Source organism: Mesorhizobium wenxiniae (assembly GCF_002284535.1).
Classification (GTDB): domain Bacteria; phylum Pseudomonadota; class Alphaproteobacteria; order Rhizobiales; family Rhizobiaceae; genus Mesorhizobium; species Mesorhizobium wenxiniae.
Genome location: NZ_NPKH01000011.1, coordinates 283,563 through 337,719, shown reverse-complemented (window position 1 = coordinate 337,719; position 54,157 = coordinate 283,563). Strand labels below are relative to the sequence as shown.

Annotated in this window: 61 protein-coding genes, 1 tRNA gene and 1 pseudogene (2 of these 63 only partly in view); 32 read left to right on the top strand and 31 right to left on the bottom strand. The window is 62.3% G+C overall.

What is annotated here, in order from left to right; all coding sequences use genetic code 11:
- Window positions 1–262, bottom strand: partial view of a DNA recombination protein RmuC gene (locus CIT31_RS04015; protein ID WP_095517722.1) — the beginning only. Its footprint begins 1,013 nt before the window's first position; 262 of the gene's 1,275 nt are visible here — the first part of the coding sequence; the start codon lies at window positions 260–262; its stop codon lies off the left edge, out of view.
- A gap of 105 nt (window positions 263–367) precedes the next feature.
- Here CIT31_RS04015 and def point away from each other — a divergent pair, with 105 nt between their 5' ends.
- The 4 genes from def to truA are packed head-to-tail and all read left to right on the top strand — an operon-like array spanning window position 368 to window position 3,133.
- Window positions 368–910, top strand: coding sequence for a peptide deformylase (gene def / locus CIT31_RS04010; RefSeq protein WP_029347263.1), 543 nt, complete (start codon window positions 368–370; stop codon window positions 908–910).
- A 13-nt stretch (window positions 911–923) separates the two neighbouring features.
- On the top strand, window positions 924–1,853 hold the full coding sequence (gene fmt, locus CIT31_RS04005; RefSeq protein ID WP_206073331.1) for a methionyl-tRNA formyltransferase: 930 nt from the start codon (window positions 924–926) through the stop codon (window positions 1,851–1,853).
- The gene (locus CIT31_RS04000; protein ID WP_029347266.1) at window positions 1,850–2,359 is read left to right on the top strand and encodes a GNAT family N-acetyltransferase; all 510 of its coding nucleotides are present in this window, start codon (window positions 1,850–1,852) and stop codon (window positions 2,357–2,359) included. The genes fmt and CIT31_RS04000 overlap by 4 nt, the downstream gene beginning before the upstream one ends.
- 18 nt (window positions 2,360–2,377) lie before the next feature.
- A complete protein-coding gene (gene truA, locus CIT31_RS03995; RefSeq protein ID WP_095517520.1) occupies window positions 2,378–3,133 on the top strand; it encodes a tRNA pseudouridine(38-40) synthase TruA in 756 nt (251 codons plus the stop codon).
- Window positions 3,134–3,233: 100 nt separating this feature from the next.
- On the opposite strand, the gene CIT31_RS03990 is transcribed toward truA, so the two are convergent.
- The 6 genes from CIT31_RS03990 to dapD all read right to left on the bottom strand — a co-directional run bounded on the left by CIT31_RS03990 (window position 3,234) and on the right by dapD (window position 8,564).
- On the bottom strand, window positions 3,234–3,827 hold the full coding sequence (locus CIT31_RS03990) for a transporter (protein WP_095517519.1): 594 nt from the start codon (window positions 3,825–3,827) through the stop codon (window positions 3,234–3,236).
- A gap of 2 nt (window positions 3,828–3,829) precedes the next feature.
- Window positions 3,830–5,029 (bottom strand): succinyl-diaminopimelate desuccinylase, encoded by a 1,200-nt coding sequence (gene dapE, locus CIT31_RS03985; RefSeq protein ID WP_095517518.1) that lies wholly within the window; start codon window positions 5,027–5,029, stop codon window positions 3,830–3,832.
- A 282-nt stretch (window positions 5,030–5,311) separates the two neighbouring features.
- A complete protein-coding gene (locus CIT31_RS03980) occupies window positions 5,312–6,550 on the bottom strand; it encodes a GGDEF domain-containing protein (RefSeq protein WP_095517517.1) in 1,239 nt (412 codons plus the stop codon).
- Between the two features lie 16 nt (window positions 6,551–6,566).
- Window positions 6,567–7,289 (bottom strand): hypothetical protein, encoded by a 723-nt coding sequence (locus CIT31_RS03975; RefSeq protein ID WP_095517516.1) that lies wholly within the window; start codon window positions 7,287–7,289, stop codon window positions 6,567–6,569.
- 21 nt (window positions 7,290–7,310) lie between these two features.
- Window positions 7,311–7,682 carry a DUF805 domain-containing protein gene (locus tag CIT31_RS03970; protein ID WP_095517515.1) on the bottom strand — a complete coding sequence of 124 codons (372 nt, stop codon included), beginning with the start codon at window positions 7,680–7,682 and terminating at the stop codon, window positions 7,311–7,313.
- A 27-nt stretch (window positions 7,683–7,709) separates the two neighbouring features.
- On the bottom strand, window positions 7,710–8,564 hold the full coding sequence (dapD, locus tag CIT31_RS03965) for a 2,3,4,5-tetrahydropyridine-2,6-dicarboxylate N-succinyltransferase (protein WP_095517514.1): 855 nt from the start codon (window positions 8,562–8,564) through the stop codon (window positions 7,710–7,712).
- Between the two features lie 143 nt (window positions 8,565–8,707).
- Between dapD and CIT31_RS03960 the strand changes: the two genes are divergently transcribed.
- Window positions 8,708–9,547, top strand: coding sequence for an LOG family protein (locus tag CIT31_RS03960; RefSeq protein WP_095517513.1), 840 nt, complete (start codon window positions 8,708–8,710; stop codon window positions 9,545–9,547).
- Window positions 9,548–9,593: 46 nt separating this feature from the next.
- Here the strand turns inward: CIT31_RS03960 and CIT31_RS03955 are convergent, their stop codons facing one another.
- Window positions 9,594–10,301: a pyrimidine 5'-nucleotidase gene (locus CIT31_RS03955; protein WP_029347281.1), complete on the bottom strand. Its 708-nt coding sequence runs from the start codon at window positions 10,299–10,301 to the stop codon at window positions 9,594–9,596.
- A gap of 162 nt (window positions 10,302–10,463) precedes the next feature.
- On the opposite strand from CIT31_RS03955, the gene CIT31_RS03950 reads away from it, so the two are divergent.
- The 3 genes from CIT31_RS03950 (at window position 10,464) to CIT31_RS03940 (ending at window position 12,980) form a co-directional block, all read left to right on the top strand.
- Complete coding sequence (locus CIT31_RS03950) at window positions 10,464–11,225, top strand: GGDEF domain-containing protein (RefSeq protein ID WP_029347283.1); 762 nt, start codon at window positions 10,464–10,466, stop codon at window positions 11,223–11,225.
- A 163-nt stretch (window positions 11,226–11,388) separates the two neighbouring features.
- Window positions 11,389–11,544 carry a hypothetical protein gene (locus CIT31_RS03945; protein ID WP_101918682.1) on the top strand — a complete coding sequence of 52 codons (156 nt, stop codon included), beginning with the start codon at window positions 11,389–11,391 and terminating at the stop codon, window positions 11,542–11,544.
- The gene (locus CIT31_RS03940) at window positions 11,541–12,980 is read left to right on the top strand and encodes a GMC oxidoreductase (protein ID WP_095517512.1); all 1,440 of its coding nucleotides are present in this window, start codon (window positions 11,541–11,543) and stop codon (window positions 12,978–12,980) included. Before CIT31_RS03945 ends, CIT31_RS03940 begins: the two co-directional genes overlap by 4 nt.
- Before the next feature lie 98 nt (window positions 12,981–13,078).
- Here the strand turns inward: CIT31_RS03940 and phhA are convergent, their stop codons facing one another.
- Entirely contained in the window at window positions 13,079–13,915 is an 837-nt protein-coding gene (phhA, locus tag CIT31_RS03935) for a phenylalanine 4-monooxygenase (protein WP_095517511.1), read from the bottom strand.
- 133 nt (window positions 13,916–14,048) lie between these two features.
- Here phhA and CIT31_RS03930 point away from each other — a divergent pair, with 133 nt between their 5' ends.
- The gene (locus CIT31_RS03930) at window positions 14,049–14,525 is read left to right on the top strand and encodes an Lrp/AsnC family transcriptional regulator (protein ID WP_029347288.1); all 477 of its coding nucleotides are present in this window, start codon (window positions 14,049–14,051) and stop codon (window positions 14,523–14,525) included.
- Between the two features lie 58 nt (window positions 14,526–14,583).
- Here CIT31_RS03930 and argB read toward each other — a convergent pair whose 3' ends face one another.
- Both argB and CIT31_RS03920 read right to left on the bottom strand, forming a co-directional pair.
- Entirely contained in the window at window positions 14,584–15,477 is an 894-nt protein-coding gene (gene argB, locus CIT31_RS03925; protein WP_029347289.1) for an acetylglutamate kinase, read from the bottom strand.
- A 99-nt stretch (window positions 15,478–15,576) separates the two neighbouring features.
- Window positions 15,577–17,073 (bottom strand): amidase, encoded by a 1,497-nt coding sequence (locus CIT31_RS03920; protein WP_095517510.1) that lies wholly within the window; start codon window positions 17,071–17,073, stop codon window positions 15,577–15,579.
- Between the two features lie 130 nt (window positions 17,074–17,203).
- Here CIT31_RS03920 and CIT31_RS03915 point away from each other — a divergent pair, with 130 nt between their 5' ends.
- The 4 genes from CIT31_RS03915 (at window position 17,204) to msrB (ending at window position 19,929) form a co-directional block, all read left to right on the top strand.
- Window positions 17,204–17,743 carry a sigma-70 family RNA polymerase sigma factor gene (locus tag CIT31_RS03915; RefSeq protein ID WP_065011610.1) on the top strand — a complete coding sequence of 180 codons (540 nt, stop codon included), beginning with the start codon at window positions 17,204–17,206 and terminating at the stop codon, window positions 17,741–17,743.
- Window positions 17,740–18,438 (top strand): anti-sigma factor, encoded by a 699-nt coding sequence (locus CIT31_RS03910; protein WP_095517509.1) that lies wholly within the window; start codon window positions 17,740–17,742, stop codon window positions 18,436–18,438. The genes CIT31_RS03915 and CIT31_RS03910 overlap by 4 nt, the downstream gene beginning before the upstream one ends.
- A 213-nt stretch (window positions 18,439–18,651) precedes the next feature.
- A complete protein-coding gene (locus CIT31_RS03905; protein WP_065011697.1) occupies window positions 18,652–19,209 on the top strand; it encodes a fasciclin domain-containing protein in 558 nt (185 codons plus the stop codon).
- A 216-nt stretch (window positions 19,210–19,425) separates the two neighbouring features.
- Complete coding sequence (gene msrB, locus CIT31_RS03900; RefSeq protein WP_095517721.1) at window positions 19,426–19,929, top strand: peptide-methionine (R)-S-oxide reductase MsrB; 504 nt, start codon at window positions 19,426–19,428, stop codon at window positions 19,927–19,929.
- A gap of 145 nt (window positions 19,930–20,074) precedes the next feature.
- On the opposite strand, the gene CIT31_RS03895 is transcribed toward msrB, so the two are convergent.
- Complete coding sequence (locus CIT31_RS03895) at window positions 20,075–21,667, bottom strand: DHA2 family efflux MFS transporter permease subunit (protein ID WP_095517508.1); 1,593 nt, start codon at window positions 21,665–21,667, stop codon at window positions 20,075–20,077.
- A gap of 22 nt (window positions 21,668–21,689) precedes the next feature.
- Window positions 21,690–22,871 carry an HlyD family secretion protein gene (locus CIT31_RS03890; RefSeq protein ID WP_095517507.1) on the bottom strand — a complete coding sequence of 394 codons (1,182 nt, stop codon included), beginning with the start codon at window positions 22,869–22,871 and terminating at the stop codon, window positions 21,690–21,692.
- A gap of 163 nt (window positions 22,872–23,034) precedes the next feature.
- Here CIT31_RS03890 and CIT31_RS03885 point away from each other — a divergent pair, with 163 nt between their 5' ends.
- Entirely contained in the window at window positions 23,035–23,754 is a 720-nt protein-coding gene (locus CIT31_RS03885; protein ID WP_095517506.1) for a TetR/AcrR family transcriptional regulator, read from the top strand.
- Between the two features lie 100 nt (window positions 23,755–23,854).
- Here the strand turns inward: CIT31_RS03885 and yihA are convergent, their stop codons facing one another.
- The 5 genes from yihA to rpmH form a co-directional block, all read right to left on the bottom strand.
- Window positions 23,855–24,514, bottom strand: coding sequence for a ribosome biogenesis GTP-binding protein YihA/YsxC (gene yihA / locus CIT31_RS03880; RefSeq protein ID WP_095517505.1), 660 nt, complete (start codon window positions 24,512–24,514; stop codon window positions 23,855–23,857).
- Window positions 24,511–25,149 (bottom strand): CatB-related O-acetyltransferase, encoded by a 639-nt coding sequence (locus CIT31_RS03875; RefSeq protein WP_095517504.1) that lies wholly within the window; start codon window positions 25,147–25,149, stop codon window positions 24,511–24,513. Before CIT31_RS03875 ends, yihA begins: the two co-directional genes overlap by 4 nt.
- A gap of 254 nt (window positions 25,150–25,403) precedes the next feature.
- Complete coding sequence (yidC, locus tag CIT31_RS03870) at window positions 25,404–27,227, bottom strand: membrane protein insertase YidC (protein WP_095517503.1); 1,824 nt, start codon at window positions 27,225–27,227, stop codon at window positions 25,404–25,406.
- Between the two features lie 13 nt (window positions 27,228–27,240).
- Entirely contained in the window at window positions 27,241–27,594 is a 354-nt protein-coding gene (gene rnpA, locus CIT31_RS03865; protein WP_095517502.1) for a ribonuclease P protein component, read from the bottom strand.
- A 16-nt stretch (window positions 27,595–27,610) separates the two neighbouring features.
- Window positions 27,611–27,745, bottom strand: coding sequence for a 50S ribosomal protein L34 (gene rpmH / locus CIT31_RS03860; RefSeq protein WP_008833937.1), 135 nt, complete (start codon window positions 27,743–27,745; stop codon window positions 27,611–27,613).
- Window positions 27,746–28,051: 306 nt separating this feature from the next.
- On the opposite strand from rpmH, the gene CIT31_RS03855 reads away from it, so the two are divergent.
- On the top strand, window positions 28,052–29,539 hold the full coding sequence (locus CIT31_RS03855; protein ID WP_095517501.1) for a sensor histidine kinase: 1,488 nt from the start codon (window positions 28,052–28,054) through the stop codon (window positions 29,537–29,539).
- 196 nt (window positions 29,540–29,735) lie between these two features.
- Window positions 29,736–29,812 (top strand) — tRNA-Arg (locus tag CIT31_RS03850).
- Window positions 29,813–30,146: 334 nt separating this feature from the next.
- Here CIT31_RS03850 and CIT31_RS03845 read toward each other — a convergent pair.
- Window positions 30,147–31,337 carry an MFS transporter gene (locus CIT31_RS03845; RefSeq protein WP_095517500.1) on the bottom strand — a complete coding sequence of 397 codons (1,191 nt, stop codon included), beginning with the start codon at window positions 31,335–31,337 and terminating at the stop codon, window positions 30,147–30,149.
- A gap of 357 nt (window positions 31,338–31,694) precedes the next feature.
- On the opposite strand from CIT31_RS03845, the gene CIT31_RS03840 reads away from it, so the two are divergent.
- The 5 genes from CIT31_RS03840 to CIT31_RS03820 all read left to right on the top strand — a co-directional run bounded on the left by CIT31_RS03840 (window position 31,695) and on the right by CIT31_RS03820 (window position 35,832).
- Window positions 31,695–32,801: an alpha/beta hydrolase gene (locus tag CIT31_RS03840; protein ID WP_095517499.1), complete on the top strand. Its 1,107-nt coding sequence runs from the start codon at window positions 31,695–31,697 to the stop codon at window positions 32,799–32,801.
- Window positions 32,802–32,917: 116 nt separating this feature from the next.
- Window positions 32,918–33,271 carry a cyclophilin-like fold protein gene (locus tag CIT31_RS03835; RefSeq protein WP_095517498.1) on the top strand — a complete coding sequence of 118 codons (354 nt, stop codon included), beginning with the start codon at window positions 32,918–32,920 and terminating at the stop codon, window positions 33,269–33,271.
- 131 nt (window positions 33,272–33,402) lie between these two features.
- Window positions 33,403–34,299 carry a LysR family transcriptional regulator gene (locus CIT31_RS03830; protein ID WP_095517497.1) on the top strand — a complete coding sequence of 299 codons (897 nt, stop codon included), beginning with the start codon at window positions 33,403–33,405 and terminating at the stop codon, window positions 34,297–34,299.
- Window positions 34,300–34,589: 290 nt separating this feature from the next.
- Entirely contained in the window at window positions 34,590–35,063 is a 474-nt protein-coding gene (locus tag CIT31_RS03825) for a cyclophilin-like fold protein (RefSeq protein ID WP_095517496.1), read from the top strand.
- 25 nt (window positions 35,064–35,088) lie between these two features.
- Entirely contained in the window at window positions 35,089–35,832 is a 744-nt protein-coding gene (locus CIT31_RS03820) for an SDR family oxidoreductase (protein WP_095517495.1), read from the top strand.
- Between the two features lie 437 nt (window positions 35,833–36,269).
- Here the strand turns inward: CIT31_RS03820 and CIT31_RS34910 are convergent, their stop codons facing one another.
- The 3 genes from CIT31_RS34910 to CIT31_RS03800 all read right to left on the bottom strand — a co-directional run bounded on the left by CIT31_RS34910 (window position 36,270) and on the right by CIT31_RS03800 (window position 38,337).
- Complete coding sequence (locus CIT31_RS34910; RefSeq protein ID WP_245316109.1) at window positions 36,270–36,401, bottom strand: hypothetical protein; 132 nt, start codon at window positions 36,399–36,401, stop codon at window positions 36,270–36,272.
- Between the two features lie 211 nt (window positions 36,402–36,612).
- Entirely contained in the window at window positions 36,613–37,506 is an 894-nt protein-coding gene (locus CIT31_RS03805; protein ID WP_095517493.1) for an NAD(P)-dependent oxidoreductase, read from the bottom strand.
- Between the two features lie 66 nt (window positions 37,507–37,572).
- A complete protein-coding gene (locus CIT31_RS03800) occupies window positions 37,573–38,337 on the bottom strand; it encodes an SDR family oxidoreductase (protein ID WP_095517492.1) in 765 nt (254 codons plus the stop codon).
- Window positions 38,338–38,559: 222 nt separating this feature from the next.
- On the opposite strand from CIT31_RS03800, the gene CIT31_RS03795 reads away from it, so the two are divergent.
- Window positions 38,560–38,955, top strand: coding sequence for a winged helix-turn-helix transcriptional regulator (locus tag CIT31_RS03795; protein WP_095517491.1), 396 nt, complete (start codon window positions 38,560–38,562; stop codon window positions 38,953–38,955).
- A gap of 394 nt (window positions 38,956–39,349) precedes the next feature.
- Window positions 39,350–41,221 (top strand): adenylate/guanylate cyclase domain-containing protein, encoded by a 1,872-nt coding sequence (locus CIT31_RS03790; protein WP_095517720.1) that lies wholly within the window; start codon window positions 39,350–39,352, stop codon window positions 41,219–41,221.
- Between the two features lie 345 nt (window positions 41,222–41,566).
- Here the strand turns inward: CIT31_RS03790 and CIT31_RS03785 are convergent, their stop codons facing one another.
- Both CIT31_RS03785 and CIT31_RS03780 read right to left on the bottom strand, forming a co-directional pair.
- Window positions 41,567–41,989 (bottom strand): RidA family protein, encoded by a 423-nt coding sequence (locus CIT31_RS03785; protein WP_095517490.1) that lies wholly within the window; start codon window positions 41,987–41,989, stop codon window positions 41,567–41,569.
- A 61-nt stretch (window positions 41,990–42,050) separates the two neighbouring features.
- On the bottom strand, window positions 42,051–42,899 hold the full coding sequence (locus CIT31_RS03780; RefSeq protein ID WP_095517719.1) for an SDR family oxidoreductase: 849 nt from the start codon (window positions 42,897–42,899) through the stop codon (window positions 42,051–42,053).
- Between the two features lie 96 nt (window positions 42,900–42,995).
- Between CIT31_RS03780 and CIT31_RS03775 the strand changes: the two genes are divergently transcribed.
- Both CIT31_RS03775 and CIT31_RS03770 read left to right on the top strand, forming a co-directional pair.
- A complete protein-coding gene (locus tag CIT31_RS03775; RefSeq protein ID WP_095517489.1) occupies window positions 42,996–43,898 on the top strand; it encodes a LysR family transcriptional regulator in 903 nt (300 codons plus the stop codon).
- 84 nt (window positions 43,899–43,982) lie between these two features.
- Window positions 43,983–44,513 carry a dihydrofolate reductase family protein gene (locus CIT31_RS03770; protein WP_095517718.1) on the top strand — a complete coding sequence of 177 codons (531 nt, stop codon included), beginning with the start codon at window positions 43,983–43,985 and terminating at the stop codon, window positions 44,511–44,513.
- A 53-nt stretch (window positions 44,514–44,566) separates the two neighbouring features.
- Here CIT31_RS03770 and CIT31_RS03765 read toward each other — a convergent pair whose 3' ends face one another.
- On the bottom strand, window positions 44,567–45,451 hold the full coding sequence (locus CIT31_RS03765; RefSeq protein WP_095517488.1) for an alpha/beta fold hydrolase: 885 nt from the start codon (window positions 45,449–45,451) through the stop codon (window positions 44,567–44,569).
- A gap of 210 nt (window positions 45,452–45,661) precedes the next feature.
- Complete coding sequence (locus CIT31_RS03760; protein ID WP_165778349.1) at window positions 45,662–45,844, bottom strand: DUF1127 domain-containing protein; 183 nt, start codon at window positions 45,842–45,844, stop codon at window positions 45,662–45,664.
- A 204-nt stretch (window positions 45,845–46,048) separates the two neighbouring features.
- Between CIT31_RS03760 and CIT31_RS03755 the strand changes: the two genes are divergently transcribed.
- Entirely contained in the window at window positions 46,049–47,557 is a 1,509-nt protein-coding gene (locus tag CIT31_RS03755) for a winged helix-turn-helix domain-containing tetratricopeptide repeat protein (RefSeq protein ID WP_095517487.1), read from the top strand.
- Between the two features lie 43 nt (window positions 47,558–47,600).
- Here CIT31_RS03755 and CIT31_RS03750 read toward each other — a convergent pair whose 3' ends face one another.
- Complete coding sequence (locus CIT31_RS03750; RefSeq protein WP_095517486.1) at window positions 47,601–47,990, bottom strand: GFA family protein; 390 nt, start codon at window positions 47,988–47,990, stop codon at window positions 47,601–47,603.
- Between the two features lie 212 nt (window positions 47,991–48,202).
- On the opposite strand from CIT31_RS03750, the gene CIT31_RS03745 reads away from it, so the two are divergent.
- Both CIT31_RS03745 and CIT31_RS03740 read left to right on the top strand, forming a co-directional pair.
- On the top strand, window positions 48,203–48,811 hold the full coding sequence (locus CIT31_RS03745; protein ID WP_095517485.1) for an ArsR/SmtB family transcription factor: 609 nt from the start codon (window positions 48,203–48,205) through the stop codon (window positions 48,809–48,811).
- Window positions 48,802–49,599, top strand: a complete 798-nt coding sequence (locus CIT31_RS03740; RefSeq protein ID WP_095517484.1) for an SRPBCC family protein — start codon at window positions 48,802–48,804, stop codon at window positions 49,597–49,599. Before CIT31_RS03745 ends, CIT31_RS03740 begins: the two co-directional genes overlap by 10 nt.
- Before the next feature lie 104 nt (window positions 49,600–49,703).
- Here the strand turns inward: CIT31_RS03740 and CIT31_RS03735 are convergent.
- Both CIT31_RS03735 and CIT31_RS34070 read right to left on the bottom strand, forming a co-directional pair.
- Window positions 49,704–50,665 (bottom strand): annotated as a pseudogene (locus CIT31_RS03735) (LysR family transcriptional regulator).
- Entirely contained in the window at window positions 50,659–50,826 is a 168-nt protein-coding gene (locus tag CIT31_RS34070) for a hypothetical protein (protein WP_165778339.1), read from the bottom strand. Before CIT31_RS34070 ends, CIT31_RS03735 begins: the two are co-directional and overlap by 7 nt.
- Before the next feature lie 45 nt (window positions 50,827–50,871).
- Between CIT31_RS34070 and CIT31_RS34065 the strand changes: the two genes are divergently transcribed.
- Window positions 50,872–51,036, top strand: coding sequence for a hypothetical protein (locus tag CIT31_RS34065; RefSeq protein WP_165778338.1), 165 nt, complete (start codon window positions 50,872–50,874; stop codon window positions 51,034–51,036).
- A 99-nt stretch (window positions 51,037–51,135) separates the two neighbouring features.
- Window positions 51,136–51,675: a YybH family protein gene (locus CIT31_RS03730; RefSeq protein WP_095517483.1), complete on the top strand. Its 540-nt coding sequence runs from the start codon at window positions 51,136–51,138 to the stop codon at window positions 51,673–51,675.
- 59 nt (window positions 51,676–51,734) lie between these two features.
- Here the strand turns inward: CIT31_RS03730 and CIT31_RS03725 are convergent, their stop codons facing one another.
- On the bottom strand, window positions 51,735–52,403 hold the full coding sequence (locus CIT31_RS03725; protein WP_095517482.1) for an ArsR/SmtB family transcription factor: 669 nt from the start codon (window positions 52,401–52,403) through the stop codon (window positions 51,735–51,737).
- 71 nt (window positions 52,404–52,474) lie between these two features.
- Here CIT31_RS03725 and CIT31_RS03720 point away from each other — a divergent pair, with 71 nt between their 5' ends.
- Window positions 52,475–52,666, top strand: coding sequence for a hypothetical protein (locus CIT31_RS03720; RefSeq protein WP_206073324.1), 192 nt, complete (start codon window positions 52,475–52,477; stop codon window positions 52,664–52,666).
- Window positions 52,667–52,669: 3 nt separating this feature from the next.
- Window positions 52,670–53,920 carry an MFS transporter gene (locus CIT31_RS03715; protein ID WP_095517481.1) on the top strand — a complete coding sequence of 417 codons (1,251 nt, stop codon included), beginning with the start codon at window positions 52,670–52,672 and terminating at the stop codon, window positions 53,918–53,920.
- Between the two features lie 49 nt (window positions 53,921–53,969).
- Here CIT31_RS03715 and secDF read toward each other — a convergent pair whose 3' ends face one another.
- Window positions 53,970–54,157: the 3' end of a protein translocase subunit SecDF gene (gene secDF, locus CIT31_RS03710; RefSeq protein WP_095517480.1), read on the bottom strand. 2,365 nt of this gene lie beyond the right edge of the window; the window shows 188 of its 2,553 coding nt (coding positions 2,366–2,553); the start codon falls outside the window, past its right edge; its stop codon occupies window positions 53,970–53,972.

The window sequence follows — 54,157 nt, the reverse complement described above, 5'->3', positions numbered from 1 at the left end:
CGGCGATGGCGCCCATGCGGCCCTGCATCTCGGCCTGGCTTTGCAAGATACCGGCCATCCGCGCCTCGGCGTCGCGGGCGTGGTCGGCGGCTTCGGCGGCAGCCACCGCACGCGCCTTGGCCGAGCGCCACAGCGCCACGACCAGCGCCACGAACAGCCCGAGGAACAGGATCGCGCCGAATGCCAATGCGTGGCCGAGCGTGATCGTGGTGGCGCCGAGCCGGGCGATCGGTTCGGACAGGATGGTGGTCAACTCGTTCATATTGGACAGCATAGATGATTCGGCCTGACGGGACAGATCAAAACGTGAACAGCGCTGCAAATGCCCCGGTTGACGCTTTTCATTCGAGGTCTTAGGTGAGACGCCATGTCGATCAAGCCGCTTATCATCCTTCCCGATCCCGTCCTGCGCCAGGTTTCAAAGCCGGTCGAGCGTGTCGATGGCGCTTTGCGCAAACTGGCCGACGACATGCTGGAGACCATGTATGATGCGCCGGGCATCGGTCTGGCGGCGATCCAGGTCGGCGAACCGCTGCGCATGCTGGTGGTTGACCTCGCCAAGGAAGACGAGACGCCGGCGCCGCATGTCTTCATCAATCCCGAAATCCTCGAGAGCGCCGATCAGCGCTCGGTCTACGAGGAGGGTTGCCTGTCGATTCCGGATTACTATGCCGAGGTCGAGCGCCCCGCCGCCGTGCGGGTAAAATATCTCAATCGTGACGGCAAGCTGCAGGAGATCGAGGCCGAAGGGCTGATGGCGACCTGCCTGCAGCATGAGATCGACCATCTCAACGGCGTTCTGTTCATCGACCACATCTCGAAGCTGAAGCGCGACATGGTGGTGAAGAAGTTCAAGAAGCTCGCCAGGGACAAGGCAGGCAACAAGGCGCCGGGCAAGTTGGTGGGATAGGCTCAAAATGCCCCTGCGCGTCATCTTCATGGGTACCCCCGAATTTTCCGTTCCGACGCTGCGGGCGATCGCGGAAGCCGGGCATGAGATAGAAGCCGTCTATACCCAGCCACCGCGCGCCGCCGGTCGCCGCGGGCTGGGACTGACGCGGTCGCCGGTTCAGCGCGAGGCGGAGCAACTGGGCATCGAGGTGCGCACGCCGGTGTCGCTGAAAAGCGAGGTCGAGCAGCAGGTGTTCCGCGCCTTGCGGGCCGATGTCGCCGTGGTCGTCGCCTATGGATTGCTGTTGCCCAAACCCATTCTCGAGGCGCCGCGGCTCGGCTGCCTCAATGGTCACGCGTCGCTGTTGCCGCGCTGGCGCGGCGCCGCCCCCATCCAGCGCGCCGTCATGGCCGGCGATTCCGAGACAGGCATGATGGTCATGCGGATGGAAGAAGGCCTGGACACCGGCCCGGTAGCCATGGTCGAAAAATGCGCCATCGGACCCGATATGACGGCCGGCGACCTGCACGATCGGGTGATGCTCATTGGCGCCGCGCTGATGGCGGAAGCGCTGGCACGGCTGGAACGGGATGCCCTGACATTTACGACTCAGGCGACGGCGGGGGTGACCTACGCCAAAAAAATCGATAAAGCGGAGACGCGCATGGACTGGACGCGGCCTGCGGGCGAAGTCCACAATCATATTCGCGGCCTGTCGCCCTTTCCCGGCGCATGGTGCGAGACCGAAATCGGCGGCCGTCTGGAACGGCTGAAACTGCTTCGCTCGACGCTTTCGCAAGGCGCCGGCGAGCCGGGAGGAATTCTCGACGACCGGCTGACGGTCGCCTGCGGGTCAGGCGCGATCAGGTTGGTCGAAGTTCAACGTGCGGGCGGAAGGCCCATTGCCGCGCAGGAGTTTCTGCACGGGGCCAAGCTCGAAAAAGGAATGAAGTTCTCATGAGCATGATGTCAATACGCGCGGCGACGCCGCGAGACCGCGAGGCGATTCGCCTTGTCGAGGAACACGCATTCGGCCAGCAGGCGGAGGCCGGATTGGTCGATGCACTGGTCAGCGGCGGCGACGCCGTCGTCGAACTGGTGGCGGAAGAAGATGGACAGGTGGTCGGCCATATCCTGTTTTCGCGGCTTTTCGTGCAGAACGGCGGCAAGAGCTTTTCGGCCGTGGCGCTGGCGCCCCTGGCGGTCGAGCCGTCATTCCATGGCACCGGCATCGGCGGCGCGCTGATCCGCGAGGCGCATATCCGCCTGAAGGAAGCCGGCGAGGCGCTGGCGGTAGTGCTTGGCGATCCTGCCTATTATGGCCGCTTCGGCTACAGCCATGCGCGCGCCGAAAAGTTCGAAAGCGAGTACCAGGGCGAAGCGTTGCAGGCGCTGGCCTGGGGCGAGGCGCCTGAGACCGGCAGACTGGTCTACGCTTCAGCCTTTAGCTCCGCGCTCGCCGCCTAACCTCAATCCCGCTTAGGAATGCCGCGTTTTCGCCTCGACATCGAATATGACGGCAGCCTCTATGCCGGCTGGCAGCGCCAGGCAGACCAGCCTTCGGTGCAGCAGGCGATCGAGCAGGCGATCGAGAGGTTCTGCGGCGAACAGGTCTCGCTGCGCAGCGCCGGCCGCACCGATGCCGGCGTCCATGCGACTGCTCAGGTGGCGCATGTCGATCTCGTCAAGGCATGGCCTGATGACAAGGTGCGCGATGCCGTCAATGCCCACCTGCAAACGGCCAAGGCGCGCATCGCCATCCTCAAGGCGTCTGTCGTGCCTGATAGCTTCGACGCGCGTTTCTCGGCGATCGGCCGCCACTATCTCTACCGCATCGTCAACCGACGCGCGCCGGCGGCACTCGACAAGGGCAAGATCTGGTGGGTGCCGAAGCGGCTCGACGCCGAGGCTATGCACGAGGCGGCAAAGGTGCTGCTGGGGCGGCATGATTTCACCACGTTTCGCTCGACCCAGTGCCAGGCCGACAGCCCGGTCCGGACGCTCGACCGGCTGGATGTCGGTCGGCTGGGTGACGTGATCGAAGTGCGAGCCTCGGCGCGCTCGTTCCTGCACAATCAGGTGCGCTCGATGGTCGGCTCGCTGAAGCGCGTCGGCGAAGGCGGCTGGACGGTTGCCGACCTGAAGGCGGCGCTCGACGCGCGCGACCGTGCCGCCTGTGGCCAGGTGGCGCCGCCCGACGGACTTTTTCTCGTCGGTGTGGATTATCCGAAGGTCGACTAAGGCGCGTTGCGTCTGAAAGGATTCATCCGACCCGCTTTAAGTTCCTGTTTTTATGCATGTCGTTGTCCCAAAACCGCTGCGCACTTTCGGGCGACATGCATTAAGCCGGTGCACCGATGCCGAGCAGCGCCTCCAGGCCGAACAGAACGACCAGCGACGCCACGAACATGCCGGCGAAGACAGCGCTGCCGACAGCTGCGCCCCTGCCGATGGCGGCGTTTGTCATCCGCCACGTCAGGATCATCGACAGCGCAAACAAAAGCAGCGACGCCAGTACGGCAAACTCGTTGGCGGACGGCAGGAAAAGCCTGATCAGCGCTGCTGGCAGCATTATCCAGGCGATGATCGCAGACGCCCAGTTGCTGGCGACGACATAGTGGACGAAGCGCCCGCCAATGCCGGCGCGCGGCGCGACCAGGGCAAGGCCGACGAGCGGCAACACCCAGGCGCCGATGTCGACCGTCGCCAGCCGGATCAGCATGCCGAAGCGCCCCGCGAATGCATTCGGATCGCTGATCTCATTGGCAAGGCCGACCCAGCCGACGATCAGCGCAGGTGCCGCGACAACGATGGCGAAGAAGGAATTCCAGAAACCGTCGGCCGAAAGGTCGAGCTGGCGCAGCCCGTCGGCCTTGCCGAGCATCAGTCGCCAGGCGCCGGTCAGCGATGCATAGGTTTCATCCGACGAAAGCATGATTACGATGCGCCTTGCTCGAACCAGTCTTCGATGAAGCGTTGATAGATCTGCGTCAGCGTCTCGAGGTCGGCAAGCGCGACGCGTTCATCGACCATGTGCATGGTCTTGCCGACCAGACCGAATTCGACCACTGGACAATAGTCCTTGATGAAGCGCGCGTCGGAGGTGCCCCCGGAGGTGGAAAGCGCCGGCTTCCTGCCGATCACCGCCTTGACCGAACCACTGAGCGCTTCGATCAGACGGTCGTCGCGGGTGAGGAAGACGTGGCTCGGCCGGTCGCGCCAGACAAGCTCGTAATCGACCGGCGTCGTCTTGCCGGCCCGGTATTTCTTGCGCTTCGCCGCCTTGTCGAGGCGATTGTGGATTTCCGCCTGGATGGTCTCGGCGGTCCATGTGTCGTTGAAGCGGATGTTGAAGGTGGCCGTCGCCTTTGCCGGAATGACATTGGTGGCCGGATTGCCGACATCGATCGAGGTCACCTCCAGATTGGTCGGCTGGAAGTCCTTGGTGCCGTTGTCGAAGACGGGGTGCAGCAAGGCTTCGACTAGCGTCATCAGCCCGCGCACCGGATTGTCGGCAAGCTGCGGGTAGGCGGCGTGGCCCTGGCGGCCGTTGACGGTGATGCTGCCGGACAAGGAGCCGCGCCGGCCGATCTTGATCATGTCGCCCAACGCGTCGGGATTGGTCGGCTCGCCGACGATAGACGCATCCCATTTCTCGCCCTTGGCGGCCGCCCATTCGAGCAGCTTTGTCGTGCCGTTGATGGCCGGCCCTTCTTCGTCGCCGGTGATCAGCAGCGAGACCGAGCCTTTCAGGCCGCCTTTCGAACCGAGATGGCGCGCCACCGCGGCGATGAAACAGGCTATGCCGCCCTTCATGTCGACGGCACCGCGGCCGAACATCTCGCCTTTGGCGATCTCCGCGGCGAAAGGCGGATGCGTCCATGAGGCCTCGTCGCCGACCGGCACCACGTCGGTATGCCCGGCGAACATCAGGTGCGGACTGTTGCCGGAGCGCCGCGCATAGAGATTTTCGATATCGGGCGTGCCGTCGTCCGAAAACACCGGGCGCTCGATGGAAAAGCCGAGTGGTTTCAGCATTTTTTCCAGCGTGCTCAGTGCCCCGCCCTCAATGGGCGTCACCGAGGGGCAGCGGATAAGGGCGGCGAGATTTGCAGCGGGATCGGTCGGCAACGTCATGGGCAAAAGCGATAGTCGAAAGCGCAAGGCCTGTCACGGCCAGACATAAGGGCCAGCCATCCCGCCAAGATTATGGTTTTCATGCCGTATAGCCGCAGGCCTAGTGTCGCCCAAAAGCATGCCCTCGGGCTTGACCCCTTGGTACGCAGCGGTTTTGGGACAACGACATACATAATAAACAAAGACTTAAAGCGCGTCGCAGGAATCGCGTCATACGCGGCGCTTTAGGCGGGATGTTGGATGGACGGAGGCGACAGAAGGCCCCAATGATCGCTGTGATAGTCAGTTCGCGGCCCGCACATGTGCCCAGTAACGGCCCTTGCCGGTGCGCTTGGCTTCATAGAGCGCGTGATCGGAACAGGTGAGAAGAATTTCAGGCTCGCAGCCGTCGGCAGGCGCGAAGGCGCTTCCAATGCTCAACCCGATGGGTATTGCGGTGCCCAGGCCAAGGTCGAAAGGTACCGAAATCTTCTCAATGGCCCGCTTTGCCAGGTAGGTGGCTTCGATCTCGGACGTGCCGGGCAGCAGGATTACGAATTCGTCACCGCCGATGCGAAAGACCACATCCCCCGGTCGGAAAGCGCGTTTCAATCGTTCGGCCACCTTGCGCAGCAGCATGTCGCCGACCGCGTGGCCGAAGCGGTCATTGACGTGTTTGAAGCCGTCGAGGTCCATGCTGAGAACGGCAAACGGCCTGCCGCCATTTGCTGCCGGCGCCGCAAGCTCGCTGCACATGCCGCGCAGTTTCTCCTGAAGGAAAATGCGGTTTGGCAGGCCGGTCAGCGCGTCCTTGATCGCCAGATCGCGATTGTCCAGTTCGGCGCGGATCATGCGGACGTTGATCGCATGATTTTGAAGCAGCACGATGATGACGCCGGCTACATAGAACGGCACTTGAAATCCGACGATAGACATTCCGGGCAACGGAGAAAACAGCGCGCCAACCAGGAAAGGCAGGCTTACGGCCAGCATGACGAATATGGCGTAGCGCGGGGTCGCTGCGTTGCGGGACGACACCACGCCGACGACGCCTGCGACATTCAGGGCAGCCAGCACGGCGAGCGCCACATTCCCGCTGATGACGCAGCCATAGCAGCCGAGGCCGAAAATCACCGACCATGGCCCTCCGGCGGCCATGAGGCCTGCCAGCGGCCCCGTTCCCCCGCGCTTGCGGGCCCGCTCACATTCCCGCATCAGCAGGAAGCGGGCGGCAAACAGGACGAGGTCGGCCGCGATCCAGGCGTAAGGCCACCGGTCGCCGGTGACGACCGCGGCGCTGACTGCCAGTACCAGGACGCTGATGCTGCCGAACAGGACAGCGAATTTGCGGTCGAAAGTGGTATCGAGAAGCCGCGCGCGGACAGCTTCCGGCTCCGCTCTGATCGGTGAAGAAAACCAGGCGAACAGCCGCGCGCCGGCGCTTCGCTTTCCTCGCGGTTTCGGGTTGGCCAGGGGTTCGTCGTGTGCCAGTCGAGTGCTCCGTGCCGGTCGACACAGTCTCCACGGGGCATGCTGGACCAATGTGATTAAGATTAGCTTAGGTACCTGGACGAGCCGACCGCAAGGGACCGTCGATCAGCGTGATCTTTTGCCAGATCTTCCGCGACAGGTTGGAACTCAGGGACTCGATGTCGTTGACACCATCGACGACCACATTGTCGTTGACCGACTGGGCGAACAGCGCGGCGACCTTGCCGGTGATCGACAGCATTTCGGAGCAATAGTCGAGATAGCGGGCGAGATCGGCACGGTCGGTTATGCGTGCCGGTGAATGCGATGTCGGCTTGAAATCGGTTGAAAGCGCTGCCGGATCCTTGGTCAGCTGATGCATGTCGATGACATGGATCAGCGATCGCAAGCCGTGAAGCTTGCGAAACACCTGCTTGCGCTTGATGCGCTCCTCGGTCCGGATCAAGGCCAGGAAGCCGAGCACCGCGAGGATGATCATGTTGATCAACGATTCGATGCCTTGCACCGACTGGACGGCATCGTCGGTTCCCGAGATACGGCCGAGCGGCAGGATGGTGCCGACGAACAGGAACATCAGCGCACCAGCGGCAATGGCGGCGATGACGACGCCGCGCAGCCACCAGATCGGTGCCTCCAGCGCCTTCGCCGCCTTGGCCAGATCACGCGACAGCGACACAAGTTCTATGGCGACGCCACGCAAGCCTGCATGGGGAAACCGCTCGGCGACGCGTTTTTCCAGTCGTTCGGCGGTTTCGATGATCAGTTTCGAATTAAGCGTACGGTAGCGCATGGCTGGATACCCGCCCGGCGCTCAGGATTCGGCCGGCGCATTGGTGCGTTTGCCGTAGGGGTTGGGTCCGGGATCACTTTTGAAAAAGGCCAAAATGATAAGGAGAATTGCGCCGACGATGAGAGAGATCAATGCGTAGTAGGTAGGCTTGCCGAAATCATGGAACCGCTTCGCCGTTAGCGCAAAGGTCGACCATGTCGAGACAACCACGGCGATCCACCAGGCGAGCGCCCAGTACTGACTTGCGGCGGTGCCTAGCGGCGTTCGCGAGAACTGGTAGAGCAGAAAAAGCTGAACCAGGAGCGGTAAAAGACCCGCCAAAACATAGGCACTTGGGTTCACTCGCCCGGAAAGGCTGAAGAAAAGCCATAGAAATCGAGGTCTGTCGAGCAAGCGGGTGCGTCCGTTTTTTGCGAAGGATCAATCGCGAAGCAGTTCATTGATCGAGGTTTTGGAACGGGTCCTGGCATCGACCCGCTTGACGATGACGGCGCAGTAAAGACTCGGACCGGGCTCGCCCTTGGGCAACGGCTTGCCGGGCATCGAGCCGGCGACGACGACGGAATTGGCCGGCACTTCGCCGTAGAAGACCTCACCGGTGGCGCGGTCGACGATCTTGGTCGACTGGCCGATGAAGACGCCCATGCCGAGCACCGAGCCCTCGCGCACAATGCAGCCTTCGACCACCTCGGAGCGTGCGCCGATGAAGCAATTGTCCTCGATGATGGTGGGGCCGGCCTGCATCGGCTCCAGCACGCCGCCGATGCCAACGCCGCCCGACAGATGCACATTCTTGCCGATCTGGGCGCAGGAGCCGACCGAGGCCCATGTGTCGACCATTGTGCCGCTGTCGACATAGGCGCCGACATTGACGAAGGACGGCATCAGCACGGCACCTGGCGCGACATAGGCGGAGCGCCGCACGATCGACGACGGCACGGCGCGGAAACCTGCCTTCTCGAAATCGATGGCACTCCAGCCATCGAATTTCGACGGCACCTTGTCCCACCACACGGCCTGGCCCGGACCACCCTTGATGATCTCCATCGGGTTGAGCCGGAACGACAGCAGCACCGCTTTCTTCAGCCACTGGTTGACATGCCATTTGCCGTCGGCCTGCCGCTCGGCAACGCGGGCGATACCCCGGTCGAGCAGGTCCAGCGCTGACTGGATGGCGTCGCGCGTCGCGCCGCGGGTTGCCGTCGAAATCGTCTCGCGTTCCTCGAAGGCGGTTTCGATAGTCTTTTCGAGGCTCGCCAGATCGGGCTTCGACATGAATTCGCTCCATTACCAAGCTGTTAAGGGGCCGCACCTTAACCTGTTTTGAAAGTCGCCGGACCCTATGTGAAGGCTTGGTGAGGGTCAATCGCGGCTGCGTCACGGGACGGCGCAAGTGAATAATTGGACGGGCAGGTAATATGACTCCTATGGAAAAGGCGGGGTGGACGCCGCTGCCGCATTCGGACGAGGATCTGGAGCGGTCGAAAAGCGTGCCGGACACGCCGCAGACGCGTGCCGAGACCTACCGGCTGGCCTGGAACGATCCCGACTTCATGACGCGGCGCGAATTGCGCGCGGTCAGGCTGCAGCTCGAACTGTTGAAGCCGGAGATGATCCTGGCCGAACGCGGCATCCGCTCGACCGTCATCCTGTTCGGCGGGGCGCGCATCCCCGAGCCGGACGGCGAAGCCTGGGCGGCCAAAAACGAGACGCAGAAGAAGAACCTCGAGAAAAACAGTAAATATTACGAGGAAGCGCGAAAATTCGCCCGCCTCTGCTCGCAGCAGTCGGCCACCTCTTATTATCGCGAATTCGTCGTGGTGACAGGCGGCGGACCCGGCGTCATGGAAGCCGGCAACCGCGGCGCCGACGATGTTGGCGCACCGTCGATCGGCCTCAACATCGTGTTGCCGCACGAGCAGGCGCCGAATGCTTATGTGACGCCGGAGCTCTGTTTCAACTTCCACTATTTCGCTGTCCGCAAGATGCATTTCGTCATGCGCGCCAAGGCTGTCGCGGTGTTTCCGGGCGGCTTCGGCACGATGGACGAATTCTTCGAGACGCTGACCCTGATCCAGACCGGCCGTATGGAGCGCGTGCCGGTGATCCTGTTCGGCAAGACGTTCTGGAAAAGGGCGATCGACCTCGATTTCCTCGCCGAGCAAGGCACAATCACCCCCGGCGACCAGGACATCATCGATTTCGTCGACACCGCCGACGAGGCCTGGGGGATTATCAGTCGTTTCTACAAGCTTTAGGCCGCGGGGCTGCGGTATCGATCCGGCTTTGCACGAAGCAACTGCCTCAAGCAGTAACGTCGACGATCGCGGTGAGGAATTCGGCAAGATCGTCGGTGACGAAATCCACATCATCTTCATTGGCCGGGTCACGTTCCCATATCTCCGAGAAGGTCGGCTCGAAGTTGCGTGGCACGACCAGCACCGTGGTCATGCCCAGCGATTTCGGCACGGACAGGTTGCGGGCCAGATCCTCGAACATCACCGCATTGTGGCCGGTGACGGCGTGAAGTTCCGCAAATTTCTCGTAGGTCTGGCGCGCCGGCTTGGGGTTCAGCCCGGCAGCGACAATATCGAAGATGTCGTCGAAATGGTCGAGGATGCCGAGTTGGCGCGCGGTGCGTTCGGCATGCCTGCGGTCGCCATTGGTGAAGATGAACTTGCGGCCGGGAAGCTGGCGGATGGCGGTGCCGAGAACGGGATCGGGAACCAGCCAGGAATAGTCGATGTCATGAACCTTCTCGAGAAAGTCGTCGGGATCGATGCCGTGGCGCGCCATCAGGCCGTTCAGCGTCGTGCCGTATTCCCGGTAGAGTTCCTTCTGCAGCTTGCGGGCATCGTCGCGGGGCAGCGTCAGCAGTTCTCCGACATAGGCAGTCATCTTTACGTCGATCTGCGAGAACAGGTTTGAATGGTGCGGATAGAGAGTGTTGTCGAGGTCGAACACCCAGTCGGTGACATGGGCAAAGCGGGCGGGATCCGGGAGCATGGTCATGCGATCCTTATGGCACGAAACCATACTTTTGGCAGAGGCTTTATCCACAACTTATGCGCGTTGCGAGTGGCGGAAATGGCGCGATGATTCAAAATTTAGGCATCGCCGAAAGGTGGCATTCAGGGCTTGCTGGCACAGAGACGGTTCAGGGGGGAGCCAGCGATGAGCCGCATATTTCTGAAGTCCGCCGCCGTCGCTTTCGCCTCCCTCGCAGTCTCGCTTTTGTTGACGCTCATCGTCGTCCCGGCAATGGGCTTTCCGATCAACCGCACGATCTGGCTGACATCCACGGTCTGCCCGCTGGCGCTCGCCTGGATGGCCGGCGCCTACACGTTCTGGCAGGGCGAGAGGTTGAAAAGCGCCCATCGCGACCTCGCCCGCGCTCATGCCCAACTCGCCGCAGCGCATCGGCGCCTGTCGGAAAAAGCGAGCCGCGACGACATGACCGGCATGCTCAACCGCGAGAGCTTCTTTGCCGCGCTCGACGCCTCCCGGCGTAAATCCGATCGCGGTGCTTTGCTGATCATCGACGCCGACCACTTCAAGATCATCAACGACAGCTACGGCCACCTGACCGGCGACGAGGCGTTGCTCCTTATTGCAAGCGCGATCGAGCGCGGCGTGCGCAGCGGCGACGTGATCGGCCGCATCGGCGGCGAGGAATTCGGTGCGTTTCTGGTCGGCGCCACCGAACAGGAAGCCAAACGCGTCGCCGAACGCATTCGCCGTGAAGTCGAACTGATCCGCTTCCGTCCCGTCGATGAGCGGGTCATACCCCTCACCGTCAGCATCGGCGGTGTCACCTGCGGCGAGGATGCCGGCGTATCGGATCTGATGCGTGCCGCCGACCATCGCCTTTACCAGGCCAAGCATCGCGGCCGTAATCTGACCATCCTGGACAGGGACATTTCCGAAGCGGCCTGAGCGGTCTCGCTCATTAAGGAAATCCTAACGCTGTTTGGACTCAGCCAGACCGCTTACACGGCTTAAGCAAAGTGTGGCGCTAGGTTTGGCACGGAATTGGCTTCTCCTGGCGAGTATGTTCAGGGAACGCCATGCGTGGATCGAAGCCATCGAGAGACGTGCCATGAGTTTCTTCACCAAGAAAATATCGCGCCGCACGATCGTGCAGGCGCTGATCGCATTGCCGGCCCTGTCGCTGTTCCGCAAGCTGCCCGATACCGATCCGGACGCGATCGTCGAGGTCAATGGTTGGATCCTCAAAAGGAGCGACCTCACTTGATCTTCGACAGCTATGAGGCATTTCGCGCTGCGAACTTCGCCGCCAAGGTCTGCATACTCGGCTCCGGGCCAGCCGGCACCACGATTGCCAGGAAGCTTGGCGCGGCCGGCATTCCGGTTGTGGTGCTGGAGGCAGGCTCCCGCGAGTTCAGCGACGATTCGCAGGATTTCTACCGCGGCGTCACGGTCGGCGACCCCTATTTCGATCTCGACACCACCCGGTTGCGCTTCATGGGCGGCAGTTCCAATCACTGGGCCGGCTGGTGCCGGGTGCTCGACAGCCAGGACTTCGAGCCCAAGGCCTGGGCGCCGGATACCGGCTGGCCGATCAGCCGTGCCGAAATCGAGCCCTATCTGCCCGAAGTCCAGGACATGCTGGAACTTCCCGACTTCCGGCCGGATGTGCCGATCTCGGACGATATTCGCTGGGTGCAGCTGATCAAGAGCCCGGCCGTACGCTTCGGTGAAAAATTCGCCGACGAACTCGACAGGAGCAGGAACGTGGCTGTGGTGCTCAGCACCTATGCCACCGAGCTTACCGGCGACGGCAAGAGGGTAACCGGCGCCAAACTGTGGTCGAACGGCCAGAATGCCGGCTCTTTCACCGCCGACTATTTCATCGTATGCACCGGCGGCTTGGAAAACTCGCGGCTGCTTCTGTGGTCGAACCAGCGCTCGAACGGCGGCGTGGTGCCGAAGGCGACAGCGCTCGGCCGCTATTGGATGGAGCATCCGACCTTCGAGGGCGGCAATGCCATCCTCGCCGACTATAGCGAGTTCGAGGTCGACGCCACCAACGAGGCTTTCTTCTCGCCGACGCTGGCGGCCATGGAGCGCCTCGAGATCATGAATTTCGGCATCAGGCTGATCGAGACGCCGTACCCCGGCATCAAAAGCGTCATCGCCGACCTCGCCTGCACGGTGCCCGAGATGGCGGAATGGGTATCCTATCAGCTCAGCCAGAACTTGCGCTGCGCCGCCCAGCTCTATGTCGCCTGGGAACAGGCGCCGCTGGCCTCGAACCAGATCCGGTTGTCGAAGACCGATGTCGACCATGCCGGCGTGCCGCGCATCGAACTGCACTGGAAAAAGTCGGAGCTGGAGCGCCGCACGCTCATCGAGGGCTTGAGGCTGTTCGGCAAGACGCTCGTCCGAAAGGATCTCGGCCGGGTGCGCATCGCCGACTGGCTCGCCAGTGGCGGGGACTATCCGACTAATGAGGAACTGGCCGGTCACCACCATATGGGCGGCACGCGTATGGGCACGGATGTGACCAAGAGCGTGGTGGACGCCAACTCGAAGGTGCACGGCATGGACAATCTCTATGTCGGCGGTTCCTCCGTGTTCTGCACGTCCGGCGAATGCAACCCGACGACGACAATCGTCGCATTGGCCTGCCGGCTGGGCGACCACCTCGGCAAGCTCATCGGCGTGTAAAAGGCCGGCCCAGCCGGGCCGGCCGAGGGATCCTCATGACAGTGCGCCACCAACAACGCCCGTGCCGATCGGCTGCGAGCGTCCGAGCCTGCCAGCGTCTAAAGTTTCGCCGGGTCGAGCGCCGGCTTGCCCTTGTGGCGTCCGATGATCGCTGCCATGTCGGCGACGTTCTGGAAGGCATTGCGCAAAACGTCGAAGGACGACAGCACGAAATACGCGCGCTGGAACTTGTCGATCTCGTAGCTGGTGCGCATCACCGTTTCCAGATCGAAGGGGACATGGTGCGCGTCCTTGCTTTCAATCGCGAATTGAAGTTCCGCAAAGGACGACATCAGCCCGGCGCCGAAAGCTTTCAGCGGTTGGCCGGCTTCCTGGATCAGCCCGTATTCGACAGTGTACCAGTAGAGGCGGCTGATCATCTCGTCGCCGCCGAGCGCGATCAGATGCTCGGCCTTCTCGCCATACATCTGCATGAAATCGGCAAAGACCGGCTGCGTCAGCGCCGGCACATGGCCGAAGAAGTCGTGGAACATGTCCGGCTCGACGATGTAGTCGAGCTCTTGTTTCGTCCGCAGCCAGTTGGTCACCGGGAAGCGCCTGTTGGCGAGGTGGACAAAGAAGGCTGGTGCGGGAATGAGGCCCGGCACGGCGACGATTTCCCAACCTGTAAGCTTGCGCAGCTTTTCGCTGACGACACCGAAATCCGGAATCCTGTCGAGCAGGCCCAGCGTGGCGACGCCGTCGAGATAGGACTGGTGTGCCAGCTCTTGCGTAAGCTTCGTCTGGCGGTCGCACAGTGTACGCCACACCGCCTGCTCGTCGGCGGTGTAGTTGTAGCTCTGCTCCACGGTGAAGTCGGCACGGCAGACCGAATAGTCGCCGCGAAGGCCTTGCGCCGCGCATTCGCGCGCATAATCGGCAACGCTCATCGTCATGGCTGTTCTCCCTTGAAATCACGACTAATCATAAAAGTTTAGCCGGGTCCGGTGAGGCAAATCCGCTTTGATGATGGCTCGAATGCGCGATTTGAGGTAAAAGCCACCACAGCAAAGCTGTAGGAGAGTGAAAGTGCCTCAGTTTGACGATTTTGAGATCAAGATGCTCGATATCTTGCAACGTGACGGACGCAAGCCTGTGTCCGAACTGGCCCAGGAGATCGGCCTTTCGACGACGCCATGCGCGCGCCGCTTCGAGGCTCTTCAGAGCGCCGGCATCATCAAGGGCTTTGCCGCTGTGCTCAGCCGCCGCGCCATCGGCCTGATGGTCGAAGTGTTCATTCAGGTGCGCCTCGTAACCCACAGCGATGGTTCGCCCGAAACCTTCATCGCCGCCGTGCAGCGCATGGACGAGGTGTCGTCGTGCTGGACGATGACCGGCGATTACGATTTCCTGCTGCATGTGATGGTGCCGTCGGTCGACGAGCTCAACGCCTTCGTCATGCACCGGCTGATGCGGCTCGACGGCGTGCGCGATGTCCACACGCAGCTCGTGCTGCAGAACATCAAGGGGCCGGGCCACGTGCCGCTTGGGCACCTCAGGCGGTGAATTCGCCCAGGCGCCTGCGCCGCCCTGGATTTCTGGCCGACAAGCTGTCAGCCTGCGCTCACGGCACGATCAGCGTGCCGGCGCCGTGTTCGGTAAACAGTTCGAGCAATACAGAATGCGGCGTCTTGCCGTTGAGGATGACGACGCCTTCGACGCCGCGCTCGATCGCTTCGATGCAGGTCTCGACCTTTGGGATCATGCCGCCCGACACCGTGCCGTCCCTGATCAAGGCCTTGGCCTCGGCCACGGTCAGCTCATCGATCAGCTTCTTGTTCTTGTCGAGCACGCCGGGCACGTCGGTGAGGAACAGAAGGCGTGTCGCCTGGCAGGCGCCGGCGATGGCGCCGGCAAAGGTGTCGGCATTGATGTTGTAGGTATGGCCGTCGCGGCCGGGCGCCACAGGCGCCAGCACCGGGATCATTTCGGAGCGCGCTAGAAGGTCGAGCAACGTGCGGTCGACCTCGACCGGCTCGCCGACAAAGCCGAGATCGAGCACGCGCTCGATATTGGAGTCCGGGTCGATCAAGGTCTTGCGTGCCTTTTCGGCGAAAACCATGTTGCCGTCCTTGCCGCACAGGCCGATGGCCCATTCGCCCTCGGCATTGATCAGCGCCACGATTTCCTTGTTGATCGAGCCGGCCAGCACCATCTCGACGATCTCGACCGTCTTCTGGTCGGTGACGCGCAGGCCGCCCTCAAACTTCGATTCGATGCCCATCTTGCTTAGCAGGGCGCCGATCTGCGGCCCGCCGCCATGGACGACGATCGGATTGACGCCCGATTGTTTCAGCAGCGCGATGTCGCGGGCGAAGGCCTTGCCGAGCGCAATATCGCCCATGGCGTGGCCGCCATATTTCACCACGACCGTCTTGTTTTCGTAGCGCTGCATGTAGGGCAGTGCCCTCGAAAGCAGCGCGGCCTGCATTTCGGCGGTGGCGGCGACGTCCGTCATCGGCATGGTTCCCAGCTTGGCATGAACGGCGGCGTCTTAGCGGGAATTGGAGCAGGGGGCAAACGGCTTTGCTGTCACATCAGGTGGAATCGGCCCGCTTTATGCCGGCATCCGCAGCGGCGCCCGCCGCGCCTGCCATCCCGAAATCTTTTCCATTTGCGCGGCGAAGGACAACAAGGTCTCCTCATCGCCGGGTCGGCCGGCGGCCTGGATGCCGAGCGGCAGGCCGGCATCGGTGACGTGAACAGGCAGCGCGATCGACGGCTGGCCGCTGACGTTCTGGATCGCCGGCCAGTGCGTGAACCACAGGCTTTTGTCCATCAACTGGCCGAACAGCGGCTTGAATTTCAGCAGACGGGCGAGGCGCAGCCTGTCGAGGACGTCCTCTATGAACGCGTCGGCGCCCTTCGGGTCCATGGCCCCGCAGGCGAGCGGCGGATGGGCGATAACCGGCATCAGCACGGCATCGTACGGCGCGGTCTCGGTGATCAGGCGGCGCGACGTGGCATGCAGCCGCTGCAGGCCGGCATAGATCTCGCCGGCCGAGACGATCTCGCCGAAGCGGCTCATCAGACGGGTGGCGCGCTCGACGTCGCCCGAAACGGAGCGGCCGACACGCAAGACCTCAATGCGCATCGCGCCGGCGACTGCCGCAGCCACCGTCCTGGCGAAATCGGCGATGAAGTCGCGACCGATATAGGGGAGATCGATCTCCTCGATCGTGTGGCCACCTTCGCGCGCCAATGCCACAGCGGTGTCCAGCGCCGTCAGCGTCTCGGCCGATATCGGCAGGCCGAGCGGCGATTTCCGGTAGACGGCCAGTTTCAGCTTGCCGGGGTCACGCACTGCTGCGGCGGCAAAAGTTCCTCTCGGCGGCCGCGCCGCATACGGTGACAGCGGATCGGGTCCATGGGTTAGGTCGAGCAGCAAGGCCGAATCCCGGACCGAGCGGGCAACGGCGTGGTCGACGACCAGACCGTACCAGCTTTCGGTGACGAGCGGCGACAGCGGCACGCGGCCGCGCGAGGTTTTCAGTCCGACCAGCCCGGTGCAGGCGGCGGGAACGCGGATCGAGCCGCCGCCATCCGAAGCATGTGCCACCGGCACGACACCGGCCGCGACCAGCGCCGCCGCACCTCCAGACGAGCCGCCGCTGGTATGCGCCGTATTCCACGGATTGCGGGTGATGCCGAAAGCGGCGGATTCGGTCATCAGCCTCAGCCCATGTTCGGGCGAGGTGCTGGTGGCGATCGGGACAAGGCCGGCGGCCAGATGGCGTTCGGTCATCACCGAATCGAAATCGGCAACGAAAGCCGGAATGCGGCTGCCGCCATGCGTAGGCACGCCTTTCATGGCGATGCCGAGATCCTTCAGTGCAAAGGGCACACCGGCCAGCGGCAGCTTGCGGTCGATGGTTTTCGCCCGCGTCCGCGCCGCCTCGTAAAGCGGCTCGGCGATGGCGTTGATGTCCGGGCGGGTGGCCTCGGCTCGCGCAATCGCCGCATCGACGAGCTCCTGCGGCGCGATCTCGCCCTTGCGCACCAAGCTGGCAAGCCCGGTTGCGTCGTGCTCCCACAAGACCCGTTCAACCGACATTGCCGCTCTCCCCGCTATGAGAAGGCTAGCGGTTGCGGATTTTCTTGGCAATCGAAGTCGACGACGCTCCCGGTGCACAAGAACGCTTCGGCCGTTGCAAATACATTGCAATTGCCTAATTTGGCAGCCGATGACGCCGCAGGACATCAGCAACCTGATGGTTCGGACTTCGATGAAGGACCGGGCTGCGTTCGATCTGCTCTACCGGCAGACCAGCGCGAAACTTTTCGGCGTCTGCCTTCGTGTATTGAAGGACCGGGGAGAGGCAGAAGAGGCGCTGCAGGAGGTCTTCGTCAAGATATGGACGAAGGCGGACCGTTTCGCCGTCTCGGAGCTAAGCCCGATTTCCTGGCTGGTGGCCATTGCGCGCAATCATGCGATCGATCGGATAAGGGCGCGGCGAGAGCCTGCCACCTATATCGATGCTGCGCTCGAGGTGGCCGATCCGGCACCGGGACCGGAGGCTGCGGTTGTTGCGGGCGGTGAATCGGAGCGCATCTATCGTTGTCTCGATGAATTGGAAAAGGACCGGGCGGCGGCCGTCCGGGGCGCCTATCTCCAGGGCGAAAGCTATGCCGAACTGGCCGTACGCCATGGCGTGCCGCTGAACACGATGCGGACCTGGCTGCGGCGCAGCCTGTTGAAGCTCAGAGAGTGTCTGGAAAGATGACGCTGGCACAGGATGACGGACCGGAACCTGGGGGCGACGACCTGTTCGCCGCCGAATACGTTCTTGGTGTGCTGGACGCGGACGAACGCGAGATCGCGTCACGCCGTATCGACGCGGACGCCACTTTCGCGCGCCTTGTCGATGCCTGGGAGGCGCGTCTTTCGCCCATGGCCGCCGCCTATCCGGAGACAGAGCCGCCGATCAGGGTCAAGGAGGCATTGGATCGCCGGCTGTTCGTGGCAGAACCTCGCTCCGGCCTCTGGTCGAGCCTTGCCTTCTGGCGCGGTCTTGCTGCCGCTTCTGTCGCAGCGCTGGCGATCACCATCGCCGTGCCTTACCTCAACCCGCCGGTCGAACCGCCGCGGCTTGTCGCATCACTGACCGCTGACGGCAGCGACGTCAGATATCTTGCCGTCTATGACGCTGCCCATCGCAAGATCGGCCTGTCGCATGTCTCCGGTGAGCGTGCCGCCGGCAAGGATTTCGAACTGTGGATGATCGAGGGCAAGAATGCGCCGGTCTCGATGGGCATCATCCCGGCCGGTCAGATCGCCCATATGACCATTGCGCCGGCCGTGCAGGAAAAGCTTGCACAGGGCGCCGTGCTTGCGGTCAGCCTCGAACCGGCCGGCGGTTCGCCGACAGGTCAGCCGACCGGCCCTGTGGTCGCTGCGGGCGATTTGAAGAGCATCTGATCGCCACCTATCTGCTTTCCACAAGATGTCAAATTTATCGCTGTGATGGCGTTGGCCCGTAAGAATACATCCTTGAACGGCTAGCCCTTTGAAACCCCCGCTCGAATTGCGGAAAAACTAAATTTTTTTCCGAACGTCGAAACTCAAACACTCATCTTCCGTATCTGCTTGCGCCCCAAAGAGGGGAACGACAAACCCGAGGAGATTGAGATCATGCGTAAATTCGCCACCCTTTTGCTTGCCGGCACGGTCGCCGTTTCCGCGCTCGCCACTGCCGCCTATGCCCAGAATCCGATGGTCGGCGGCGCCGCCATGTATGCCACCAAGAACATCGTCGAGAACGCCGTCAACTCGAAGGATCACACGACGCTGGTTGCAGCCGTCAAGGCCGGTGGTCTCGTCGACACGCTGCAGAGTGCCGGTCCCTTCACTGTGTTCGCGCCGACCAACGAGGCCTTTGCCGCCCTTCCGGCCGGCACCGTCGACACGCTGCTCAAGCCCGAAAACAAGGACAAGCTGGTCAAGATCCTAACCTGCCATGTCATTGGTGCCAAGGCGATGGCCGCCGACGTCGCCAAGATGGCCATGGACGATGGTGGCGCGCATAAGGTCAAGACGGTTGGCGGCTGCGAACTGACGCTCAAGGCCGACGACGGCAAGGTCACCGCGACGGACGAGAACGGCAATGTCGCCAATGTGACGGTCGCCGATGTCGAGCAGTCGAACGGCGTTATCCACGTCATCGACAAGGTTCTCCTGCCGAAGATGTAACAAAGCGGTCGTCGCCAACGAAGATATGGCTGAGGTTCCATGGCGACTGCGCGGGTTCCGCTTGCGTGACCCGCGCAATCGACAAGCGTACAATCCGCGCCGTCCGCTGTAGGCGTGGGGCAGGTGCGGAATGCCGGTTGTCAGGAGCTGGCCGTCACTAGCTTTTGATTTCCATGTGACGGTCGAATTTGGCAAATGGACAGAGGAGGAATGATGATGATCCGGCGCGACTTTCTTTGGAGCGGTGCCGCCGCTGTGGCATTGTTGGCAGGCACGGCAGCAACGCTGCGCATGGGCCGGCCGCAGGATGCGCACGCCGCCGAAACCTTCGAGGTCACCAAGACCGAGGCCGAGTGGCGCGCCATCCTGTCCGATGCGGCCTTCAATGTGCTGCGCAAGGAAGGCACCGAATATCCCGGCACCAGCCCGCTGCTCAACGAGCACCGCAAAGGCATCTTCGCCTGTGCCGGCTGCGACCTGCCGCTCTATTCCTCTGAGACGAAGTTCGATTCCGGCACCGGCTGGCCGAGCTTCTGGCAGGAGATTCCCAACGCCGTCGGCAAGACCGTGGACAGGTCTCTCGGCATGACCCGAACCGAGGTCCATTGCCGCCGTTGCGGTGGTCATCTCGGCCATGTCTTCGACGATGGCCCGCCGCCGACCGGCCTGCGTCATTGCATCAACGGCGTCGCCTTGACCTTCAAGCCGGCCACCGCCTGACCTAAAGCGCTCGCGTTTGACCGGCCTCACGCGACGCGCTTTAGGTTGTTGTCTTATGCATGTCGTTATCGCAAAACCGCTGCGCACTTTTGCGCGACATGCATTAGAGCGCCGCGTGTCCTTTTGGACGCGCAAAGTTGCACGATCAATGTCCGCCACCTCCGCCAGCCTGCTCTGCCGGCTTGCGGATGACCATGGTGAAGATCGCCAGCGTGGCGAACAGCGCCGTCAAGAGATAGAACACGTCCATGAAGGACAGCAGCGAAGCCTGCTGCTGGACCATAGCAGACAGTTTGGAGATCGCCGCCTTGGACGCGTCCAGGCCGGCATTCTGCTGGAAGTCGAGCGTGATGTTCTGCAGTTTGGTTTGCGCCTCGGCACTGCCCCATTGCACATGCTCGGCCAGCCTTGCGTAGTGGAATGCGTTGCGGTCGATCAGCACGGTGTTGATGACGGCAAGGCCGACGGCGCCACCGAGATTGCGGGTGAGATTGAACAGGCCGGAAGCATTCTTAAGCCGGTCAGGCGGCAGTGTTCCCAGTGCGATGTTGTTGATCGGCACCATGCACAGCATCATCGAGACACCACGCAGGATCTGCGGCACCAAAAGCTCCCAGAAATCCCAGTCGGCGGTCAGATAGGTCATGCGCCAGGTGCCTGCGGCGAAGCCGAAGAAGCCGATCATCATCATCAGCCGCGGATCCATCTTGCGCGACAGGATGCCGGAAATGGGCGCGGTGACGAACATCGCCAGGCCGCTGACGAACAGCGCCTCGCCGATCATCAGGGAATCGTAGCCGCGGATACGCCCGAGATATACCGGATAGAGATAGGTCAGACCGTAGAGACCGATGCCGATGACGAAGGAGAACAGCGACCCGAAAGCGAAGTTGACGTTGGTGAAGGCCTTCAGGTCGACGATCGGCTCCTCGGCTGTGAAGGCGCGCCAGAAGAACAGCACGGCGCCGGCTGTCATCAGGATGGCGCAGATGAACACGGCCTGGTCCTGAAGCCAGTCGTTGTCAGGCCCTTCCTCGAGCACATATTCCAGCGAACCGAGGAAAGCCGCCATGCCGGCAAGGCCCCACCAGTCGAACTTGCGGAACAGGCTGAGATTTGGCTTGTCGAAGTCGATCAGCGACCACGCCGCGGCGGTCACCAGGATGCCGGGCACCACGTTGATCAGAAACAGCCAGTGCCAGGACGTGGCATGGCTTATATAGCCGCCGACAGTCGGGCCGATGGTCGGCGCCAGCGTCGCCACCAGACCGATCATCGGCGACACCATGGCGCGGCGCGACGGCGGGAAGATGGTGAAGGCGGCAGCGAAGACGCTTGGAATCATGCCGCCGCCGATGAAGCCCTGGATGGCGCGGTAGACGATCATCTGGTCGATGTTGGTGGCGGTCGCCGCCAGCGCGCTGGCCGCGGTGAAGCCAGCCGCGGAGACGGTGAACAGCACGCGTGTCGACAGCATCCGGCTGAGAAAACCGGACAGCGGGATCATGATGACTTCGGCGATCAGATAGGCAGTCTGCACCCACGGGATTTCGTCGGAGCTGGCGCTCAAGCCCGCCTGGATCTCGGCCAGCGAGGCCGAAACGATCTGGATGTCGAGGATCGCCATAAACATGCCGAACACCATCGCCAGGAAGGCGATGATGCGGCGTGTGGAAATCGTGTCAGGCGTAGCCGGCCTCACCGGCGGCGATCCTGCTGTCAAGGCCGCGGTTGCCATGCCAGTGCTCCCAAGCGGCCGCTCAGTTCGACGCGGCCGGCGCGGTGCGGCTGTCGACGGCCACGACGACGCTGAGGCCGGCGCGCAGCTTGCCTGTCTTCAGCACATCCGCCGGCACGTCGATGCGAACCGGGACGCGCTGCACGACCTTGGTGAAATTGCCGGTGGCGTTTTCCGGTGGCAGCAGCGAGAACACCGCGCCGGATGCCGGCGCCAGGGACGAGACGGTGCCTTCGAAATCCTGGCCGTCGATCGCGTCGACCGATATTCGGACCTTTTCGCCGGGCACCAGCCGGGCAAGCTGGGTCTCCTTGAAATTGGCGACGATGTAGAGCTTGTCCATCGGCACGATGACGGCGAGCTTCTGTCCGGGGCTGATCAGGTCGCCCTGCTCGACCGAGCGGTTGCCGACCACACCGTCATAGGGCGCGCGCAGCACGGTGAAGGACAGGTCCCGCGCGGCCTTGTCCCGGGCAAGCTGCAGCGACGCCAGCGTGCTCGCCGTCTCCGCGCGCTGCGCCTGAAGCACACCGATATTGGCCTGCGCCGCGGCGATCTGGGCGTCGGCACCTACAAGGGCGGCATTGGCCTGCTCGACCGCGGTCTGGGCATCATCCAGCTGGGCCTGGGTGCCGACATGTGTCTTGAGCAATTGGGCGGCGCGCGTTTGAACACGCGCCGCATTGGCGGCGGCGGCCTGGTCGGCGGTCTTCTGCGCCTGCGCCTGCTCGAGCGATGCACGCGCCGCCTCGGTCTGGGCCTCGATACGGTCGAGCGTCTTGCTCAAGGTGGCGATCTGGGCCTCGGCTTGGGCGACCGCTATTTTGTAGTCGCCATTGTCGACGACCAGCAGCGGGTCGCCGGCCTTGACCTGCTGGTTCTCGGTCACCTTGACCTGATCGACATAGCCGGAAATTTTCGGCGAAATGAATGCCATGTCGGCCTGGACATAGGCGTCGTCGGTTGAGATCATGAAGCGCCCGTCGGTCCAGTAATCGTAGCCATACCAGGCAGCTGCGCCCAGCAAGCCAAGCGCGATGATCGGCAACAGAAGGGAGCGTGCCGAACGTTTCTTTTTCGTCGGCGCCTCGGCCGGAGGCCTTATTGCCGGCTCAGTCGGTGCGTTCGGCGCTTCGGTTGCTGGCGCGATCTTGGCGTTGGGGAAGGGGCGGACTTCGGCGGTGGGGGTCGCGTTCGAGGACATGGGGATCTCTCTGGGCATCTCTCTAGAAACTGGGCATCTCTCTGGAAACAATCAGTAAGACTGAACCGTTCGGTTCGATGCGAAGGTTGACTTAGCGCGGAGAGCGGCCCATATCAAGGGTGATCGAACCGATCGGTTCGAATATTTTTCGAGGTGTGACACTATGACCGAACCCGACAAGGACCAGTGCGATCTGCTGGATGGCCTGCGTCGCGGCCGCCCCGCGGCGGGACAGGACCCGGTCAAGCGCAGCCAGATCATCGAGGGCGCGCGCCGTGTCTTCATCGACAAGGGCTTCGAAGCGGCGTCTATGAACGACATCACCCGTGAGGCCGGCGTCTCCAAGGGCACGATCTATGTCTATTTCGCCAACAAGGAAGAACTGTTCGAGGCGCTGATCGAGGAAGAGCGCGGCACGATCTTCAAGAACATGTACGATATGCTCGACCGCGCCGACGACCTTCGCGAGACGCTGGTGAAGTTCGGCAAGGTGCTGTCCCTCAAGATCACCTCGGCCAAGGTCATCCAGGCGCAGCGCACGGTAATCGGCGCGTCCGACAGGATTCCCGAACTTGGCGCGCGTTTTTACGAACGCGGCCCGAAACGCGGCCACGACAAGGTCGTTGTTTTTCTCAATGCCGCCGTCGAACGCGGCCTGCTCAAGATCGACGATGTCGACCTTGCCGCCTATCAGTTCACCGAACTGTGCCTGGCAGGTCTCTTCCGCCAGTGCATATTCGCCTACCGCACCAAAGCGCCGAGCCCGGATGAAATTGACCACATCGTCAGGTCGGGCGTCGGCATGTTCCTGAAGGCTTACGGCACAGAAAGGCTTGCTACGGAAGAAAGCACCCAGACGATAGCACTAGAGGCAAAGCCCTAAAAGCGCGTCGCGTTTGACCGGCCTCACGCGACGCGCTTTAGGTTGTTGTTTTTTGCATGTCGTCATCGCAAAACCGCTGCACGCTTTTGCGCGACATGCATTAGCCGCCATTGGCCGCCAGCACGATCGCCGCGCGCAATTCCTCAAGGCCCTCGCTCTTTTCCGACGACGTGGCGAGAACGAACGGAAACGCGGCCGGCCGCTTCTTGATCTTCTGCAGTGTCTCTTCGATCAATCGCGGCACGCCGGCCGCCTTGATCTTGTCGGTCTTGGTCAGCACGATCTGGTAGGAGACCGCCGCCTTGTCGAGCAGCGACAGCACTTCGTCATCCTTGGCCTTGATGCCATGGCGGGCGTCGATCAGCACATAGACCCGCTTCAGCGTGACCCGGCCCTTGAGATAGTCGAAGACGAGTTTCGTCCAGTCGTCGACCTTCTCCTTGGGAGCGGTGGCGTAGCCGTAGCCCGGCATGTCGATCAGCGCCATCGGCGGCAGGTCGGCGCCTTCGCCGGAAAATCCACCCGGAACGAAATAATTGAGTTCCTGCGTCCGCCCCGGCGTGTTGGACGTGCGCGCCAGCCCCTTCTGATTGACCAGGGCGTTGATCAGCGACGATTTGCCGACATTCGAGCGGCCGGCAAAGGCGATCTCCGGCGGCCCCTCCGGCGGCAGGAACTTCATTGCCGGCACGCCGCGGATGAAGATCCACGGCCGCGTGAACAGCTCGATGCCGATCACGGTCTTGTTCAACGCGTTCAAACCGCTGCCTCCAGAAGAGAAATATCGGCGCCACGAATGGCATTGAGGTTGCGGCTGATCTTTTCCACCGGCCAATCCCACCACGCCGCCGCCAAAAGCCGCCAGATGGTCCTGTCGTCGAACCGCATCTTCACCACCTGGGCCGCATTGCCGGCGACGATCGCATAGGGTGGCACGTCATGCGTCACCACCGATTTTGCCGCAACGATGGCGCCATGGCCGATCGTCACGCCGGGCAGGATCGCCGCTTCCATGCCGATCCATACATCATTGCCGAGCACCGTGTCGCCGCGCAATTCCTTCGACCAGGTAGCCGGATCGAAACCCTCTTCCCAGCCATGACCGAAGATGTTGAACGGATAGGTCGAAAAGCCGGACATGGCATGATTGGCGCCGTTCATGATGAAGCGCGCGCCCTCGGCGATGGCGCAGAACTTGCCGATGATCAGCCGGTCGCCGATGAATGGATAATGATGCAGCACGCACCGCTCGGCGAATTTGTCCGGCCCGTCCGGATCGTCATAATAGGTGAAGTCGCCGATCTCGATGTTCGGCGCCGTGACCAGTCCCTTCAGGAAACCGACGCGGGTATGCATCGGGATCGGGTGCTTGATGTTGGGGTTGGGTCCGATCATGGCGTGGCTCCATCGACGAAAAACAGGCAAGGTCAAAATAGCGCGATCCGCCCGGCAGCCAACCGCGTGCGCAGCGGATCATCCTTACCTGTTCATCGACGGAGCGCTCCTGAAACGACAGCGAGCTTATAGGGATGTGTCGCGGCGGCGTCTACCGCCGGGCCGACGGGTTTCGCCGCTCGCCGGCGGCTCGGCTCGTCCCAAAAAAAGCCCCGGTCCGGGGCTTTTCTGGATTCACAAAAAGCGAGCGCCTTCTATTCCGCCGGCGACGGTTTCTTCCGGAACAGCGCGACCAGATTGTCCCACAATTCGATCTTGGCGCCCTGCCGCTTCATGATCACGCCTTGCTGGATGATCGAAAGCAGATTGTTCCAGGCCCAGTAGATGACGAGGCCGGCCGGAAAACCGGCCATCATGAACGTGAAGACCACCGGCATCCAGGTGAAGATCATGGCCTGTGTCGGGTCCGGCGGCGTCGGGTTCATGCGCATCTGCAGGAACATGGTCAGGCCCATGATCAGCGGCCAAACGCCGATCATCAACATGTCCGGCAGAGCGATCGGAATGAGGCCGAACAGGTTGAAGATCGAGGTCGGGTCGGGCGCCGCCAGATCCTGGATCCAGCCGAAGAACGGTGCGTGCCGCATCTCGATGGTGATGTAGAGCACCTTGTAGAGCGCGAAGAAGACTGGAATCTGCAGCGCCACCGGCCAGCAGCCGGCGAGCGGATTGATCTTCTCGGTTTTGTAGAGCTCCATCATCGCCTGTTGCTGCTTCATCTTGTCGTCCGCGTATTTCTCGCGGATCTCGAGCATCTTGGGCTGCACCTTCTTCATGTTCGCCATCGACGCGTAGGACTTGTTGGCGAGCGGATAGAAGACGGCCTTGACGACGACGGTGGTGGCCAGGATCGCCAGGCCGAAATTGCCGAAGAATTTGTACATCGTGTCGATCAGGTAGAACATCGGCTTGGTGATCCAGATGAACCATCCCCAATCGATCAAACGGTCGAACAGCCTGATATGGCGATCTTCCGCATAGGCGTTGACCTTGGCGACTTCCTTGGCGCCGGCGAAGATTTCGGTCTCGACCGTCGCCGACTGGCCGGCATCAACGGTGATCGGGTCGGTGAGGAAGTCGGCTTGGTAGCGCGGGCGGCCGTCCTCGAAATAAGCGTAACGCGGCTGGAACGGCTGCTTCTCGGTCGGCACCAGCGTCACCGCCCAGTATTTGTCGGTGATGCCCAGCCAGCCATCGGTCGACTTGCCCGGCGTGTACTGCTTGTCCTCCTCGACGGCCGCGTATTTGTGTTCCTGCAGGCCTTCCGTGCCGGTGACGCCGATCAGCCCTTCATGCAGCACATAGATGCTGGCAACGGCAGGCTTGTCGAAGCGGGTGACGCGGCCGTAATTCGACAGGGTGACTGGGGTTGAGCCTGAATTCTGCACCGTGTCCGAGACCGTGAACATATAGTCGCTGTCGACGGAGAACGTGCGCTTGAAGGTCAGGCCCTTGTCGTTGGTGAAGCTCAGCGTAACCGGGGTCGCCGGCGTCAGCGTGGCATTGCCATCGACGGTCCACACGGTTTCCGGGCCCGGCACCGTGCCGGTCTTGTCGCTGCCGACAAATCCGATCTCGGCATAGTAGCCAGTGGGCAGCGCTGCCGGGTTGAGCAGTTCGATCTCGGGCGAGTTTTTATCGACCGTAAGCGTGTAGTGCTTGAGCTTGAGGTCGTCGAGACGGGCGCCGGTGAGATTGATCGAGCCCTCCAGGCTCGGCGTGTCGATCCTGACGCGCTTCGTCGACGCCAGCGCCTGCTCGCGGCCGGCAGGCGTCGCGCCATCGGTCCCCGGTGCATTGGGTGCATTAGGAATCGCGCCTTGCTGCGGCACCGGCGTTTCGCTGCTGCCAGGACTGGCGCCTTCGGCCGCCTTCTTCTGCTCCGCAATCCGCTGCTCTTGTATACGGGCCGCCTCGCGTTGCGCCTCGCTGTAAGGCATCACGTAAAAATACTGCCAAAGCGACAGGATCAGCACCGACAGCGCGATGGTGATGAAGAAGTTCCGGTTGTTTTCCATCGAAAGCCTTGGCCTATCGTGTTCCGCGCAGTCTGCGGGAGAGTTCGGCCTTCAACTGGCCGAACGGAATGGTAAGCACATCTTCGCGCCCGACGATGACATAGTCATTGCCAGGCTCCATGTCACCCGCGGCATGCGTGCGCACGGCTTCTCTCAGCCGTCGCCGGATGCGGTTGCGGACGACTGCATTGCCGACCTTCTTGGTGACCGTGTAGCCGACGCGAGGCGCCTCTGCGTCGCTGCGGCCCAGAACCTCGACGAGAAAAAGCCGCCCGCGGCGCTTCTCGCCACGCCGGACAGCCAGGAATTCCGCGCGTTTCAGAAGCCGCTTGGGATGTGCTCCCACTGGCTTGCCGGTTGCGGGCAACGATCTCGTCTTCCGTTCAGGCGCTGAGCCGCTTGCGACCGCGGTTGCGGCGGGCTGCGACGACGCCACGACCACCCTTGGTGGCCATGCGGGCACGAAAACCGTGCCGACGTTTGCGGACGAGTTTGGACGGTTGGTAGGTACGCTTCATTTGTTTTAATACCGCGGGGTGCGGCCCTTCTTGATTCTGTCACTCTGTAACAGGAGCTTTGCCGGGCCGGCTTTGGCGCGATCGAAACCGCGCCGGGACGAATGGCCCGAGCGTGAGCGGGCTTATAGAAAGAAGGGTTTTGGAAGTCAATCCGGCGCCGACATCCGGCGCCTCAGCCGATTGGCTGAAATGTGATGGCCGAAGTCTTGGCGGTATCATCCCGTATTGGGACGAAGGATGAAATTGGCAAAAAAGCCGCAATGGCCTAATCTTGGCTGATCAAGCGATCGTGAAGAAAAAAGCAACATGAGTGGAATCCCATCCGCGGAGGAAAGGACCGATCGGGCGACGGCGGCCGCCCGGAGGGTGCCTTTGTCGCGTGGATTGTCGACAAAGCTCCTGCTGCTCACCATCGTCTTCGTGCTCCTGGCCGAGGTCCTCATCTTTCTGCCCTGGATCGCCAGCTACCGGCTGAGTTGGCTGAAGGAGAGGCTGAGCACCGCTGCGGCCGTCTCGATCGTGCTGGTGCAGGGAGAGCCCGCCTCGCTGTCCCGCGCAGCCCAGAACGACGTGCTGATGGCGATCGGCGCCAAGGCGATCGCCGTTCGCGACGGCGGCGTCTCGCGGCTTCTGGTCGTGGCTGAGATGCCGCCGCACGTCGATGAGCATATCGACATCGCCAATGTCGGCCTGGTCGAGGGCATGACCGGCGCTTTGGACACGCTGTTTTTCGGCGGCGAGCGGATGCTGCGCGTTTTCGGCCCGGTCGGCGACAGCGACAAGGAATTCGAGTTGATCATGCCCGACTACAGCCTGCGCGATGCCATGCTCATCTATTCGCGCAACGTCGCCTTCGTCTCGCTGCTGATCTCGCTGTTCACCGCCATGCTGGTCTATGCCGCAATAGACCTGATCATGATCGGCCCGATCCGGACGATGACGCGCTCGATGCTGGCCTTCTCCGAGGCGCCCGACGACCCCGGGCGGATCATCCGCCCTGCTGCCCGCGCCGACGAGATCGGCGTTGCAGAGCGCGAGCTCTCGCAGATGCAGGAGCGGCTGCAAAAGATGCTCTCCGAGCAGAAGCATCTCGCCGACCTTGGTCTCGCCGTGTCGAAGATCAACCATGATATGCGCAACATCCTGGCGTCGGCGCAGCTGATGTCGGACCGCCTGCGCCAGGTCAAGGACCCGACCGTGCAGGCCTTCGCGCCGAAGCTGCTGCGCGCGCTTGATCGCGCCGTGTCCTATTCGGAAGGTGTGCTCGCCTATGGCCGCACCCAGGAGCCGCCGCCCTCGCGCCGCAGGCTCAGGCTGCGCCAGCTGGTCGACGACGTCCACGGCCTGCTCGACACCGAAGGCGGCATCGAATTCGTCAATGCCGTCGATCCGGCTTTCGAGGTGGATGCCGATTCCGATCAGCTTTTTCGCGTGCTCACCAATCTTTGCCGCAACGCGGTGCAGGCGATGGCGGCGGATGCGGAAAGTGCGGTGGTACGCCGGTTGGCGGTGTCGGCCGAGCGCGTCGGCAGCGTCAGCCGCATCACCGTCACCGACACCGGACCCGGCCTGCCGCCGAAGGCGCGCGAGAACCTGTTCGCGGCGTTCCGCGGCTCGGCCCGCAGCGGCGGCACCGGCCTTGGCCTGGCGATCGCCCATGAACTGATCCGCGCCCATGGCGGCACGGTGGAGCTTGTCGAAAGCAGAGGCGGCCGCACCACATTCGCGGTCACCATCCCCGACCAGCCGGTCCGGCTCGACCAGGCCCGCAATGGCCTGCGCCGCCCGGCCTGAGCCGAAGCAACTCCAGGAAAAGTGTGTAACGGTTTTCCGTCCGGAATTGCGCAGAACAAAGAGCCGGCCAGCACGAACAACAAAACTTTTGCCGGATCGGCTTGCTTTTCGGAAATTCAGTCGCTAGGGAACACGTCACATCGCGGCCGGTCGTCAAGGATCGGATCGCGGGGCCATGCAACGCATGGCCTGTTGCGCGCCCGTAGCTCAGCTGGATAGAGCACCAGACTACGAATCTGGGGGTCAGGAGTTCGAATCTCTTCGGGCGCGCCATTACAACCAATTGAATTGCTAATCTTTCAGAGATCATGACTCGGCTCTCGCCGACTTAGTTTTCAAAATTAACCCGGTTTTGGAGGGACGGACATTCCTTCGAACCATGTCGCAGCTTTGCGTACGCGCGACCAGGGAACAGGTGAAGATCCACCGCGGCGAAGTTCGAAATGCGCGATGCCGATGACAGCTCAGCGCCTCCATCTCAGTCATTTGGGTCGATCCCTGCCGTCTCCGGAAGCGGACATTGCTTGTATCAACGCAACGAGCGAGATGCAGATAGCTGATGCTCCTCGATGTTCGCCTGGGAACAAGGGGTTGTGCGAACACCTCGCTAGGTCGGACCGCTACGCGATGTCAGGAAGGCCAGGAATGTGGCCATAACCAGCAAGATGGCGCTGGCCATAAAGGTCATTCGATAACCGCTAAAATCGAACAGCACGCCGCCGACGACCGCGCCCATAGTGATAGCAAGCTGGATGACGGCCACCATAAGACCGCCACCTGCTTCGGCATGCTCAGGCAGCGAACGCGCAAGCCATGTCCACCAACCGACGGGCGCCGCCGTGCCGATCAGTCCCCATATACCCAACAGGCTCGCCGTGATGGGGAGGCTGTTGCCGAAAGCGATGAGGGTCAGGGCTATCACGGCCATCGACCCGGGGATGACGATTAGGGCCCGGAAGAGCCCGTCCTTCAGGAAAACACTAATCAGGCTGGTGCCGACGACACCGGCGACACCGATCCCGAGCAGGACGAGCGATAGTGTCGAGACATCGACCCTCGTTACCGCTTCGAGGAAGGGGCGCACATAAGTGAAAAGCGCGAACTGCCCCATGAAGAAGAGCCCGACGGACGCCATACCCAAGACCACGAGCGGCCGCTTGAGAAGCCTGAACACATTGCCGGAACCGGGCCGACGTTCCGCTTTCATCGACGGCAGGCTGATCATCTGCCAGAAGAAGACGATCACCGCGACCGGAACCACGCAGAAGAACGCACCCCGCCAGCCGATGATCGAACCGAGGAAGGCGCCGAGCGGCGGTGCGACCACCGTCGCCAGCGCATTGCCGCCATTGAAGATCGCAAGCGCTCTCGGAACGTGGTGCTCAGGCACCAGCCGCATCGCCGTCGCCGCCGACATAGACCAAAAGCCGCCGATCACAACACCGATCAACGCCCGGCCGATCATGAGGATCACGTAGCTCGGGGCAATCGCCACGATGGTGCCCGAGACCGCCATCACGCCCGTAAGCGCCAATAGCAACATCTTTCGGTCAAGGTGCCTGGCCACAGAAGAAATGAGCAAGCTCGTCAGAACCGCGAAGGCACCGGAAATTGCAATGGCCTGACCGGCCTGTCCCTCGCTCACCTGCAACTCGGAGGCAATCGGCGTGAGCAGACTGACGGGCATGAACTCCGAAGCGATGAGCGCGAAGACGCAGAGTGACATTGCGAACACACCGCCCCAATAGGCGGGCCGAGTCTCGAAGCCGTTCATTGGAGAGCTAGCTTGGGCCGACATTCTTTTCACCTTTGAAGCTTAACGGCGCTATCACGGCCGTGTGCCGAGGGGTTCAGTGACCATCGCCGGCGTTTTCTGCATTTCCGGATTCTGATGGATGATGCCTGTCATGCGCCCCTGGCGTAGTTGGAGCACCGATCAGCGACCAGCCGGGAAAAATTGCATGAGATGGTGAGCGACATTCATGAATGCTCGCCCCTCGGGCGGCTGTTACAAGAAATGCGACCCGCCAACAGCCCGGGCTTAGCCATCAATTCATGAACTCAGCTCATCACTTCAAGCGAAGCAAGCGGGCTAATCGATAGGCCCGGCGGCCACTACACTCATGGCAACAGTTCCAATCACGGAGACCATGCCATGAGCACACATCTTGAACTCGAGAACGCTGTCGAACGCCACGATGTACCCGACGCGGGCCGTCGCAACTTGCTGAAGATGACCGGCGCTGGTGTTGCCACCTTCGGCGCGGCGTCGCTTTTCAATATTTCCAATGCAAGGGCTCAGCATATGGCAGACAAGTGGGATAAGGTGTTCCCCAAGAGCCAGAACGTCGACCACGAGAAGGTCACGTTCACGAACCGCTACGGCATCGGCCTGGTGGGCGACCTCTATCTGCCGAAGGACCGTGCCGACCGACGCCTGCCGGCGCTGGCCGTCGGCGGTCCGTTCGGCGCGGTGAAGGAACAGTCGTCGGGTCTCTATGCGCAGACCATGGCCGAGCGCGGCTTCGTCACACTGGCTTTCGACCCTTCCTTTACCGGGGAAAGCGGCGGCGAGCCCCGCAATGTCGCCTCGCCGGACATCAACACTGAGGACTTCATGGCGGCGGTAGATTTCCTCGGCCTGCAGGTTTCCGTCGATCGTGAGCGCATCGGCGTCATCGGCATTTGCGGCTGGGGCGGCATGGCGTTGAATGCCGTTGCGGCGGACAAGCGCGTCAAGGCGGTCGTTGCCAGCACCATGTATGACATGACGCGCGTTATGTCGAAGGGCTACAACGACAGTCTGAGCCTCGAACAGCGCACGCAAACGCTGGAGCAACTGAGCCGGCAGCGTTGGCAGGACGCGGAAAATGGAACCCCGGCTTACCAGCCGCCCTACAACGATCTGCACGGCGGCGAGGCGCAGTTCCTGGTGGACTATCACGACTATTACAGGACGCCGCGCGGGTACCATGCGCGCGCGGTCAACTCAGGCAACTCCTGGACGCAGACGACGCCGCTGTCGTTCATGAACATGCCGCTCCTGACGTACATCAAAGAAATTTCGCCGCGCCCGGTCCTGCTGATCCACGGCGAGAACGCTCACTCGCGCTACTTCAGCGAAACCGCCTACGCAGCCGCAGCGGAGCCGAAGGAATTGATGATCATCCCCGGCGCGAGCCACACCGATCTTTACGACAAGGTCGACGTGATCCCGTTCGACAAGCTGACCAGCTTTTTCAATCAGCACCTCTCCGCGTGAGCGGCGAGGTGGAGCCTGCGCCTTCGCGTGCAGGCTCCATCAAAGACGGTAGACCAAGGCCTGCTCGAAATCCTACTGGGTGCTACTGCTACTGCATTTGAAAGTTTGGATTGGCCATGGCTCATAAACGCATTCGCATTTCTTCAGATTGGGGCGAGGTCACGGCTGATCTCGGGGACAACGAGACCGCAAGATCCCTGGTTCGTTTGCTGCCGTTCACCATAGAGATGAGCGACCATCTCCGTCAGGAAAAGACCGGCAATCTGCCGGCTCCTCTGCCAGAGGTGGCGCGTCAGCGTGAGTTCTCGATCGGCACGTTGGGTTTGTGGAGCTCCAATCATTTCGTGATCTATTACCGGAGGGGCCGGGTCCCTTCACCCGGCATCGTTGTGCTCGGTCAGGTCGCAGATGACGTTTCGATCTTTGATCGTCCTGGCCGCGTCACGGTAAGAATTCAGCACATCGAGTAAGAGCGGTCCTGCTCGGTAGCCGTGCACTCTCATTACAGGAGCAAGTTGATACTAAGATTCTCCACGGCTGAGGCGCCCGTACCTTCTTTGATTTTTGCTATAGTCGGCCTGCATATGATGAGGATTCATAAGTGACGCGCCAGAATGTCAACGACCTGCTCGCGTTTCTCGCCGTGGCACGGGAAGGCAGCTTCACCAAGGCCGCTGCCAGGTTCGGCATTTCGCAGTCGGCGCTCAGCCATACGATCCGCCAGCTCGAAGCGCGGCTTGGCATCCGCCTGCTCACGCGAACCACGCGCGCGGTCGCGCCGACGGAAGCAGGCGAGCGGCTTCTCGAGAGGATCGGACCGCATTTCGATCAGATCGAAGTGGAGATCGACGCCCTGAACGAGTTGAGGGAAAAGCCTGCCGGAACGGTCAGGATTGTCGCGCCGGACTACGCCATCAGCCATGTCCTGTGGCCGAAGCTGAAACGCTTCGCTCCGAAATATCCGGACATCAAGATCGAGCTCCTGCTCGACAACGGGCTCTCGGACATTGTCACGGAACGCTACGACGCCGGCGTTCGAATGGGCGACCAACTCGCCAAGGACATGATCTCGGCTCGCGTCGGACCGGATTTCCGGTTCGCCGTCGTCGGCACTAAATCCTACTTCTCGGACCACTCTGTCCCGGAGAAGCCGCAGGATCTCATGCAGCACGACTGCATCAATTATCGCTTCCCCTCCTCCGGCGCGCTCTATGTCTGGGAATTCGAGGATCAGGACGGCCGCGAGATCAAGGTCCATGTCGACGGCCAGCTCGTGTTCAACAATATCTTCCATGTACTCGATGCTGCCCTTGCCGGTCGCGGCCTCGCCTATGTGCCGGAGGAAATCGCCCTGCCGCACATCGAAAAAGGGCGGCTCCAGCGCGGCCTCGAAGGATGGTCGCCTTATTGGGATGGTTACTATCTTTACTACCCGAGCCGACGGCAATCCTCGCCCGCCTTCGTCGCCCTCGTCGAGGCACTGCGCCATCGCGAATAAAATCGGCCACAGAAGGGCGCTATCACTGACCGGCGGCCCTTCGGAAGCGCGCGGAGCAAGTCGCTCGGTTGCCCATCCCGCGGTCGCGCTGTCGCTCGCCATCGGCGTGCTGGCCGAACAACATTCATGAATCCTCCTCATAAGTCCATACGAAATGCTCCCGCTAATCGGACATTGCTACCTAGCCTATATTGCTTCGTACGTGAGACGACCGAGGCAGGAGCGAGCGTCCTGTCCGAGCAAGACGTCCGCTGATTGCTGGGCAAGCTTCACAGCGAAGGAAGAAGGAAATGGCAAAGTTGTATCGGCAAATGACGGCGCTCATCCTTGCGGCTTTCCTGGCCGTTGTCGGCGCCACTGTCTCCTACTCTCAAACAGGCAATGCCGGGCAGGATGAGGTTGTCGGCGCGGTGGTTCGGTTCAGCGCAGGATCGACCTCCATCGACCTGACCATCGGCGAGGACAATCCAACCGTTCGCGACTTCCTTTCACTGCTGCCGCTTACGATGAACCTGGAGGAGTACGCCAGCCGGGAGAAGATCGGGTACTTCTCCCGCAAGCTTGCGACCGAAGGATCGCCTGGCTCGGATCCGGAAGACGGCGACGTCATCTATTTTGTCCCGTGGGGCAACATCGGCTTCTACTACAACACCGCCGGCATCGGCTTTTCTAACCAGACGATCCATATCGGAAAGTACAATGCTTCGCTGCAAGAGCTCGAGCAGCTTGAGGGTAAGCCCGTCCGAGTTGAGCGCATCCAGTAGTATCAGCAACCAACAAGGAACCATCATGATCAAGGACAAAGTCATCATCATCACCGGTGCGTCGTCCGGTATCGGCGAGGCGACCGCCAAGCTGCTCGCGAACAAGGGCGCCAAAGTCGTCCTGGGCGCGCGGCGCGAAGACAAGCTGCAGCGGATCGCCGACGAGATTACGACGGATGGCGGCCAAGCCGTCTATCGGGAACTGGACGTCACCAGGCAGTCCGACAATGACGGCATTGTAAAACTCGCCAGGGAGGCTTTCGGTGGCATCGACGTCATCTTCCTGAACGCCGGACTTATGCCCAATTCTCCTCTCTCCGCGTTGAAGACCGACGACTGGCATCAGATGGTCGATGTGAACATCAAGGGCGTTCTAAATGGCGTCGCCGCTGTGCTGCCAACGTTCATCGCGCAGAAATCCGGGCACGTCATTGCAACCTCCTCGGTTGCAGGCCTGAAAGCCTATCCAAACGGGGCGGTGTATGGCGGGACGAAGTGGTTCGTCCGCGACTTCATGGAAGTCCTGCGCATGGAATCGGCCATGGAGGGTACCAACATCCGCACCGCGACGATCTACCCGGCGGCGATCAACACTGAGCTGCTAACGACGATCAGCGACCAAGGCACAGCGCGATCGGTGCAGAATACCTATGACAAGTATGGGATCTCGCCGGATCGGATCGCCCGCGTCGTGGCTTTTGCCATCGACCAGCCTGAGGATACGACGATCAACGAGTTCACAGTCGGGCCGGTCAACCAGCCCTGGTAGTCGATCCTGACCGTGGGCAATGCGCCTCCTTTCTGGTCGTTGAGCAGGCGGCAGGCCGATCCCGAAAGCGGTCATCTGGCGCGACTAGGCGCGGCGGCCCATTGCGCCAAAGGCAGACGCTGGAAAAGTTCGGTGCGCAGTGAGCTACGCGATCCAGGACACGCCCGACATGGTGCAGCAACACTACGGGCGGTTCCTACCGCAGGACAAGGCAACCATCGCAGCGCAGGTGATCCGGATCTTTGCGGAATGGCGCAACACGTTCTGGAGCACTTGCACAATCAGGTGGAGGCAACCGGCAACCTGCTCGGGCACAGGCGGTCATCTGCAGAACGAGATGATCGCCTCCCGTATTGCTCGGAGCGGCGTTCCGAGGAAGTAGGACAGCGAAGCTACAGACTTACACCTCTTGTTCCCACCAGCCACGGGTGTTCACGTTAGCAGCGTTCGGCAAGAGCTTTCAACTCCGCGATGTCGTCGCTGGTGAGCGTGATGCTGCTGGCCCGGACCAGACCATCGATGTAGTTGGGCTTGGTGACGCCGATGATCGGCGTCGTGCCCTTGGCGATAGCCCAAGCTGTTCGACATCGGGAGCTGCTGCACCCTGCTTCTGGCCGATGGAGGCGAGCTTGTCCGTCAGCGCCTTCAGCTGAGGCAGCGTGCCATTGTAAGTCTCCGCCCGGCTTCTATCTCGCGACCGCCGACGCGGGAGAAAGCGCCAGGTGCGGCAGGAAATAGTGGCCCACATTATGCTGGTGATGCTGGCGCTGGATCGCGCCTTCAGCCCCCCGCCCGCTGCCTCTCGACCTGCGGCCTAGTCCTGATCATCTCGACCAGGCTCGCCTGGTCGGCATCGCCATAGCCCGCTGCGACGGCTTTTTTTAAGAGCTGGAACATCGGCGCGATCAGTTCGGAGCTGACACCCTGGCCCTCGCTGGCCGCGATAAAGTTGTCGAAGGACGCCGCCTGCATCTCGAGGTTCGAGACGACATCGCTGCGGTAGTCGCCGCTGTCGATGCGCCGTGCCATGTCAGGCAGCCATGTCATGACCGCCCCGAGCCAGTTGGTCAGCATCGGCAGGAATTTTTCCGCCGGCACCGTTTCCGATCCGGTCAGCGCGAAGGCATGCGTGACGCCCGAGAACAGGCCGTACATGGCGGTGAGCAGGGCAATGTCGTGCAACGGTGCAAGCCCGGCGTCGTCGCCGAGATATTTGGCTGCCCCCAGCGCGCCGAGCGTTTTCCCGTGCGCCTCGAACGCCGCGTGCGCACCGCTGTAGAGGATCAGCGCCTCGGCTTGGCCGATCATCGGCGGAACCGCCATGATGCCGCCGTCGAGGTAGTCGGCGCCCCGGGTGGCTGCCCATTGTGCCATCTCGCGCGCCTGCGCCGGCGTGCCGTTGGTGAGGTTGACCAGCGTGCGGCCGGCAAGCGCATCCTTTGCCGGCTCGAACGCCTCATACACGGTATCGTAGACCAGCAGGCAAGCGACCACCAGTTTGCTCGCCTCGACGGCATCCTTGACGCTCGCGGCGGCGACAGCGCCTTTGGCCACGAGCGCCTCAGCCTTGGCCGGCGAACGGTTCCACAGTGTGACGCTGAGGCCGCTTTTCAGGAGCGCCGCGGCCAGGGCCGAGCCCATGGCGCCAAGGCCGATGACGGATACGTCGGACATTTGTTTCCTTTCTTTTTCGGTTCGATCGTGAAGCTACGCGGCGAGCTATGCGTGCGGCGTTCCTATTCATCCCATGGCCGGCGACAGGTCCTGGCCGAGGCCGCCGTCTACCTTGATCCGCTCGCCGGTGGTGAAGGTGGCGTCGAAGGCGAGGAACAAAACGGCGCGCGCAACCTCCTCCGGCGTGCCGTGGCGCTTCATCGGCGTCACCTCGTCGCCGACCTTCATGAAAGCGGCGCGCTCTTCCGCCGAGGCGCCGGCGACGCCCATGGTCGGCGTGTCGATGAAGCCGGGGCTCACGACGTTGACGCGGATTTTTCGCGGCAGGAGTTCCGATGCCAGCACCTTGCCGAAGGCGCGCAGCGCCGCCTTGCTGGCGGAATACACCGCCATGCCGGCGGTGCCGGAATCCTCGGCGATCGACGAGGTGAAGACGATCGCACCGCCCTCCTTGATCAGCGGTATGAGGCGCTGAGTGGTAAAAAAGGCGCCCCTGGTGTTGATGTTGAACTGGCGATCGTAGGACGCTTCCGTGACCTGGTCGAACGGTTCCAGCTCCGACACGCCGGCGTTCACGTGCAGGAAATCGATCACGCCGAGTTTCTGCCCCACTTCCGCGCTGAGCACCGCGATATCGCCCATACTGGCGATATCGGACCGGACCGCATGGACGCTGCCGCCAAGCGCCTGGCGGGCGTCCGCGAGGTTTTTTTTATTGCGCCCCGTGATCAGGACGTCGGCGTCGCCGTCGATCAACGCCTGCGCCACCGCCAGTCCCATTCCATGTGTGCCGCCGATGACAACGGCCTTCTTGCCCTGAAATCTGCTCATGATTCTTCCTTATCCCGGCGCGAGGGGCGCCGCGGTGTGTCGGTTTGAAACGGTCGGGGCGTCCGCTTTTTGCGAGCGAAACTGTCCCAGTGGAAGCCTTGCCGCTGGCCTTTTGCCTGCATGCTCCGGCGTCCTTGCCCGAAGCTAGGCAGGTACTTTCGATTGCACAAGTACAGACAAAAAAGTAAGGTACCTACCAGAACCTCAGAATTGGAGATTTCCTTGGAAAAAAAACAAAGAAAACTGCCGGACAGTTGCGGATTGGGTCCCGCGCTCGCGGTGATCGGCGGTAAGTGGAAGGCACTTTTGCTCTGGCAGATCCACCAGGCGCAGCCCTGCCGCTTCGGCGAACTGAAGAGGCTGCAGCCGGAGATCAGCGAGAAGATGCTGATCCAGCACCTGCGCGAGATGGAGGCGGACGGCATCATCCACCGCGAGGTGTTTCACCAAGTGCCGCCGCGCGTCGAATATTCGGTCACGCCGGAAGGCGCCGAGCTCGACCTGGCGCTCGCCCCGCTGGCGGAATGGGGCAAAGAGCACCAGGAGCGGACAGGAAGGGCGAAAGCCGGAGCGGCGCGGGCTGCCCGAACCGCGGCGGAAGGAGCCACGCTAGGGTAGCGCCCGATGTGGAAAAATTTCCGCTCCGCGGATGAAGCGAAGCGGATTTATGTCGCCGTTTGAACGGGTTGCGGCTAGATCGGCAGCCTCGAGCCGCGCAGCGTCTCGGCCCATGCGGGGACGATCCCTTGCGCAAGAAGAGGCTCGGGAAACCTACCATCAAAGCAGATGCTCTCGTCTGTATGTCGCCCTCCGCCAGTGCGGCGACGGACGGCTCCGGACGAAGCAGATGATGGCTGACGAAGGTAAGAACGGTATAGGCCACAATCATCACGCATTTATGAGCTGTGTTGATTAGCCTATCCGGGATTGTGGGTCTAATCTTGGGCCGTGCGTCGCCTTAAGTGTCAGCAGTAATAGTCCGTGCATGGCCCGCCGCTCAGGAATAATGCTGATGGAACGCAAGCTCGCGGCAATCATGGCCGCCGATATCGTCGGCTACAGCCTGCTGATGGCTGAAAACGAGGCTTCCACCTACGCGAAGCTGCGCGCTGTCTTTGATGAGCTTATTGACCCGACCATTGCCCGCCATGGCGGGCGCATCGTCAAGACGGCGGGAGACGGCTTTCTCGCCATGTTTCCAAGCGTCAACGAAGCGGTTGATGCGGCGCTGGCCATACAGGAAGGCTTCGACAAGGGCCCGTTCGAGCTGCGCATCGGCATCAATCTTGGCGATGTCATCGAAGATGACGGCGACGTATACGGCGACGGCGTCAATGTCGCCGCCCGTCTTGAGGCCATGTGCGATCCGGGGCAGATATTCGTCAGCGGCGCCGTGGTGATGGCGGCCGACCGCAACAGCGCGGACAGGTTCGTCCGCATCGGCCGCAGGCGGGCCAAGAACATTCCCGAACTTCTCAACGTCTACAGCGTAAGGCGCGCGGGCTCTCCGTGGTCGCCATGGCGGCAGGTGCCGCCGGTGCTACGCAGCACCGCCGCCCGCTGGTCTTATGGCGCGGCCGCCATAGCCCTCATCCTCATCGGCACCCAAATCCAGCCGCTCCCCCTGGCAGCCATGGTCAGCCGCATCCCGGCGGTCTTGTCGATGGACCAGAGCCGCGCCGACCCCCGGCCGTCAGTGGCGGTCATGCCTTTTGCCGCGATGAGCGGCAGTGGCGAGCAATCGTATTTCGCGGACGGACTGACCGAGGATGTGACGACAGCCCTTGCCCGCAATTCAGAGCTGCAGGTAATCGCGCGCGATTCCACCTACGCCGTGCACGGGCAGGATACGGACGTGCGCAAGCTCGGGGCGAAGCTCGGCGTTGATTATGTGGTTGAAGGCAGCGCCCGCCGTGAAGGCGACCAGCTTCGCGTGTCGGCGCAGCTGATCGATGTAAAGACAGGCGCGCATCTGTGGTCGCGCAGTTTTGACCGGCAGGTCGCCGACGTGTTCACCGTCCAGAGCGAGCTGACCACTGAAATCGTCGCGCAGATCGCACCCTATATCGGCAGGAGCGAGGCGGCGGCGGCAGCGGAACGCCCGACCGACAATCTGCAGGCCTATGACCTCGTGCTGCAGGCCCGCAACCGCTACCGGCACGGCGCCAATGACCCGCAGGACATTCTGGAAGCGCGGGGCCTCTACCAGCGCGCCCTTGAAATGGACCCGTCCTATGCGGCCGCCCGCGCAGGCCTCGCGCTGACCTTTATCGCCAGTGTGGCGCAGAGCGGTGACGGCCGGGCAAACGCGCCGGAGCTCCATCTTGGGCTTAGCGAAGCCCGGCAGGCGGTCCGTCTCGATCCCAATCTTGGCCTTGGCTACCAGGTCATCAGCTTCGGGCTTGCCCTGCAGGGCGACTATTCAGGCGGCTTGCAGGCCGCACGGCGCGCAGTGGAGCTCAACCCTAACGATCCCGACAGCATGATGGCGCTTGCAAAGGCGCAGGTTCGCTTCGGGGAATATGATGATGCCGTCGCCAACGCAGAGCGGGCCCGCCGCCTTCATCCTATGGCGCCCGAGTACTATGCCTATGTGCACGGGCAGGCGCTCTACGCGGCTGACCGCCGCGATGAGGCTTCCGCCGTCATAGAGGAATGCCTGATCCGGGCGCCGCGCGATGCAAACTGCCTTCTGATTCAGGCCGCTTTGCAGGGCGGGGGCGGAGAGGTTGAGGCAGCCCAGCAGACGATGGCAAAGCTGGTCGAGGCGCATCCGGCATTCTCGCTGGAAGCAGAGCGCGCTTACCGCCGGTTTGGTGACAGGCCGCTGATGGAAGAGTTCCTGCAGGACCTCGCACAGGCCAAGCCTCCTGAAACCGGCTGAAAGTTTTTACAGAGCGACTTCAATCACATAGCGGTGCCCAGTTTCATCTCGTCCGGCGCGCCAATTTTGCCATTTCCACGACGCCAACACCGAAAGTTGCCGCCCATTGCCGCTAGGACTACTTCCGCGCGAGGAGCGCGAAATAGCCAGGAGGCGAGAAAGCGTAGTAACGGCGGTGATCGGCGGTGAAAAAGTTCGAATCGTTTGCGGCCGAATGACGTATTTTGGCCCAAGGCAAAGCTCGCATATTGATCATTGGCCGGACATCGCGAGCCCCGGGGCGCGCCGCGCTGCCGTTTCCGTCGTCGGGGTACAATCGCCAATACAGAACTGCAGGGCGAGCGATCAGCGCTTGTCTGCCAAATGGCTGCTCGTCGTCGAAGGGATGCGGGCGATGGCCTTGATCTCGAAATCGAAGCCCGCAAGCCAATTGACGCCCACTGCGGTCCAGTTCGGGTAGGGAGGTGCACCGATCTCTTCCGCTCGGACGGCCAGAACTGTCTCGATCTGTTCGTCCGGGTCGGTGTGGAACGTTGTGACGTCGACGACGTCGTCGAAGCTGCACCCGGCGGCCGCCAAGACCGCGCGCAGATTGGCGAAGGCCCGTCGAACCTGATCCTCGAATACGGGCTCGGGCGAGCCGTCCTCACGGCTCCCGACCTGACCCGACACGAAGAGAAGATCGCCGGACCGAATGGCTGCTGAATAGCGGTGGATATCGTATAAAGCGTGCCGGTTGGCCGGGTAGACGGCATCACGTGTAGGCATCTCATGTTCCTTTCTGTCTTGGTAAGAGGTGGGCACGAGCAGCGGGCCGGCCGCCGGTGGGTCACAGCCGCGCCAACTCCTCGTCCGTGAAATCCGCCGCTACCGCGATGTCCTTCTGCCGGTCGAGCTCCTCGATGCGCCCGCCGAGTGCCTTGCGGATGCCGGCATACGCCTCGGCACCGAGCACCAGCCGTTTCGGAAGCGGACCATCCTGATCTGCAAGCCTGATCATTGCGTCCGTCATGCGGTCGGGGTCGCCCTTGATCACCCATGAGACACGGAGCGCCTCGCGGATCTGACCGGCGGGTGTTCCCTCATAGGCCGCGAGCGGCTTGGTCCGCGCGAGATTGCCGCCGAACCCGGTCCGCGCCGGCCCAGGTTCCACAAGGGTGAACTCGATGCCGAAGGGAGCAGCCTCCTGCGCCACGGACTCGACGAACCCCTCGATACCCCACTTGGTCGCGTGATAGAGGCTGAAAGCCGGATAGGCGATCTGGCCCCCCTCGCTCGATATCTGTAGAATCCGGCCGCCACCCCGGCTGCGCAGATGCGGCACCGCCGCCCGGATGAGTGCGATCGAGCCGATGAGATTGGTGTCGATGATGTCCCGAACTTGCACATCGCCAGCCTCTTCCGCCGCGCCGAGCAGGCCATAGCCAGCATTGCTGACGACGATGTCGATCCGAGCGGATGCGGCGAAGGCGCGGTCGACCGCGGCGCGGACCGAGCTCTGGTCCTTGAGGTCCATTGCGACGATGCGGAGCCGTTCGGGGTAGCGTGCACGCAGGTCGGGAAGTGCGTCCTCGCTGCGGCTGGCACCGACGACGCGGTCTCCCCTGATCAAGGCCTTCTCCGCCAGCAGCCGGCCTAGACCGGACGACACGCCCGTTATGAGCCAGGTTTTTTCCATTCTCATATCTCCAATTGATCCAGGCAGGAGATAGGGCAATCGCATTGCGCGCATTAGCCGTTGAAATCGGCATGAGATGATGCAAAATCCCCATCAATGCCCCGCCCGTCGCTCAACGATCTCACCGCCTTCGTGGCCGTTGCCACACACCGCAGCTTCCGCCGCGCAGCGGACGAGATCGGCACGGCACCTTCCACATTGAGCCATGCGATGCGTGCGCTCGAGGAACGCATGGGCGTGCGCCTTTTGAACCGCACCACACGCAGCGTCTCGCCGACAGAAGCCGGGTTCCGGTTGCTCGACCGCCTTCAGCCGGCGCTCGCCTCGCTGGACGAGGCGCTCGATAGCGTCGCGGGGTTCCGGGGCAATGTCGCGGGCACGGTCCGCATCAACGCACCGCGATTGGTGGCCGGGCTTCTCGTTCGCTGGGTTCTTCCGCAGATTGCGAAGCGCCATCCGGACGTGACCGTGGACATCGTCGTCGAGGGGCGGCTCATCGATATCGTGTCCGGCGGGTTCGATGCCGGCGTGCGCCTCCTCGGATCGGTCCCCAAGGACATGATCGCCGTGCCGTTCGCACCCCCGTTGACGTTCATCTGTGTCGCCTCGCCCGCCTATCTCGATCGCTTCGGCGACCCGGGAACGCCCGAGGAATTACAACGCCACCATTGCATCGGCCATCGTATGCCCAGCGGCAAATTCTATCGATGGGAATTCGAACGCGTCGGCCAGGAACTCGTGATCGACGCAAACGGCTCCATCGTCCTCGATGACGAGGAACTGATGGTCGAAGCCGCAATGGAGGGTCTGGGTATCGCCTATGTGGCGGATTGGGCCGCCGAAGCGGCCATATCCGATGGCCGGCTGCGTAAGGTCCTGACCGCATGGATGCCCGCTCCGGAAGGGGTCGCGGTCTACTATCCCGGACATCGAGCCGTGCCGCCGGCACTGCGGGCTTTTCTCGATGTCGTGAAGGACTTGCGAAAGAAAGCACCTTAACCATCAGTCTGATCCAGCTTACAACCGATTGCACGACGCAATCAGAGCCGCGCGGATGTGCCGCGTAGGGAAAGGAGGTGGATTATGGCTAAGCTCGTGTTCGGAATGAACCAGTCCCTGGACGGCTACGTCGACCATATGGCGTTTGCGCCAAGCCCCGCGCTCTTCCGCCACTTCATCGAGGAGGCTCAGGGGCAGGCGGGCAGTGTGTATGGTCGCCGAATGTATGAGGTCATGCGTTACTGGGACGACGATCATGCTGAATGGGATGCAGAGCGACACGCCTTCGCGGCGGCGTGGCGGAACCAGCCGAAATGGGTCGTCTCGCGCTCGTTGAAGTCGGTCGGTCCCAACGCCAGGCTTGTTGGGAATGATCTTGAGGGCGCGATCCGCGAGCTGAAGGCCGAGCACGACGGGGAGATCGAAGTTGCTGGCCCGGACTTGGCGCATAGCCTCACCGAACTTGGCCTGATCGATGAGTATCGCATCTACCTGCACCCCGTCGTGCTTGGCCACGGCAAGCCATATTTCGCCGGACCCCGGCCGCCGCTCCGCCTTATGGCTAATGATCGGATTGGCGAGGATGTGATCAGGTTGACCTACGTCCCTGCTTAATCTCGCGACTCGCCGGATGGAAATCGCCGCTGAATTCTGGTTTTGGGTTGGACCTAAAGCGACGGGAATTGTGTGAGTCTCTTCTGTGTTCGCTTGATGAACTCCAGCATAAGGGAGAGTGCTGGTTCGGCATGCGTCTCGAGCAGGAAATGCCCGCCGTCGAAAATATGCGCCTCCATACGCGGCAGATCCTGCATCCACGACAGCGTTTCGGCGATGTCGAAATAGGGCTCGTGACGGCCCCACAGCATGAGCGCCGGCGGTTGCCATTTCTTGAGATAGCCGGCGATCGCATCGAAACGCGCGGCGTGGTTCTTATAATCGGCGATGAGCGCGCGGTGGGTCTCCATGCGCCCGGGAAGATTCATCACCCTCCAGTCCTCGACCCAGGGTTCGCCTTTGATCGTGGCGGCGACCTCCTCCGGCAGACCGCCCGTATATTGCTCGCGCGTGAATTCAAAGGTCAGGTCGGGGGTTGCGGCCGCTTCGTTCTCTTTTGTCGGTTCTGACCAGAACTTCAATGCGGCGTCCCACAGGGGGCCGAAGCCGGTACGATGCGCGTTTGCGTTCTGGATGATGAGGCCCGAAACCAGCTCGGGCGCTTGCATGGCGATCTGCAGGCCCACAGCGGTGCCCCAGTCATGCACGTAGATGAAACGACGCCCGATCCCGAGGTGGGCCAGCAATTCGGAAATTGCCTCGCTGATCGCGGCGAAGGAGGGTGTCGGCGGAACGTCGGACTGGCCATGGCCCGGGAGGTCGGGCGCGATCACATAGGCTGCGCCCGCCAGTCCGGGAATCACATCGCGGAATGCACGTGCGGAGCTGGGAAACCCATGCAGGAGGAGCAAGGCGGGGTTGGATGGATCGCCCGCAGTGACGTAGGCAAGCTCGGTTCCACCGGAGAGACGCATTCGGCGTTGGGCGGGCAGGCTCATGGCAGGATTCCGTTTTGCTGTCTGGAAATGGAGTTTAACTCAAACGAGCGGCGCGAGTTCCGGATGTGCCGAAGAGCCTGTGGCCGGTCGACTTTCATGGTCGAGCTGTCCGCGCGGCGACCAGCGCGAGCGAGTACCGTTTCGAGAGATGCTTTTTGGCGCACCAAGAACGATGACGGTATCGGCTTCGCGACCTTGCGGCGACGAGGATTATCGCCGCCAGAAGGGCTTGGCGATCTCTGCGTCGACCAGCCGTTTCGTCAGACCGATATCGTCGATCAAATGAGGATTGTCCTTCGACATTTGCTCAAGTTCCCAGCGAAAGCGTTTCCGCTCGCCCCAGGCCGCGATAATGCTTCGCAGGGTCGCCAGGCTGTAGTGCCGACGCGACATTTCCGCCGGCCGCTCGGGCGTTCCCGGCCGCGCTGCCTGATGCGGGGCCGATGCAAGAGTATCGTTCATAGCAACCTCCATGGGCTTGAAGGTCCGGGGACCCTCGACCTGAAAGAGGCTGAATTCTGCAGGATACGAACAGCGTCGTAATTAAGCTCTCCCAAATAGTTCTCAAAACTTCCAAACGGGCTATAGATACGCCGCATGCAGGGATCGCGCTTTGCCTTTGGTCCGTTCGTGCTTGATTCCGGTGCGGGAACGCTGCTTCGCAACGATGTCCCCGTTGCCGTTGGCTACCGCGGGCTAAAGCTGCTTGCGGCGCTCGTTGGACGGTCCGGCGAAATCCTTGAGAAGGCCGAGTTGATGGACGCGGCGTGGCCGGGCACGGCCGTCGAGGAAGGCAACCTCACCGTCCAGATCGCGCAGCTGCGGAAGCTGCTTGGCCCGGCCTCAGACGGCGGTGAATGGATCGCCACGGTTCCGCGCGTCGGCTACCGCTTCACGGGGGTCGTCGAACAGCTTGGTGGCGCGAAACGAAAACCTTTGCCGCTGCCCGGCAAGCCATCGATAGCCGTGCTGCCCTTCGTCAATGTCAGCAACGATCCCGAGCAGGAATCCTTCGCGGATGGGTTGACCGAGGACCTGATCACCGACCTGTCCAGGATCTCCGGCCTGTTCGTCATCGCACGCAATTCGGCCTTTGCCTACAAGGGAAAGGCGATGGACGTGCGCGATATCGCACAGGACCTTGGCGTGCGCTACCTGCTGGAGGGGAGCGCAAGACGCGCCGCGGGGCGCGTGCGCATCAACGCCCAGCTGGTCGACGCGGTGAGTGGCGACCATCTATGGGCGGAACGCTTCGATCGCAGCCTGGAAGACATCTTTGCCGTTCAGGACGAGGTCACCGGCAAGATCGTGGAGGCGTTGCTCGGCAGGCTGCGCGCACCGCCGCCGCGCAATCGGCCCAAAAATCTCGAGGCTTACGATCTGTGCGTGCGGGCGCGCAAGCTGATGGATGATTCGCCGCAGACGGCGCGCGAAGCGCATCTGATGCTCACCCGCGCGGTTTCGCTCGATCCGGACTATGCCGAGGCCTATCGCTGGCTTGCCATGAACCACTGGATGGGATGGGTGCATTCCGGCGGACCAACCGAAACGTCCCGTAGCGTTGCTTTGGAACTGGCGCGCAAGGCCGTGGCGATCGATCCCAACGATGCCGGCTGCCGCTGGGTTTTGGCTTACCTGCTTGCCTATGAGCGCAGCTTCGCCGAGGCGGATGCGGAATTCGCCAAGGCGATCGAGCTCGATCCGAACGAGGCCGATGCCTGGGCGGCGTTATCCGACATCGCGGTCCTGGCCGGACGGGTCGAGGAGGGCCTTGAGCACATTCGCAAGGCATTCCGGCTGAACCCGTTTCCGGCAAGTTGGTACTATCTGACGCTCGGCCAGGCGCAATATGCGGCCGGCGAATACGAAGCCGCTGTCGAAACACTGCGCAGGGACGAGACTTATCGTACAAGCTCGCGCCGTTTCCTGGCGGCAAGCCTTGCCCAACTGGGCCGGCTCGACCAGGCGCGCGCAGAGGCCGAACTGTTCCTCGTCGGCAATCCGCATTTCACAACCCGCCACTGGGCAACGACGGAGCCATTCCGCGACGCTGCGACGCTCGAGCATTTCGTTGACGGCTTCCGCAAAGCCGGTCTTCCGGAGTGACGCGCCGGCATGACCTCCCAACGCCTTCGCACCGTTCGTGCGACTACTCAAAGCGACTCGTGGCGTCACGATCGCGCTCGTAGCGTCTCGTGAGCGGAAACGGCGGCAACCAGGACTCGCGACGGATTATCCAGCTCTCGTAAGTCGGCTTCAGTTGGTCAGGCGCATCCAGGGATCCCAGGTTCACTTCGATTTCGTCTGCGGTGCGTCCGAAAATTGTCGAGCCGCAGCGGGGACAGAAAAACCGCCCGGCGTAGTCGCGCGTCTCGCCTTCGATCGTCACCGCATCCTGAGGGAACACCGCCGAAGCGTGAAAAAGAGCCCCATGATGCTTGCGGCAGTCCAGACAGTGACAAAGGCCGACGCGGTATGGGAGTCCCGACGCCACAATTCGGACGTTGCCGCACAGGCAACCGCCAGTGAATCGGTCCATGCTGCATCTCCTCCAAAATCAAGCGGTCGGAATGGCTACAACGAACGGCACTGTCATTGCAATTGCCCCGCTGCGGGCGGGGACGCGTCGTCTTCCGTAGCTGGCCTCGCGCCCACCCTTACCGCCCCTTATTGCCACAAGCGGTCCTTTCGCTCTTGACAAATAAACTCGTCAACGGCATTGACAGGAAAGTTTGTCAATATGAGGCCTCCATGCTCGATATCGAAGTCATAGATCGACCGAGCGCGGCCGCCGCCGCGTTGGAGCCCGTTCGGAGTCAGCTCCTTTCAGAACTGCGGGAGCCCGCTTCGGCCGCTACCCTCGCCACACGGCTCGGCCTCAAGCGGCAGAAGATCAATTATCACCTGCATGCTCTCGAGGAGCACGGGCTTGTCCAGGTTGCAGACACGCGGAAGTGGGGTGGCCTGACGGAGCGGCTCATGGTGGCGAGCGCCACAAGCTATGTCGTCTCGACGACCGCGCTGGGTCCGGTCGGCGCCGATCCGGACCGTACCTCGGATCGGCTGTCGGCAAGCTACCTCATCGCGCTCGGCGCTCGGCTGGTGCGGGAGATCGGGGCTCTCCAGCGCGCCGCCACGGATGCCGGCAAGCGCCTGGCGACCTTGGCGATCGACACCGAAATCCGCTTCCGCTCCGCCGCCGACCGCGCCTCGTTTACGCGTGAATTGACTGAGGCCATCACCACCCTCGCGGCACGCTATCACGACGAAACCGCTCCACAGGGACGGTCCCATCGCCTTGTCGTAACGGCGCATCCGTCACCAGCCAATCCGCAAGGAAAGGACTTTCAATGCCAGTAAAAAAAGATTCTGCCGGCAATCGCTCGGTCGAGGCGCAAGTGGATCTCCCCGGTACACCGGAGGACGTCTGGAACGCGATCGCAACGGGACCTGGAATATCTCAATGGTTCGTGCTGAGCGAACTCGAAGGCCGCATCGGAGGAACCACCGTTTCGCATTTCGCTGCCGATGGAAGCATGGATTCGGTCGCCACCATCACGGCTTGGGAGCCGCCCAAGCGGTTTGTCGCAGAAGCACCGGGTCAGTCGGGAACGGTAGCGACGGAATGGACCGTCGAGGCGAAGTCCGGCGGGCTTTGTACCGTTCGCGTTGTCCATCGGTGGTTCGCGACTTCTGATGATTGGGATGATCAGTTCGAAGGCCACAGCTACGGATGGATCGCCTTCTTCCGCCTGCTCCGCCTCTACCTCACGCACTTTCCCGGGCAGCACGGCTCGGCTTTTCAGCTCTTGTTCCGGTCCTCTCAACCTTTAGCCGATGCATGGCGAAAGCTGGTTGAACCCTTGGGCCTGGCGAATGCGACTGAACAACGGCGCGTGGCTTCGGACACGCAGGCATTCGAGGGCGTCGTCGAACGAACAGGGCCGCAGGACCATCCCGAGCTGGTGGTCCGGCTGGACCAGCCCGCGCCGGGCTTCGCGCACCTCTTCGCCTTGCCGATGGGCGGGATGACATTCCTGTCCGTGCGGTTTTTCCTCTTTGGCGACGATGCAGCGAGCGTTGCAAAACGGGAGGAGCCAAGGTGGCGAACCTGGCTTGAAAAGCACTTTCCAACTCCGAGCGAGTAGCGCTCCAGCGGAAACGTAGTTGTCAGTTTCATCAACGCTGCGCGGCATTAAATCTACCCTAAAGCACACCCGCCATGGAGCCGACGAAGCTTTCCGAGCTATGATTACCGTCTTAGTGCGGGCAGGCCGCTGTGGTGCTTTTGCTCAGTATGCTCCACTCCTGCAAGCAGATCGAAGAGCCATGCCTCACCCGCATCCATCATCGCGACCTTGGGAGCGACGGCGTTGAGCCGGAAGCCGGGCAACGGCAACGGGGCATCGAGGCTCAGGACGCCGAAACGCGCCGCATGCATGGTAACGAACCGCCGCGGCAGGGCCGAGATGAGATCGGTCTCGGCGATGACCGCAAGCGCGAACATGAAGTTGGGAACAGTCAACGCGATCCGTCTTGCCCGGCCTTGCTTGGCCAGCTGTTCATCCACGAAGCCATAGGGATCGCCACTGTGCGAGACCACCAGATGCTGCATGTCGCAGTATCGCTCCAGGGTCGGATCACGCGCGAACGGATGTCCAAGGCGGCATGGCAATTACAAAGTCTTCTTCGTAGATGCAGCGCTTTTCGAAGCGAGGCGGGATGTCATCGGACGGAATGATCGCGATACTGATGGCGTGCGCCTCGAGATCGACAATCGCGCTTCGCCACACGCGGGCCGGAGAGGGCAACGCACGCCGATGTCGATGCGTGGCGCAATCCGGCTGAGTTTTGCGAGAAGCGGGCGCAGGATCACGGCTGAGACACCGTCCGGCGCGCCGATTGCGAACCGGCGCACCGCCGTGGAGGGGTTGAAGGGTGCGGCAGTCGCCATGACGCTGCGCACGCGCGCCAGAATATCGGCGATCGGCGCGGCCAGTTCCGTCGCACGCGCCGTCGGCACGACGCCCTTGGGTGTTCTAAGGAACAGCGGATCATTGAGGAGCCGGCGCAACCGGCCGAGCCCGTGACTGACAGCCGATGGAGTCAGATTAAGCCGGTCCGCAGCCCGGCCCACGTGGTGCTCTTCGACACGGCCTCGAAGAGGACGAGGAGATTGAGATCGGCGCGTGAAAGATCAATTTCGTTCAGCATATTGCTGAAATCATATCATTGGCTTCATCAAGATCAACATGCAATTCTGCCGGTTGAGCGGTGCATCGCCGGACGAACGCTGCCTTGAGCGGGAAAACAGCCATGTCGGTGATGATGATTTCCGAGGTCGGCGGACAGTCGCCGGAAGGGTATGATGGCATGCCCGCCCTCGTGGGTGGCGCTTTGAGGCAGGCGCCGGCTTCATCATGCACGTGTCGCACCCGGTGGCAGCCGGCTGGCGGATCGTCGAGGTGTGGAACTCCCAGGAAGACGCGACGCGCTTCTTCGCTGCTCATATCGCGCCGAATCTGCCGGATGGCATCCGGCCGAAGCTGTTCTTCCAGCCGCTGCACAGTCTTTTGAAGCCCTGACGGAAAATGCCGGCTGGTTGAAAGATGTGAGATCGCATCGGCTCGACCGATGCCAGCGGGCTGAGCCTGCGGATTGGTACAAACATAGGAGAAATTCTCATGCCAGTTTCACGATGTTCAGCACTCGCTGCAGCGGGCGCCGGTCTCGCGTCGCTTGGGATCACGAAAGCTACGAGCGTCTCTGCCGTTGCCCATCAGGTCTCCATCGCCGACGAGGAGATTGCGACGCTCATCAGGCAGACCGCCGAAGCCAACGCGGCGCTGATGCGCGGCGACATCGCCCGATACCGTGCGTTGATTGCGCTCACCGATGACTTCACGCTTATGTCGCCTTTCGGCGGAAAGCCGACACGCGGCGTGGAGATGACAAGCGAACGGTGGGAGGCAATGGGGCGTTTCTTCAAGAACGGCACGCTGGAACAAGAGCTGGTCCAACCCTATGCCGCGGCCGACATGGTGGTTCTCGCGCTCATCGAGCGCGGCCGCGGCGAAGTCGGCGGTCTGCCGGCCCAGGACTGGCCGCTGCGCGTCACCTTGGTCTATCGCCGCGAAGGATCCGAATGGCGGCTCGCGCACCGGCACGCTGACCCGCTCGCCCGGGGTATCAGCCTGGAGCAGGCGGCCGCGCTGGCCCGCTGACTCGCCGCTGAAAGTCCACGCCAGACCAACGACGCTCTGACAGCTCCGCGCGTTCTGTTTCAGGCTGCCGTTTCGACCGGTAGGCCGGCGGCCTTCCATTCGGGATAGCCGTCCTCGAGCCGACGGACGAGGTAGCCCCGCTCCCGCAAGGCGGCGACCGCTTCGAACGACAGAACGCAATAAGGGCCGCGGCAATAGGCGATCACCTCCCGATCCGCCGGTAACTCGCCCAAGCGACGCTCCAGCTCGGCCAGCGGGATGTTGAGGGCGCCTGGAAGATGCCCAACCCCAAATTCATCCTCGGGCCGCACGTCGAGAACCGTGACCATGCCGTCATGCAGCCTCGAGACGAGGTCGTCTCGCGACACCGGTTCCATCGCATCGCGAGCCCGGAAGTATTCGGCCATGACGCGGCCGATTTCGGCCACGTTTCGCTCGCCGACGCGGCCGAGCGCCTTGATCAGCGCCACCACCTCGGCATCGCCGGCGAGGCTATAGAGCACGTGCTTGCCGCGGCGCTGCGTCTCGACGAGCCGCGCCCGCCGCAGGATCTGCAGATGGCGCGACGTATTGGCGAAACTCAGATGGGCTCGCGCGGCGAGGTCCTCGACGCTGCGCACCCCTTGCGCCAGATGCTCCAGCAGCTCGAGCCGATGCGGATGGCCGAGCGCCTGAGCCACTTCGGCAAGGCTTGCGTAGATCGCCTGTTTCGGTCCGGTGCTTGACACCGCTTCTCCTCAATGAAACATTCAGCGGAATGATTGAGGTTCTAGCCCTTCCTAGCGAGGCGCGCAAGACCATGATCCTCCGCCAGTTTCTTCACACCGATCCAGCCGGCGTCTCGTACCTGTTCGGTTGCCATAACGAGGCCCTCCTGATCGAGGACGAGGGCGCGTTCATCCGCTTCATGCTCGCCGAGATTCCGCCGGTACCGCCCAAGGCCGCGGCACTCCGGGCCGCCAATTCCGGCTTGGCTGCGGCGGCGGCCTGACCCATGGAGGAAGCGGCATCGGTTCCAGGCAAGACGGGTTCATCCGTCAGGCTCGGCCTCAAGGAGAACTGGCCGCAATTCGCGCTGCTCGTCGTGATCAACGCCTTTGTCGGCGGCATGGTCGGGATAGAACGGACGGTGGTGCCGCTGATCGGTTCGGAGGAGTTCCACGTCACATCGACGACGCTCATCGTCTCATTCATCGTCAGCTTCGGCGTGATCAAGGCTCTCGCCAATCTGGTCTCGGGCCAGCTTGCCGACGCGTGGGGCCGCAAGCGCGTACTCGTTTTGGGATGGCTGGTCGGCCTGCCGGTGCCGTTCATGATCATCTGGGCGCCGACCTGGGAATGGGTGATTGCGGCCAACGCATTGCTCGGCATCAACCAGGGGCTCGCCTGGTCGATGACCGTGATCATGAAAGTCGATCTCGTCGGGCCGAAATCGCGCGGCCTTGCCGTCGGCCTCAACGAGTTCGCCGGCTATCTCGCCGTCGGGGTGACGGCGTTGCTGACCGGCTATCTGGCCGCGCAATACGGACTTCGGCCAGTGCCGATCTATCTCGGCATCGGCTATGCGGCCATCGGTGCCGCACTGTCGATCCTGCTCGTGCGCGACACGCGGGACCATGTTCGGCTGGAGGCTTCATCCCAGGCGCAGCAGGCCGCGCCGATCAGCTTTAGGCAGGTCTTCGCGCTTACTTCCTTCGGGGATCGCAACCTGTTCGCCGCCTCCCAGGCCGGCCTGGTCAACAATCTCAACGACGGCATGAGCTGGGGCGTCTTCCCTTTGTTCTTCGCTTCCTTCGGCCTCGGCGTCGAGCGCATCGGCATCCTCAAGGCGATCTATCCCGCGACATGGGGTGTCCTGCAGATCGTCACGGGCCCCTTGAGCGATCGTTGGGGGCGCAAAGGCCTGATCGTCGCCGGCATGTGGGTTCAGGCCGCCGGTCTGTTTCTCACCGCGGCGACGCGTGAGTTCGAGTGGTGGATCGTCGGCAGCCTTCTGCTCGGCCTCGGCACAGCGATGGTCTACCCGAGCTTGATCGCAGCCGTCTCCGATGCCTCGCATCCGACCTGGCGCGCCCGCTCGCTCAGCGTCTACCGGTTCTGGCGGGATCTCGGCTACGCGATCGGTGCGCTCTGCGCCGGCCTCATCGCCGACAGCTTCGGGCTGTCATCGGCGATCACATCGATCGCCACGCTGACGTTTCTCTCAGGGGTAGTCGTCGCAGTCGTGATGCGAGAGACGGTCTAGCCAGATCAAAGTGCTGCAGCGAGCCAAAAAGATGGTGTCGATCGTTGGGTTATAAGGCTTGCTGCGCCGGCGGCTCTTTCGCCGCCGCGGCCTCTGGACTGAGGGCGCCCGGCCGGAGCTTGAACAGAATCAGCAGCGGCCCGGCGACGAAGATGGAGGAATAGGTCCCGGCGAGGATGCCGAAGATCATCGCGATCGTGAAGGACTGGATGACCTCGCCGCCCCAGATCGAAAGCG

Excerpts from the sequence above, each read along its gene's own strand:
- CIT31_RS03780 (WP_095517719.1), bottom strand. The coding sequence starts at position 42,899 with ATGGAAAAAACCTGGCTCATAACGGGCGTGTCGTCCGGTCTAGGCCGG.
- CIT31_RS34065 (WP_165778338.1), top strand. The coding sequence starts at position 50,872 with ATGCACGTGTCGCACCCGGTGGCAGCCGGCTGGCGGATCGTCGAGGTG.
- CIT31_RS03890 (WP_095517507.1), bottom strand. The coding sequence starts at position 22,871 with ATGTCCTCGAACGCGACCCCCACCGCCGAAGTCCGCCCCTTCCCCAAC.
- rpmH (WP_008833937.1), bottom strand. The coding sequence starts at position 27,745 with ATGAAGCGTACCTACCAACCGTCCAAACTCGTCCGCAAACGTCGGCAC.
- truA (WP_095517520.1), top strand. The coding sequence starts at position 2,378 with ATGCCGCGTTTTCGCCTCGACATCGAATATGACGGCAGCCTCTATGCC.
- msrB (WP_095517721.1), top strand. The coding sequence starts at position 19,426 with ATGATCCGGCGCGACTTTCTTTGGAGCGGTGCCGCCGCTGTGGCATTG.
- CIT31_RS03775 (WP_095517489.1), top strand. The coding sequence starts at position 42,996 with ATGCCCCGCCCGTCGCTCAACGATCTCACCGCCTTCGTGGCCGTTGCC.
- CIT31_RS03790 (WP_095517720.1), top strand. The coding sequence starts at position 39,350 with ATGGAACGCAAGCTCGCGGCAATCATGGCCGCCGATATCGTCGGCTAC.
- CIT31_RS03955 (WP_029347281.1), bottom strand. The coding sequence starts at position 10,301 with ATGACCATGCTCCCGGATCCCGCCCGCTTTGCCCATGTCACCGACTGG.
- CIT31_RS03960 (WP_095517513.1), top strand. The coding sequence starts at position 8,708 with ATGACTCCTATGGAAAAGGCGGGGTGGACGCCGCTGCCGCATTCGGAC.
- CIT31_RS03915 (WP_065011610.1), top strand. The coding sequence starts at position 17,204 with ATGACGCCGCAGGACATCAGCAACCTGATGGTTCGGACTTCGATGAAG.
- CIT31_RS03875 (WP_095517504.1), bottom strand. The coding sequence starts at position 25,149 with ATGATCGGACCCAACCCCAACATCAAGCACCCGATCCCGATGCATACC.
- phhA (WP_095517511.1), bottom strand. The coding sequence starts at position 13,915 with ATGACGATGAGCGTTGCCGATTATGCGCGCGAATGCGCGGCGCAAGGC.
- dapE (WP_095517518.1), bottom strand. The coding sequence starts at position 5,029 with ATGACGTTGCCGACCGATCCCGCTGCAAATCTCGCCGCCCTTATCCGC.
- CIT31_RS03760 (WP_165778349.1), bottom strand. The coding sequence starts at position 45,844 with ATGTCGCGTCGGCACTACAGCCTGGCGACCCTGCGAAGCATTATCGCG.
- CIT31_RS03820 (WP_095517495.1), top strand. The coding sequence starts at position 35,089 with ATGATCAAGGACAAAGTCATCATCATCACCGGTGCGTCGTCCGGTATC.
- CIT31_RS03730 (WP_095517483.1), top strand. The coding sequence starts at position 51,136 with ATGCCAGTTTCACGATGTTCAGCACTCGCTGCAGCGGGCGCCGGTCTC.
- CIT31_RS03745 (WP_095517485.1), top strand. The coding sequence starts at position 48,203 with ATGCTCGATATCGAAGTCATAGATCGACCGAGCGCGGCCGCCGCCGCG.
- CIT31_RS03825 (WP_095517496.1), top strand. The coding sequence starts at position 34,590 with ATGGCAAAGTTGTATCGGCAAATGACGGCGCTCATCCTTGCGGCTTTC.
- CIT31_RS03765 (WP_095517488.1), bottom strand. The coding sequence starts at position 45,451 with ATGAGCCTGCCCGCCCAACGCCGAATGCGTCTCTCCGGTGGAACCGAG.
- dapD (WP_095517514.1), bottom strand. The coding sequence starts at position 8,564 with ATGTCGAAGCCCGATCTGGCGAGCCTCGAAAAGACTATCGAAACCGCC.
- CIT31_RS04000 (WP_029347266.1), top strand. The coding sequence starts at position 1,850 with ATGAGCATGATGTCAATACGCGCGGCGACGCCGCGAGACCGCGAGGCG.
- CIT31_RS03845 (WP_095517500.1), bottom strand. The coding sequence starts at position 31,337 with ATGTCGGCCCAAGCTAGCTCTCCAATGAACGGCTTCGAGACTCGGCCC.
- CIT31_RS03720 (WP_206073324.1), top strand. The coding sequence starts at position 52,475 with ATGATCCTCCGCCAGTTTCTTCACACCGATCCAGCCGGCGTCTCGTAC.
- yidC (WP_095517503.1), bottom strand. The coding sequence starts at position 27,227 with ATGGAAAACAACCGGAACTTCTTCATCACCATCGCGCTGTCGGTGCTG.
- CIT31_RS03910 (WP_095517509.1), top strand. The coding sequence starts at position 17,740 with ATGACGCTGGCACAGGATGACGGACCGGAACCTGGGGGCGACGACCTG.
- CIT31_RS03945 (WP_101918682.1), top strand. The coding sequence starts at position 11,389 with ATGAGTTTCTTCACCAAGAAAATATCGCGCCGCACGATCGTGCAGGCG.
- CIT31_RS34070 (WP_165778339.1), bottom strand. The coding sequence starts at position 50,826 with ATGCCATCATACCCTTCCGGCGACTGTCCGCCGACCTCGGAAATCATC.
- CIT31_RS03920 (WP_095517510.1), bottom strand. The coding sequence starts at position 17,073 with ATGTCGGTTGAACGGGTCTTGTGGGAGCACGACGCAACCGGGCTTGCC.
- CIT31_RS03770 (WP_095517718.1), top strand. The coding sequence starts at position 43,983 with ATGGCTAAGCTCGTGTTCGGAATGAACCAGTCCCTGGACGGCTACGTC.
- CIT31_RS03855 (WP_095517501.1), top strand. The coding sequence starts at position 28,052 with ATGAGTGGAATCCCATCCGCGGAGGAAAGGACCGATCGGGCGACGGCG.
- CIT31_RS03740 (WP_095517484.1), top strand. The coding sequence starts at position 48,802 with ATGCCAGTAAAAAAAGATTCTGCCGGCAATCGCTCGGTCGAGGCGCAA.
- CIT31_RS03885 (WP_095517506.1), top strand. The coding sequence starts at position 23,035 with ATGACCGAACCCGACAAGGACCAGTGCGATCTGCTGGATGGCCTGCGT.
- CIT31_RS03805 (WP_095517493.1), bottom strand. The coding sequence starts at position 37,506 with ATGTCCGACGTATCCGTCATCGGCCTTGGCGCCATGGGCTCGGCCCTG.
- CIT31_RS03905 (WP_065011697.1), top strand. The coding sequence starts at position 18,652 with ATGCGTAAATTCGCCACCCTTTTGCTTGCCGGCACGGTCGCCGTTTCC.
- CIT31_RS03750 (WP_095517486.1), bottom strand. The coding sequence starts at position 47,990 with ATGGACCGATTCACTGGCGGTTGCCTGTGCGGCAACGTCCGAATTGTG.
- CIT31_RS03800 (WP_095517492.1), bottom strand. The coding sequence starts at position 38,337 with ATGAGCAGATTTCAGGGCAAGAAGGCCGTTGTCATCGGCGGCACACAT.
- CIT31_RS03840 (WP_095517499.1), top strand. The coding sequence starts at position 31,695 with ATGAGCACACATCTTGAACTCGAGAACGCTGTCGAACGCCACGATGTA.
- CIT31_RS03715 (WP_095517481.1), top strand. The coding sequence starts at position 52,670 with ATGGAGGAAGCGGCATCGGTTCCAGGCAAGACGGGTTCATCCGTCAGG.
- argB (WP_029347289.1), bottom strand. The coding sequence starts at position 15,477 with ATGACGGACGTCGCCGCCACCGCCGAAATGCAGGCCGCGCTGCTTTCG.
- CIT31_RS03990 (WP_095517519.1), bottom strand. The coding sequence starts at position 3,827 with ATGCTTTCGTCGGATGAAACCTATGCATCGCTGACCGGCGCCTGGCGA.
- CIT31_RS03785 (WP_095517490.1), bottom strand. The coding sequence starts at position 41,989 with ATGCCTACACGTGATGCCGTCTACCCGGCCAACCGGCACGCTTTATAC.
- CIT31_RS03835 (WP_095517498.1), top strand. The coding sequence starts at position 32,918 with ATGGCTCATAAACGCATTCGCATTTCTTCAGATTGGGGCGAGGTCACG.
- CIT31_RS03975 (WP_095517516.1), bottom strand. The coding sequence starts at position 7,289 with ATGCGCTACCGTACGCTTAATTCGAAACTGATCATCGAAACCGCCGAA.
- CIT31_RS03950 (WP_029347283.1), top strand. The coding sequence starts at position 10,464 with ATGAGCCGCATATTTCTGAAGTCCGCCGCCGTCGCTTTCGCCTCCCTC.
- CIT31_RS03755 (WP_095517487.1), top strand. The coding sequence starts at position 46,049 with ATGCAGGGATCGCGCTTTGCCTTTGGTCCGTTCGTGCTTGATTCCGGT.
- CIT31_RS03895 (WP_095517508.1), bottom strand. The coding sequence starts at position 21,667 with ATGGCAACCGCGGCCTTGACAGCAGGATCGCCGCCGGTGAGGCCGGCT.
- def (WP_029347263.1), top strand. The coding sequence starts at position 368 with ATGTCGATCAAGCCGCTTATCATCCTTCCCGATCCCGTCCTGCGCCAG.